The organism is Photobacterium phosphoreum (genome assembly GCF_002954725.1).
In the GTDB taxonomy this organism is placed as follows: Bacteria; Pseudomonadota; Gammaproteobacteria; order Enterobacterales; family Vibrionaceae; genus Photobacterium; species Photobacterium phosphoreum.
Map to the genome: position 1 here is coordinate 743,536 of NZ_MSCQ01000002.1, position 57,671 is coordinate 801,206.

31 protein-coding genes and 1 tRNA gene (1 of these 32 running past the window's edge) are annotated in these 57,671 nt (G+C 39.1%); 2 read left to right on the plus strand and 30 right to left on the minus strand.

Translation table 11 applies throughout. The features are described 5' to 3' along the window. Together BTO21_RS20100 and BTO21_RS15555 are read right to left on the minus strand one after the other, a co-directional pair. A partial coding sequence (locus BTO21_RS20100) for a hypothetical protein (protein ID WP_211298257.1) occupies nt 1–482 on the minus strand: 482 nt, incomplete at its 3' end. Nucleotides 483–802: 320 nt separating this feature from the next. Continuing rightward, nucleotides 803–1,291 carry a hypothetical protein gene (locus BTO21_RS15555; protein WP_065191803.1) on the minus strand — a complete coding sequence of 163 codons (489 nt, stop codon included), beginning with the start codon at nt 1,289–1,291 and terminating at the stop codon, nt 803–805. A gap of 473 nt (nt 1,292–1,764) precedes the next feature. Here BTO21_RS15555 and BTO21_RS15560 point away from each other — a divergent pair, with 473 nt between their 5' ends. Then, on the plus strand, nt 1,765–2,415 hold the full coding sequence (locus tag BTO21_RS15560; protein ID WP_045028370.1) for an acyl-homoserine-lactone synthase: 651 nt from the start codon (nt 1,765–1,767) through the stop codon (nt 2,413–2,415). A 64-nt stretch (nt 2,416–2,479) separates the two neighbouring features. Here BTO21_RS15560 and BTO21_RS15565 read toward each other — a convergent pair whose 3' ends face one another. The 21 genes from BTO21_RS15565 to BTO21_RS15660 all read right to left on the minus strand — a co-directional run bounded on the left by BTO21_RS15565 (nt 2,480) and on the right by BTO21_RS15660 (nt 26,338). Next, complete coding sequence (locus BTO21_RS15565; RefSeq protein WP_045028372.1) at nt 2,480–2,782, minus strand: hypothetical protein; 303 nt, start codon at nt 2,780–2,782, stop codon at nt 2,480–2,482. A 265-nt stretch (nt 2,783–3,047) separates the two neighbouring features. Then, entirely contained in the window at nt 3,048–4,118 is a 1,071-nt protein-coding gene (hypB, locus tag BTO21_RS15570) for a hydrogenase nickel incorporation protein HypB (protein WP_045028373.1), read from the minus strand. Nucleotide 4,119: 1 nt separating this feature from the next. Next, the gene (hypA, locus tag BTO21_RS15575; RefSeq protein WP_045028375.1) at nt 4,120–4,461 is read right to left on the minus strand and encodes a hydrogenase maturation nickel metallochaperone HypA; all 342 of its coding nucleotides are present in this window, start codon (nt 4,459–4,461) and stop codon (nt 4,120–4,122) included. A gap of 2 nt (nt 4,462–4,463) precedes the next feature. Next, nucleotides 4,464–6,890, minus strand: coding sequence for a carbamoyltransferase HypF (gene hypF / locus BTO21_RS15580; RefSeq protein ID WP_105026901.1), 2,427 nt, complete (start codon nt 6,888–6,890; stop codon nt 4,464–4,466). Between the two features lie 18 nt (nt 6,891–6,908). Continuing rightward, nucleotides 6,909–7,496, minus strand: coding sequence for a HupE/UreJ family protein (locus tag BTO21_RS15585; protein ID WP_045028376.1), 588 nt, complete (start codon nt 7,494–7,496; stop codon nt 6,909–6,911). Between the two features lie 112 nt (nt 7,497–7,608). After that, nucleotides 7,609–8,442, minus strand: a complete 834-nt coding sequence (gene fdhD / locus BTO21_RS15590) for a formate dehydrogenase accessory sulfurtransferase FdhD (RefSeq protein ID WP_045028378.1) — start codon at nt 8,440–8,442, stop codon at nt 7,609–7,611. An 85-nt stretch (nt 8,443–8,527) separates the two neighbouring features. Then, entirely contained in the window at nt 8,528–10,564 is a 2,037-nt protein-coding gene (locus tag BTO21_RS15595) for a sigma 54-interacting transcriptional regulator (protein WP_239997953.1), read from the minus strand. 344 nt (nt 10,565–10,908) lie between these two features. Beyond that, nucleotides 10,909–13,053, minus strand: coding sequence for a formate dehydrogenase subunit alpha (gene fdhF, locus BTO21_RS15600; protein ID WP_082056816.1), 2,145 nt, complete (start codon nt 13,051–13,053; stop codon nt 10,909–10,911). Nucleotides 13,054–13,111: 58 nt separating this feature from the next. Then, complete coding sequence (locus BTO21_RS15605; RefSeq protein ID WP_045028384.1) at nt 13,112–13,660, minus strand: 4Fe-4S dicluster domain-containing protein; 549 nt, start codon at nt 13,658–13,660, stop codon at nt 13,112–13,114. Nucleotides 13,661–13,930: 270 nt separating this feature from the next. Further along, nucleotides 13,931–14,425, minus strand: a complete 495-nt coding sequence (hycI, locus tag BTO21_RS15610; protein ID WP_045028437.1) for a hydrogenase maturation peptidase HycI — start codon at nt 14,423–14,425, stop codon at nt 13,931–13,933. 70 nt (nt 14,426–14,495) lie between these two features. Next, a complete protein-coding gene (locus BTO21_RS15615; protein ID WP_045028386.1) occupies nt 14,496–14,945 on the minus strand; it encodes a formate hydrogenlyase maturation HycH family protein in 450 nt (149 codons plus the stop codon). Further along, entirely contained in the window at nt 14,942–15,781 is an 840-nt protein-coding gene (locus BTO21_RS15620; RefSeq protein WP_045028387.1) for an NADH-quinone oxidoreductase subunit B family protein, read from the minus strand. Before BTO21_RS15620 ends, BTO21_RS15615 begins: the two co-directional genes overlap by 4 nt. Beyond that, a complete protein-coding gene (locus BTO21_RS15625) occupies nt 15,778–16,326 on the minus strand; it encodes a formate hydrogenlyase complex iron-sulfur subunit (protein WP_045028389.1) in 549 nt (182 codons plus the stop codon). The genes BTO21_RS15620 and BTO21_RS15625 overlap by 4 nt, the downstream gene beginning before the upstream one ends. An 8-nt stretch (nt 16,327–16,334) precedes the next feature. Continuing rightward, on the minus strand, nt 16,335–18,089 hold the full coding sequence (locus BTO21_RS15630; protein WP_045028390.1) for a hydrogenase large subunit: 1,755 nt from the start codon (nt 18,087–18,089) through the stop codon (nt 16,335–16,337). A 9-nt stretch (nt 18,090–18,098) separates the two neighbouring features. Further along, nucleotides 18,099–19,052: a respiratory chain complex I subunit 1 family protein gene (locus BTO21_RS15635; RefSeq protein ID WP_045028391.1), complete on the minus strand. Its 954-nt coding sequence runs from the start codon at nt 19,050–19,052 to the stop codon at nt 18,099–18,101. Continuing rightward, nucleotides 19,052–20,983, minus strand: coding sequence for a proton-conducting transporter transmembrane domain-containing protein (locus tag BTO21_RS15640; protein ID WP_045028393.1), 1,932 nt, complete (start codon nt 20,981–20,983; stop codon nt 19,052–19,054). The genes BTO21_RS15635 and BTO21_RS15640 overlap by 1 nt, the downstream gene beginning before the upstream one ends. Next, nucleotides 20,980–21,594, minus strand: coding sequence for a 4Fe-4S dicluster domain-containing protein (locus tag BTO21_RS15645; RefSeq protein ID WP_045028394.1), 615 nt, complete (start codon nt 21,592–21,594; stop codon nt 20,980–20,982). The genes BTO21_RS15640 and BTO21_RS15645 overlap by 4 nt, the downstream gene beginning before the upstream one ends. A 336-nt stretch (nt 21,595–21,930) precedes the next feature. Further along, nucleotides 21,931–23,781 carry a selenocysteine-specific translation elongation factor gene (gene selB, locus BTO21_RS15650; RefSeq protein ID WP_045028396.1) on the minus strand — a complete coding sequence of 617 codons (1,851 nt, stop codon included), beginning with the start codon at nt 23,779–23,781 and terminating at the stop codon, nt 21,931–21,933. Then, on the minus strand, nt 23,781–25,202 hold the full coding sequence (gene selA / locus BTO21_RS15655) for an L-seryl-tRNA(Sec) selenium transferase (protein WP_232573772.1): 1,422 nt from the start codon (nt 25,200–25,202) through the stop codon (nt 23,781–23,783). Before selA ends, selB begins: the two co-directional genes overlap by 1 nt. A gap of 98 nt (nt 25,203–25,300) precedes the next feature. After that, nucleotides 25,301–25,392 (minus strand) — tRNA-Sec (locus BTO21_RS20105). A 349-nt stretch (nt 25,393–25,741) separates the two neighbouring features. Next, entirely contained in the window at nt 25,742–26,338 is a 597-nt protein-coding gene (locus BTO21_RS15660; RefSeq protein ID WP_045028397.1) for a hypothetical protein, read from the minus strand. A 62-nt stretch (nt 26,339–26,400) separates the two neighbouring features. Here BTO21_RS15660 and BTO21_RS15665 point away from each other — a divergent pair, with 62 nt between their 5' ends. Next, on the plus strand, nt 26,401–27,534 hold the full coding sequence (locus BTO21_RS15665; protein WP_105026902.1) for an SEL1-like repeat protein: 1,134 nt from the start codon (nt 26,401–26,403) through the stop codon (nt 27,532–27,534). 127 nt (nt 27,535–27,661) lie between these two features. Here BTO21_RS15665 and BTO21_RS15670 read toward each other — a convergent pair whose 3' ends face one another. The 7 genes from BTO21_RS15670 to BTO21_RS15700 form a co-directional block, all read right to left on the minus strand. Then, the gene (locus BTO21_RS15670; protein ID WP_045028399.1) at nt 27,662–30,427 is read right to left on the minus strand and encodes a DUF11 domain-containing protein; all 2,766 of its coding nucleotides are present in this window, start codon (nt 30,425–30,427) and stop codon (nt 27,662–27,664) included. Between the two features lie 16 nt (nt 30,428–30,443). Next, on the minus strand, nt 30,444–30,992 hold the full coding sequence (locus BTO21_RS15675; protein ID WP_082056819.1) for an OmpA family protein: 549 nt from the start codon (nt 30,990–30,992) through the stop codon (nt 30,444–30,446). 13 nt (nt 30,993–31,005) lie between these two features. Beyond that, nucleotides 31,006–37,605: a DUF11 domain-containing protein gene (locus BTO21_RS15680; RefSeq protein WP_045028402.1), complete on the minus strand. Its 6,600-nt coding sequence runs from the start codon at nt 37,603–37,605 to the stop codon at nt 31,006–31,008. A 119-nt stretch (nt 37,606–37,724) separates the two neighbouring features. Continuing rightward, nucleotides 37,725–40,985: a hypothetical protein gene (locus BTO21_RS15685; protein ID WP_045028403.1), complete on the minus strand. Its 3,261-nt coding sequence runs from the start codon at nt 40,983–40,985 to the stop codon at nt 37,725–37,727. A gap of 91 nt (nt 40,986–41,076) precedes the next feature. Next, nucleotides 41,077–41,559, minus strand: a complete 483-nt coding sequence (locus tag BTO21_RS15690; RefSeq protein ID WP_045028405.1) for a DUF11 domain-containing protein — start codon at nt 41,557–41,559, stop codon at nt 41,077–41,079. Nucleotides 41,560–41,941: 382 nt separating this feature from the next. Next, the gene (locus BTO21_RS15695) at nt 41,942–51,541 is read right to left on the minus strand and encodes a GEVED domain-containing protein (protein ID WP_128973067.1); all 9,600 of its coding nucleotides are present in this window, start codon (nt 51,539–51,541) and stop codon (nt 41,942–41,944) included. A 296-nt stretch (nt 51,542–51,837) separates the two neighbouring features. Beyond that, a protein-coding gene (locus BTO21_RS15700) for a GEVED domain-containing protein (RefSeq protein ID WP_170064524.1) crosses the window boundary here: on the minus strand, nt 51,838–57,671 show its 3' portion. 1,558 nt of this gene lie beyond the right edge of the window; only the last 5,834 of its 7,392 coding nucleotides appear in the window; its start codon lies off the right edge, out of view; it ends in the stop codon at nt 51,838–51,840.

Consider the following 57,671-nt stretch of genomic DNA (forward strand, 5'->3'; position numbering starts at 1 on the left):
GTTTCATATACCGTTAAATTAGATTGTTCTAAATTACGTTTGATTTTTTCTTTTTTTAATAAATAATCGAAATATTGTTTGCAGTTTACTATCTTGTCACCTGACCTATTTTTACACTTATCACTATATGGTTTGATATACATATAATTAGGGTAAATATTTGCTACTTTCCATACATTACCTTGAATTATTTTATTTTCATTAATTAAACGAAAAAAATTGTCTATGTTTACAGATATATTTTTTGTTTTTTCATCAATGGTAGGTGTATTAAAGTATAATAAGCCTTTAGGTTTATTATACTCATCTTTTACTATTTTTGAATTAAATACATTAATTTGATATCTATAAATAGTATCCGTTAAGTATCTAAAATATTGTTCAACTTCATTTTCAAGTTTGTCTTTTTTTGTTTCCGTAAAATTAAAAGCAATAAAAAAAGAGATTACTATCATTACAAACAATCTAGAAAATTTAATCATAACCACACACAAATAAAAACAAACGGACTATCAATTTAACTCACTGATTTTAAACATAAATATTTAATTACAAACAAATAAACTCATAATGTTCAACCTATAATTTACCATTGAAAATTTATCCGTTAAAAACATATAATCCTTGATACCAATAGTATCTTATTTAGCAATTAATACCTATATTATTCTTAATTAACACCAAATACATATATAAAGTTTTATTGTAATGTGTATTTTAATCATAAAATAAAAATGATATCAAAAACATTAATATCATTTTTAACTTTATTTATATATAACTTCACACGTATACATTCATACTAAAGTATCTGTTCTGATTTCTTCCACGCCTCAACAAACCCTTGAGCAGAAATCTTAAATTCTAATTCTGTTTCTTGGTTATATATATTAACGAAGACTTTATGGACATTAACCGTTTCGGTATATTTAAATTGAGTAATTAAAAATGCTAAACCTTCATTTGTTGTTGGTGTATAAACCCAATAATTTTTGCTGTCTTCAGTTCTACGACAAATCTTATCCATTTGCACTTCTTGGCCATTAATGGTCATTAAAACTGTTTTATCAAAACCATTTTTATTGCACTGACTCAAAAAACGCTCAAAGCCATTGTTATTATATTTTGCCTTATAAAGCGAAAAAAAAACTTTTTGCTGTCCCTTTTGCTCATCAATCAAGGACGATAAAACATAATGCCCATCAATCCCTGAAGAATTCCATTCAGATGCATTTGCATGAACAGGTAACATTGCAACACAAGTCCAAGCAAGCCAAAAAAATTTACTCATATTATTCCTTTAACATCAATAAAATAAACAATACCTGCACGGTATTGTTTTATCCAAATCTAAATCTTATGGCATCAGTATTTAAAAAAGTACTTCCCTATAATAGCGACTAATTAAATAATGAGAATAGTAAATAAAAACGAATCAGGTGTGATCACAAATAAATATTTAACACTATTTAAAGCCGCATTATTTTTGCGATGAATGTCATCATTGAAAGCCATAGATATGGATATGAAACGACAGGTTAAGATTCCCGTATTCATTGATTCAATAAAAAACCCCTATCGAAAATACTTTTATAACATACAAGTATTGCTTATCAATACTAAAATGGCACATAATACACAAATGGAAAAATATACATCGATTTTATTTGACAACAATCACACTATATACATATAAATGCATTATTTGATTAATGTATTACTTATCATCCATTAACCCCTTTTTTTGATCGAGCATATTATTGAATGTACACTAATGTCATTATAAATTCAGCCATCCCTTTATGTACTAATCATCAATCAACAATACAGCAAAACTTTTTCCAATTTATTGATGAACATATCCATTTACATGATGATGCTGACTTCTTTGCTACATTAGTCACTGCACGAATAGAAACGATTAATCACTTAATGCCTTACCAAACAGATAATCTATATCAATGCATTACCAGTGATTATGCACAAACTATTAATGGCATTGTCCCTCTAGATAACCTTGCTTTGTATTATATTGAAATTGAAAAACAAGCTATCACGTTATTTGGTAATATCTTATCTTGTTGGGCGGAATATGAACGTTATCGTGTTTTTCAACAAGTCATAAAGCACCCACTAACAAAAACTAATACGCCACAAGTGGTGGATAATAATAAAAAGATAACCGAAGTCGTGCCACAAATTGAAGATGATAAACGCTTATTTATAACGCCATATTACGATCTTCCTATGACACTGAGTAATGCGATTGCATTAAAAACCATTGAAAACTTTGTGAAGAAAAAACACTGCTATGAGTTACTCTATTTCTTAGCTCTTTCAAGCAATGGGGAGTATGTGATTCATTATCAGTGCACGACTCTGTTTCCTACACTGATTACGACCGCACATCTTTAATGTACAATCTAACCCCATAAAAAAATGCTCGTACCAATCATGATACGAGCACCTTAAAAATCAATTATAAGCTAGTCCACATCGCAGCACCTGAGGCCCAGACTTCAACATAATTTTCATTACATCGAAATTTCAAATAGCCACGATTATTATTTTTTTGATAATTAACATATACCCAATTACGGTTATCTTGCGATTTATTATCCAAGCTATTGTCTGACATCGCAGTGATAGCATAATTCGTTTTAACAGCAATACGCTGTTGGCACATTTCAATATCATTTGCTGTAGGTGGTTGGCGTGTTTCAGTAGTGATATCACAGCCTGATAATAATACTGCTGCTGCAACAAAGGTGTGTGTTTTCATTGGCTACTTACGTTGTTTATCATCAAAATTATCGCTAATGAGAGACATAACGCAAGTACGCGCTTCAGCTCTGCTAGCTAATGTGCGCGGGATTCTATAGAAAAATCAAAAAAATGATAGTAATAATTTGTCTCTTTAAACGATTTTTTGAGCGTTATCACTAATTAGATATATATATAGGTTATACATTAAAAATACAAAAAAATGCTGCATATATAAAAATGATATACACAGCAAACTTATAAGTATAAATAGCAGAAATTAATTACAATTGCTGTCGATTTTCGTTTAACCAGTTAAGCCATGCGTCCATCCCTTCACCTGTTTTGGCTGAAAGCTTAATCACTTGAATATTAGGATTCACTTTACGGGCGTTAGCGACACAATCTTCTATATTGACATCAACATAAGGCAACAGATCGATTTTATTGATGATCATTAAATCAGCAGCTGCAAACATATTTGGATATTTAAGAGGTTTATCCTCGCCTTCCGTCACCGATAAAATCGCAACTTTAGACGCTTCACCAAGATCAAAACTGGCAGGACAGACTAAATTACCGACATTTTCAATAAACAAAAATCCAGGTTCATTGATCGCTAATTGATGATAAGCATCATGGATCATTTGAGCATCGAGATGACACCCTTTACCTGTATTAACTTGAATAGCGGGCACAGCTGTCGCACGAATACGATCAGCATCATTGCTTGTCTGTTGATCACCTTCAATCACTGCGCAAGCACACTGATGTTTTAATTTCATCAAGGTTTCGGTTAATAACGTCGTTTTACCTGACCCTGGACTTGAAACAAGATTAAGTACTAATTGACGGTTCTCAATAAAATGCTCGCGGTTATGCGCTGCAAGCTGATTATTATTACCTAAAATATCCATCTCTAATGTTAATAACTGTCGCTGTGATACACCGGCAACATGCACTTCCGCTTCACCTTTACCATAGTGTAAATCACCCGTTTCTAAACGCTCAGGTTGATGCTGTACTTGATGATGGTGATGATCGGCATGATGATCATGGTTATGGTCGTGATCATGTGAATGTGCGTGATCATTTTCATGCTCATGATGATGTCCATGTGCGGCTTGCTGAGGCATGGTGCCAGCAGGCAACGTATAATGAACATGATGATGAACATCACCTTGATGGTGATAATGGTGATGGATCACAACTGATTGTGGCACATCTGCTACTGGATGATGATCATTATGCTGGTGTGAATGTTCATTGTGATGATGATCATCATGGCTGTGATCATGATGTTCGTGAGAGTGACCTTCAATTCGGCTATCGCCGCAACCGCATACATTACACATATTATTCAACCTCGATATGTTTAATCATTAATTCTTCTCCAGTTTCAACTTTAAGTTGATAACCATGACAACGCGGACAACTCACGCCACGCTCTGGAATTTCTACATGTTGTTGACAATCTAAGCACCAAACTCGCGCTGCAACGGATTCAATCTTTAATTGGGCATCTTCTGCAATAGTGCCACGACTCGCAAATTCAAACCCTGTCGCTAATGCCTGATGTTCAATACATGACAGTGTGCCAATCGCTAATGTCACACTTATCACACGTTTAAAACCTTGTTTTTGTGCTTGTTCAACCACGGTATCAACCGTATTTATACTCAGTGATAATTCATGCATTGTTACAGTGCCTCTGACTCGATGGTTGAATGAAGATGGGAATAGTGAAGTGCATACCACAATTGTCCTGCGGCAATTGCACCATCATTTGACGGCAGTTTTTCACCACAATACACCGGCTGTGATTGACCTGAGAATTGGTGATAAATCTGATCAACTAAAACTCGGTTTTGAAACACGCCACCGCCGAGAACAACCGCATGGCTAGGATGCTGTTTAGCAATAGTGGCAATCATTTTTGCAATAGCCGTCAATACACCATGCGCTAAACTATTGATCCATGTTTGACGTCGATCATCACGGATCTCACCAACAAGCGGTAATACGTGGGCAAACAAAGGCTGCCAATCAATAATACCAGCGGCTGTAATCTGAAACGATAATGGAATATAATAGGTATTCTGCTTAGCAGCTTGTTCTAATAACAACCCACATTGACCTTCATAATTAACCTTATCGACCAAGCCTAATAGACACGCCCACGCATCAATAAATCGACCGATTGAAGAGGTATAAGGTGAACGGCTGCCACTTTGCCATAACTGATACAGATTATTAAAGTGCGTTTCAGTCCATGTTGAAAAAGCACTTAACTGCATTGACTTAATATCATCAACCTCATAGCACTCAAGTAACATTGCCAGTAATAACCGCGCAGGCTCTTTAATCGCTTGCTCACCACCAATAAGCCGGAAGGGACGTAAATGACCAATACGTTGATAATCTTGGCATGATGTTAATAAGACCTCCCCGCCCCATACGGTGTCATCATCACCCCAACCTGTACCATCAAAGGTAAAGCCAAGTACCGGTTTAGTGAGATTAAACTCCGCCATTACTGCTAAAATATGCGCATGATGATGCTGAACTTGCAGTAGTTCTACTGGCGTTTCAGAAGCGGTGATCAGTTGTTTTGCATAAGCAGTCGAGTAATAACTAGGGTGTTTATCACAGACAACTTGTGGTGCAGTCACCTGATATAAGGCTTGTAAATCAGCCACGGTTTGTAAATAGCGCTGCTCAGTATCGAGATTATTAAGATCACCAATATAAGGCGATAATACCCATTGCTGCGGTAATGCTAATCCGATAGTGGATTTTTGTTGTGCACCTAATGCTAGCGTTATTGTCTCGGCTTTATTGCCAAATTGACTATAAGGCGCATAACCACGCGCCATACGCAGAGTACGTATTTTGCCCCCAGTATAGTGAACCACACTGTCGTCACAGGCATGAACAATCGGACGATTATGATCAAGGACACTATCAATCGTGCCTGAAAATTGCTGTTCGATTTGCTGGATCTCAGTCGCAATTGGCATCCCTGAAACATTAGCACTGGTCATCACTAACACTGCGGTTGCATTAATTTCAGCTAATGCGGTGAACAATAAATAGTGTAAAGGTGTATAAGGCAGCATAACCCCTAAATAAGGTACATTCGGCGCTACATTCATCGCAACATTAACCGCGAGATTGGTAGAATTAACACTCATCGAGGCTGGGATTTGAGATTTGTTCATTAGCACAATCGGACGTGCTTGAGAATCTAATGCTTGCCATTCAATCGGCTCACCTACCACCAATTGCTGTGCAGTCTCAATATCAGCAACCATTACCGCTAATGGTTTCTGTTGGCGATGTTTAATCTGGCGTAATTTCGCAACAGCTTGAGCATGAGTACCATCACAAACAAGATGAAAACCACCTAATCCTTTAATCGCAACCACAGCGCCCGTTTGAAGACGTTTGGCTAATTGATTAATCGCGGCTTGCTGAATTAACTCGGCACTATGGCTTAGCGCAGCTGATGAAAAATTATGATTATGGCTGTAATCAATAAAGCGTGTCCACGGCCCACACACTGCACAACTTATTGGTTGGGCATGGTAACGGCGATCAAGTGGGTTTTCATACGCTTGCTGGCAATCGCAACATAAAGCAAAACCTTCCATACTGGTGGTCACTCGATCGTACGGCAACGCACGTGTAATGCTATAGCGAGGGCCACAATGGGTACAATTGGTAAAAGGATATTGGTAATAACGCGAGGTAGGATCGGCAATGTCTTGTTTGCAGGCATCGCAAAGCCCTTGATCAGGAGAAACAGATACACTGGTGCTATCACAGTGCTGACTTTTCTCGATACTAAACAAAGTGGGTTTTTCAGGAGCTAACCACAACGGGAGTGATGTCACCGTTACGTGATCAATACGGCTTAAAGGCGGTGCTTGTTGCTCAAGTGCAATAATAAAGTGTTCAAGGTTTTTAGTATCACCTTGAGCTTCTATTTTCACCCCTTCCGAATCATTGATTACCCATCCAACTAACGCATATTGTAGCGCCAGTTGATAGACAAAGGGGCGGAAACCGACCCCTTGTACAATGCCGGTAATATGAATATATTGTCGTGCAAAGTTGTCTTTCACTGTGATTATCCAGCTAAATTACGACAGCATTAAAATGCCACCAAACGCTGCCATAACAATCCCAACCACACGCATCACACGTTGGTTTACTGCTGATGTCATGACTAACTTACCTAATGCAATGCCTGATACATGTAAGATTGCAGTTGCTACAACAAAACCACTAAAGTATTCCATCGCTTGTGCATCAAGCGGCATTTCCATACCGTGTGCCATGCCGTGGAATAATGCAAAAGCCATTACTAATCCCGTTGCCAATTTCTCAGACATACGACCGCCAGCCAATAACATTGCGCCCATACCAATTACAGATAAAGCAATGCCCATTTCAATGCCCGGTAATACCATACCAGCAACACCTAATGCACCGCCAACGACCATAATCCCAATAAACGCCATTGGTAGACGTGAAACAACTTTACCGCCCATCAATGCTGCCAGTAAACCGACACCAATCATTACAGATAAGTGATCAAGGCCAGTAAATGGGTGCACAAAACCGGTCATAAAACCCGTTGTAGTATGAGGACCAATGTGACCAGGGTGTGCTAAAACAATGGGTGAAAAAAGAGTAAGCGCACTGGCAACAATATGTTTAAATTTCATTTATTTTTATCCTTAGTGTCATAGAATCAAAACCCGCTTTAACGGGGGATTTATTGCTAATAAGTACTAGGGAGACGTACTTATTAACCGTAAATTCAATACCTAAGCGTTATTAAATCATCCCTGTAATACGTTCAGGATGCGCATAAGCATCTGCGCGACCATTACGACAATGGCCCAATAACGTCAGATTAAGTTTTTCCGCCAGATCAACCGCCATTTTAGTTGCTGATGAAATCGCTAACAGCACTTCAACCCCTGCAGATGCGGCTTTCTGAACCATTTCAAAACTGGCACGACTTGTGACTAATACCGCACCACCCCTTAACTGTCGCTGATGAATACAACCCACCAATTTATCCAGTGCAATATGACGACCTACATCTTCAAAAATAGCTTCTACTTGACCTTGTTGGTTGATATATACCGCCGCATGAGCAGAGCCAGTTAACTGATTTAATTGCTGTTTACGTAATAATTGTTGTAAGACAGGATCAAGGAAACCTAAATCAAACTGTACTGATGACGGCACAGGATCTAATGCACGGCATACTGTTTCTAATTTTTCTTCACCACAAATGCCGCAACCTGTTAGTCCAGCAAGAGAACGACGTTTTTGTTGTAAACGCGCCACACAGCGATTGGCAATCGTGACATTAATGTTGATGCCATCACAGGTAGGCATCATTTCAATATCATGAATATCACGATGATGATCGATGATCCCTTCTGATAACGAAAAGCCAATCGCAAACTGTTCTAAGTCATTTGGCGTACACATCATTACGGTGTAAGCGACACCATTAAAAGCAATCGCAACCGGCGTTTCTTCAATGATGTAGTCAAGTTCACAGCAATCACTTTTGCCTTTACGGTAACGTACAATAGAACGTTCGCTTGCATTACAAAACATCGATTCCGGTAACGCTTCTAAGGTGGTCAACATCTTTTTCCTTTACTTATTTATTACGTCATATTTATTACGACAATCACTGTTTGTTTATAAAATTTTGTTTATCACATTCAGCTAATTAACGATAATCTTGGCTATTCAAACCCATTTTTTGCATACGAGACAATAACGTGGTTCGTTTTAGCCCCAATTGATTTGCGACCCCATTAGGTCCAGCGATGACACCATGACAACTGATTAAAGTATCCACTATCATCTGTCGATCAATCACCGCTGGTGTCGATTTAACCTGATTAACTCGCACAACTTGCGGCTCAATCGACTCGACAGGTGTATCGATCCCTTTTGGCGGTAACGGCACCAACTCTTGAATAGGGACATTAAGCACCTGACCACGGGTTAAAATAACCGAACGTTCAATCACATTACGCAATTCACGTACATTACCCGGCCATGAGAATTGCTGCATAATCGCCATGTCTTCCACCGCAATCGAAGTAATGGTTTTACCCATTTTCTTGGCAAGTTCACGGGTAAAATGTTTAACTAATAAGGGAATATCTTCTGCTCGTTCACGTAACGGCGGTATCTCAATCGGAAAAACATTTAAGCGATAATACAAATCGTTACGAAATTGTTTCTGTTGTACCATTTGCAATAAATTAACATTGGTCGCGACCACTATCCGTACATCGACACTGATTAGCTGATTTTTACCAACACGCTCAATTTCATTTTCTTGCAAGGCACGTAATAACTTAGGTTGTAACTCCAATGGCATATCACCAATTTCATCAAGAAATAGCGTACCTTTATGGGCTTGTTCAAATCGCCCCACACGTTGAGTAACCGCACCTGTAAATGCTCCGCGCTCATGACCAAACAATTCACTTTCAAATAAACCACTCGGGATCGCTGCACAGTTCATTTTTACCATGTCAGTTTTACTGCGATGACTCATTTTATGGATCGCACGTGCAATCAATTCCTTGCCAGTACCTGATTCCCCTAAAATCAATACGGTACTATCACAACTTGCGACTAATGCCACTTGCTCTAGCACTTTATTCATCACTTCACTTTGACTGATAATGTCATCAAAAATGGCATGCTCATCATAGCTATCCTCAATACTGATAAACTTAGTTTGAGGTCGATGCGGAATGGCCGACTGATGCACTTTAATACTGTGCATCGCTAATGCGACCCGCGCTGATATTTGTTTAAATAACTCAATCTCACTCGATTGAAATTGTGTTTCTACTGCCTTGACATAACAGATATAACCGATGGTTAAACCTCTAAATATCATTGGCATAACACACGCACTTTTCGCCAGTGATGAGAAATAAGGACTATTATCATCCCGTTTTAATTTATAAATATCAGCAGCGGTTAAAATTACGGCTTTATTATTTTCAACCGCATTTTTGATCATGCTGTCATCGGTAAAAAAATGACATTGATAATCAATGCCGCCGTCAATAGCACCACCAGAATATTGGTTATAATGGCCATCTTGAGATTGTATTATTGATAATTCATTCATCCCAAAACGTTGAAATAAAAAGCCTAATAGCGTTCTAATTAGTTCTTTTTTTGAACTTTGATTAATAACAGCATTGGTAATATCAACTAAAAATTGATAGTTCTTATGTTCGTTACTTAATTGTTGCGTTAACGATGAAGCAACTTGATGCTCAAGAATATGTTCGACCATTGCAGCAACCATATTATTGAACAGTTTAAATTGTTTTTCTACATCATCATAACTAGGTAAACGGAGATTAATATATTCAATCGCGCCTAACTGCTGATTGGCTATTAGCAGCGGTATTTTACAATAAGTTTGAATATTAGTGTATGCCGGATGAAGAGATAATTGAGGAAATGTTCGATAAAGTTCTTCGCCATTAATATAATGACTATACTCACACGACACAACATGATGAAGACTTAGATTATCTTCTGAATAATCATAGCATTGGAAGTTTTTATCCGCATCTTGGTAGTATAGTATTGATTGCGCATTTATATCATCTTTTAAAATAATATTAACACGATCGGCATCGATGAATAACAAACTTTCATTATTTAGAAAATTTATCACACCCGATATATCATTAATAGACAATAATGCCTTAGAAAAAATCATTAAATCGCTTTCAAAGTTTTCCATTCTGACATTAACTCTTGCTGATAATATGACTCAAATAGTGATTAATAACTCAATCATTTGTTATACAATTCTCAAGTATTTTAACAACCAAGTATTGATCTATATCAATCAATAATTATTAACAATAACATCACTAAAATAAAAGTAACAATATTACCAATCTTTTGAGCTAAAAAATAAATCAGGATAGTTATTTAGATAATAAATGACATAAGGCACCAAGATAAAAATAATCAATCTTTTATCTTGGAAACCTTAATTTCATTTATGCTGCTATATATTAAATATAAACCTTAACAGGTCTTATTCAAACAATATACTTACGCATTCTTAACATGGTTTTTCAAGCGTGCTTTCAAATTACTGTACTCAGTTTGTACATAATTTTCAGCCCACGGTTGATCATCAATATTTTCTACTTTAACAGCACAATATTTAAATTCAGGCGTACCTGAAATAGGATCAACATGTTCAATGGTTAATTCATTACATGCACCAATCCACCATTGGTATGTCATGTAAACAACACCTTTATTAACACGCTCATTGTAGTTAGCTCGAGAGATAACTTTACCACGGCGAGAAGACACCCAAACTAATTGTTGATCATCGATCCCCAATGCTTTGGCGTTATCTGGATGCATTTGCACATAACCAGGTTCATCAGCCAATGTTTGTAGCGCAGCACAGTTACCTGTCATTGAACGACAAGAGTAGTGGCCTACTTCACGCACAGTTGACAACACTAACGGGTAATCAGCATCTGGTTGCTCTAGCGGCGGACGCCAATCAGCACCAATAAACATCCCTTTACCTGATGGTGTAGTGAACTTGTTATCTTTAAATAAGTAAGATGTACCTGGATGATCTTCTGTTGGACAAGGCCATTGCACAGATTTCAGATCAGCCATTTTCTCATACGTTACACCTGCATAATCAGGACATAATGCACGAAGTTCATCCCAGATTTCTTCAGTATTGTTATACGACATAGGATAACCCATGTACGTTGCTAACAAACTAAAGATTTCCCAGTCCGGCTTCACATTACCCGTTGGGATCACTGCTTTATAAAAGCGTTGGAAACCACGGTCAGCACTGCTGTAAACACCTTCATGTTCGCCCCAACTTGTCGCAGGGAAAATCACATCAGCAAATTCAGCTGTTTGAGTCATGAAGATATCTTGTACGATAACAAGATCCATCTTGCGCATAGTATCGCGCATTACGGCTAGATCTGCTTCAGTTTGTGCTGGATCTTCACCAAAGATATAGAAAGCTTTACAAACGCCTTCGTTTACCTTGTGACCTAATTCAGTTAAGCGGTAACCCGGCTTACCTGAAAGCTCAACACCCCACGCTTTTTCAAACTTTTCGCGATTGGCATCAATGTTTACGTCTTGATAGCCAGGGAATTGGTGCGGCAACATACCCATGTCACAGGTACCTTGAACGTTGTTTTGACCACGAACCGGACCACAACCCACACCAGGACGACCAAAGTTGCCCGTTAGCAATGCAAGGCCTGCTAAACCACGAACAACATCAACCGCTTGACCATACTGAGTAACACCCATACCCCAAAGAATCATCGCTTCAGGCGCAGCAGCATAAGTACGTGCCGCCAAGCGAATATCTGCCGCTTTAAGACCGGTTACTTCTTCTACTGATTCAGGTGTGTAACGTGAAGCAATTTCACGGAACTCAGCAAAACCTTCAGTATTATTTTCAACGAAAGATTTGTCGTATAAGTTTTCTTCGATAATCACATTCGCTAACGCATTAACGAGTGCCATGTTCGAACCGTTCTTTAACGCTAACCATTGATCAGCAACACGCGCAGATTCGATCTTACGTGGGTCACATACAATAATTTTAGCGCCATTTGCACGGGCTTTAAGAATATGTCTTGCTACAACTGGATGAGAATCAGCCGCGTTGTAACCGAAAATGAGTAAGCATTTAGTAAGTTGAATTTCGGGAATAGCGTTACTCATTGCGCCATTACCTACTGTTGTCTCCAGACCGGAGACTGATGGTGCGTGTCACACCCTAGCACAGTGGTCAACATTGTTGGTTCCGATCACCGCCCTTGCGAGTTTTTGCATCACATAGTTGGCTTCGTTACCCGGACCGCGGGCTGAACCTGTTGTCATTATCGCATCTGGACCATATTGCTTTTTAATTGCCATTAGCTTATCGCCGGCAAATTGAATAGCTTCATCCCAAGACACGGCTTCTAATGCTGATTCACGTGTACGGCGAATCATTGGTTGCTTTAGGCGTGGTGTTAATAAGTTGGTATCGTTGAGAAAATCCCAACCATAGTAGCCTTTCAAACAAAGTTGGCCTTCATTGGTACGACCCATTGCTGGCTCTGCTGCCACGACTTTGTTATTTTCGACAACCAACTTTAGTTTGCACCCAGTACCACAGTAGGGACAAACAACAATTGATTTTTTCATACTAACCTTTTGGCTGTAATTGTTATTAATATGTATTGTAAACCGAGGGTTTATAACACTAGCGAGTGATCGCTACAGCAGCATTGAGCGCAGCTGCTTCACGTTTTTGTTTGCTTGTTTCAATCAATGTTTCAGCTTCAATAATCTGAATTGCGCTAGTAGGACAAACTTCCACACACGCAGGACCTGCTTCACGATGAGAACACAAGTCACATTTCAATGCTTGAGACTTAGGTACCATGCGCTTAAATAGCGATGCACCTTTTGATTCTTCAACCATCTTAGTCACGACATTCATTGCACCGTAGGGACAAGCAATGACACAGGTTTTACACCCGATACAGCGTGATTGAATCACTTTTACATAGCCATCTTCTAAAACGATAGCGTTATTAGGACAAACCTGAGCACAAGGTGCATCATCACATTGACGGCACATTACGGGCGTTGTCACATGCGCATTTTTCACCAAGGTCAACCGTGGTGAAAAATCTGCGGGAGCAACCCCTGTTAGCTTGCCATCTGCTTGATGAGAAACAACACAAGCAATTTCACAGGTTCGACACCCAATACACAGATTTGGATCTGCAAAAACAAACCGGTTCATGGTCTATACCTTGTTGATATCGATACATCGCAACATAGTCTTATGTTGCTATTCCTTTTAAGCATTAGTTGTGCCATAAATTACGAAATCATTAATTTATTTTTAACCAACTGAAATTAAATTAAAAAAAAAGGAAGTACATGCAATGCAGTACTTCCTTTTTTATTAATGTCGATAAAGTCATTAACTTCGTCAATTGTATCGACACTGTTCGTCAGTGGTTATCGACACCCTTCGACAATCAATGTCGACAGTCACCACCAATAAACATCAACAATGCTCAAAACCACCCGACCCTTGCCACTCAGGTAAGCGCTGGTAAATCGTTTCAACCGCGGTTTGCACCATCTCGGTTAGCGGAAATGAAAACGCCACAATAGCTGGTTGAATACCAACAAAAATAACCTCTGGCACAAAAGTTTTTAAATCGTCAATCAAAAAATTAAGCGGCAAGCTATGGGTCGAAACCACATACATATCGACAATAGTTTCTGGATCAATAATTCGCACTTCGCCTGCTTGTTCACCAATATCCGCCGCATCCACCACAATCACACGTTGGGGCTGCGCTTTACGAATAAGATGTAAACAATCTTCAGGCATCGAGCCACCTTCCAGCACGCTCCATCCTGAAATCGGATTATCTTTGATCATTTTTGCTAATAATGGACCAGCACCATCATCACCCATCATGCTATTACCGACAGTAAGCACGATATTACTAACCGATAAATCAACATCATCGTTAGAAACACTTTCGCCCATCACTGTCGACAAATTCACTTCCTGAAGCATATTTTCACCTCATGTAGCATATTTTCATCATGTAACATGGTTAGCGTATGCCTCGAATCATCATATACATCGTCGGCTCGCGGTGAATGTCACCTAACGCAGCAATAAAATCACGGGTTAACTGCTGTGATAGTGCATTTTGAGTCGAGGTATCAATTCGATCAAACGCTAACGCCAACATATTAAGGTGTTCAGGGTAAATGGTGATTTCACCAAACACAAAATAGCCTTTCATTTTATTGAACGCTTCGCCGTCTTGTGGCAAGCCGCTGATCCATGTTAGATATTCATCGCCTTCACATTCAATCACGGCTTTTAGACAATCAACTACGCCTAAATGGTGACCAATCGCCAAGCTGTAGTACATGATCTGTTTAGCTTCTTCAGGCACATCATAGCTTTCATCAACAAATTTACGGCCTAATGTATAAAAGTAGACGTGACCTTGAAAATGGCGAGATTGTGTTAATTCCGCTAAAACATCACTCATTGGTGACAACCTCCGCATGATGTTTGATCTTGCTGTGCACTAGGACACGCTTCAGAACCAGTGAGTGCTGCCATGGTCTTTGACAGTAAAATATTTACGATTTCAGTAAGTCGTGGATCATTTTTAGTCGCAAGGTAAGCACTGATTTTTTGATCAACATCATCGGCACTACAAGTGGCGAGTACATTCATAACGTCATCGGCAATACGTTGTCCTTGTACATAACCTGCAAGTACACGTGCTTGACGTTCAATCATCACTTTAATATCCAATGGAATTTCAGTGTGTTTTAAACTCGCCTTTTGTTCTTCAGGTTGATGTACTTTGGCTTTCAATTTTTGATCAAGCAAACCCAACGCAACCGCAAAACCAAAAATAGTTGCGGCAGGTGTCGGTGGACAACCCGGAATGTAAACATCTACTGGGACAATTTTATCCGTACCACCCCATACACAATAAAGATCGTGGAAAATACCACCATCACAACCACATGCACCGTATGAAATCACAATCTTTGGATCCGGCGCGGCTTCATAAGCACGCAGCGCAGGCGCACGCATTGCACGAGTTACCGAACCGGTATAAAGCAAAATATCGGCATGGCGCGGTGAAGCGACAATTTTGATACCAAAACGCTCGGTATCAAAAATAGGCGTAGTTGCTGCAAAAATCTCAATCTCACAGGCGTTACAACCACCGCAGTCAACGCGGTAGACATACGCTGAACGACGAATTTCCTTGATCAGCGCATCTTTTAGCTTTTGGCTATTGGGTGGCAGTTCAACAGGTACGGTTTGAGTATGGGCTGTGCCTACTAGTTGTTTAATACCTTTCACTTTTGCTCCTCAAGGTAACGTAGGTGACTGACATTTTCGCTATCTAACATATTGTTGCTGCGACGACATTCAGGACAGGTTTCGATTTGCTTACGACGTTCTATAAGTTGTTCACCCGTTACGCCACTGTGCTCAAGGGTATCGATGACATATTCAAGTAACTTACGCGCCACGAATGGACGATCACATTGACGACAATTCGCTAACGTAAATACTGCTTCATCATAAAGATCGGCTTTACTGGTCACGGCTAACTCAAAATTCTGAGTCAGTTTAATCGCATGAGTTGGGCACACTTCTTCACAACGACCACAGAAAATACAGCGCGCTGTTGAAAGCTCCCAACGACGTGTACCCGCTTTAGTATCGGTTTCCATGATCAAGGCATTAGCAGGACAAGCACGTGTACACGCACCACAAGATAAGCATTGATCAGCATCGAGTTCTGGTTTACCACGAAAATCTTCATTCACTTCCATCGGAGCAAAAGGATATTTAATGGTAACTGAACCTGTTTTTATTACCGTTTTTAATAACTTAAACACATGACCTCCTAAAGCTTGAATGGCGAGTTCTTGCGGTCAATGCTGTATTGCTCAATCGCTTTATAAGGAACGGTTTTACTGCGCTGTTTCTTAGTATCAACAATCGTTACACGGTCAGTACATGAGTAACAAGGATCTAAGCTACCAATAATTAACGGTGCATCAGCAACAGTGTTACCTCGTAACATATAACGCAATGTTGGCCAGTTTGCGTATGTAGCCGCACGACAACGCCAGCGGAATAACTTCTGGTTATCGCCTGTCATGCTCCAGTGAACGTTTTCACCACGAGGGGCTTCAGTAAAGCCAAGTGCAAACTTATTAGGCTTGTAATCAAAACCTTCGGTTAGAATCGCACCCGGTGGCAAGTGATCAAGACCGTATTCAATCACATTTAAAGATTCGAATACTTCACGTACACGTACCATCACACGTGAGAATACATCGCCATTTTCCATCACTTGAATATCAATCGGCACACTGCCGTATGACTCTAATGATTGACCATGCACAGTACGTACATCGCGGTTAAAACCACTAGCACGAATCAATGGACCTACTGGGCTAAAATCACGGGCTACTTGCTTGGTTAAAATACCTACGCCTTCAGTACGGCTACCAATATTAGGCGTTGAAAGTAAAACATCCACCAGCTCAGAGAACTTCTGACGCACTTCTTTCACCATCGCAATACCTTGTACGCGCTGCTGTTTTAGAAAATCACGACGTACACCACCGATAAGGTTCATGCCGTATGTTTTACGCGCACCCGTTAGTAGTTCAGCCAATTCCATGGTCTTTTCACGAACACGGAAAAATTGCATAAAGCCAGAGTCAAACCCAACAAAGTGGCTTGATAGACCAATGTTTAATAAGTGACTGTGTAGACGTTCAACTTCAAGCAATACAGTACGGATCATCTTGGCGCGGAATGGCACATCAACCGATAATGCGTTTTCAATAGTATTGCTGTAACCGACACTGTGAGTAAAACCACAGATACCACATACGCGGTCAGTTAGCTGTGCAACTTCATGGTAACCCATGCGTGTTTCAGCCAGTTTTTCCATGCCACGGTGAACATAGAACATACGGTAATCGGCATCAACAATGTCTTCACCATCAACGAACAAACGGAAGTGACCCGGTTCATCAGAGGTAATATGCAGCGGACCTACAGGTACAATACGGTTGCTGTCGTTACCTAGCTGGTTATCAAACTGGTAAGTTTCTGTTTCAGTGGTTGGTTGTGGACGCTGACGGTAATCCATCGCATCTTTACGCAATGGGTGCAGGTTTTCAGGCCAATCATCAGGCAGTACTAAACGACGCTCATCAGGTAAACCTACCGGACGTAAACCGTACATATCACGGATTTCACGCTCGCCCCATACCGCAGCAGGAATAGTTGGCGTAATAGAGATAAACTCTTGGCTATTAGCATCAACCAATACTTTTACCGTTACCCAGCTTTTCACTTCACCTTCCATAGAAAGTGCGTGATAAACCGCAAAATGACCGTTTAAAGTACGTTCATCGTTACCAAACGTAACCGTTAACCAGCCACCTTGATCGTAATAAAGCCATTTCATCACTTCAACTAACGACGTCATTTTAACCGTGATAGTGACTTGGTTTTCTGTTTGCCACTCTTCATCAATAATCGCGGATGGAAAGAAATGATTCACACCATCGACATAGTTTTTACCAATACGACCCGCTTGTGGCTGCGAGTGAAATTGTTGAGATGTATTGTTTGTCATATCTATTACTTACCAACCAAAAATTAAAAATATCAGTGCCAATACAGCCACCAAAAACGCAGGGAAAATCGTGCGATGAATTTGAGTAAAACGTACACGTGCCATGGTGTTTTCAACCAGACCTGCAATCAAGAACACCACAAACAGTTTAATCAACAGAATAATGGTGGCAGAAAATAAGCCGCCAAAACTCAAGCTGCTTGCTTTACCCCAAGGAATAAATATCGCAAGAAATAGCTGTGCAACGACCAGCTGTTTTAAACCTAAACCAAGTTTAACCATTGCCAATGCAGAACCTGAATACTCTGTTACTGGACCTTCTTGTAGCTCTTGCTCTGCTTCTGCACTATCAAACGGCACTTTGCCCATTTCGATAAACAATGCAAACGCACACACAATACCTGCCAGAATAATGGTTAATGGGTGATGCCAAGTGTTATTGGCTAATGCGTGACTGATATAACCTAAGTCAGTTGTACCGACACTTAACGCAACCACCACAATCGCCAGAATTAAAATCGGCTCAACTAAGATACCCAGCGTTAATTCACGGCTACTGCCCATACCCGCAAACATGCTGTTTGAATCAATACCTGATAATGCGAAGAAGAAACGGAAAATCGCTAACAAGTAAATATCGGTAATAATGTCACCCGAAATTGGAAACGGTGACACTTGCGTAACCGTCGGTAGCGCCATTCCAATTAATAGCATCGTTACTACAAGTACCCACGGCATGATCCAGAAAATAAAACCAGAATTTGCTGGAGCTACTGATTGACGACGTAATAATTTGGCAATATCACGGTAGTCTTGCAATACACCCGGCCCTTGGCGCGAATGAATTTTAGCGCGAATAACGCGAGAGAAACCTGTCGCAAGTGGCGCTAACATCAACATTAAGATAGCTTGGACAATCGCTAATACAATCCAACCCGCAGTTGGCATTTCAAGTGGGGACATTAGAGACTAACTCCTGAAATGAGAGGAACGAACAACACCACAACCACCACGACAATAATGCAGAATCGGCACACTTTACGGCTATCCAGCGTTGGATTTTCACCACCATTACTTAAGTAAGGCAGTACAAAACGCTCAGTAAATGACGTTTGGCGGTTGTTATAAATAAAACCAAACATATTACGCATCGGGCGAGTGATACTTGCCGCTGAAACTGTCATACGCTGTTCGTATTGGTAACCACAAGCCCAAGGATCACCTTGGTGACGACGCGGAAGACGACGTTGACGGAATGTATAAAGTAACGCGGCAGGGACTAACGTTAATAGCGCAAGTGCAATCGCAATCACAGGAGTAGAAAGGATAGCTTGATCAGCAACCGCAGGGTAAACCGTCAAACCATGGGCAACCGTTACCGGGGCCATGTTCAACATTGAAGATGCGATTAATGAGAAGTAAGGTGCAATCCACGGTGCACAAACACCTAATACCACACACAATACCGCTAACGATGTTGTCGCGGTGATCATTGCAGGACCCACTTCACGCGTATTAGCTGCTTGCTCTGTTTTTGGCGCACCAGTAAAACAAATACCATACACTTTCACAAAACACATACACGCTAACGCACCCGTAAAGGCCAGCATTACCATGCCAAACGGACCAAATAACAAGTTAGCAACCGTACCGACTTTACCCATGCTAAATAGCGATTGATAAATAAACCACTCAGAAACAAAACCATTTAATGGCGGTAAAGCACAAATTGCCAATGTACCAATTAAGAATGCTGCCGCAGTTTTAGGCATTGTTTTCGCCAAACCGCCCATATCATCCATTTCTTTGGTATGCATACGGAATACGATTGAACCAGAGCCTAAACATAATAGGCCTTTGAACACCGCGTGGTTTAATAAGTGATATAAACCACCTAATAGACCAAGTAGCGCTAAAACTGGATGATGAGACGCAATACCAATCATGCTCACGCCAACACCGATTAAGATGATGCCGATATTTTCAATGGTATGGTATGCCAATAATCGTTTGATATCGTGTTCTGCCAACGCATACATTACGCCAAGAACAGAAGACACCGCACCAAAGATTAGCACTAAGAAACCCCACCATAATTGGGTTGCACCAAGGAATAAAATCGCAAACTTCAAAATACCGTAAATGCCAATTTTTACCATGACACACGAAATTAAGGTTGAGCAATATGACGGTGCTAACGGATATGCTTTCGGTAACCAGCCATGTAAACCAATACCTGCCGCTTTAATACCAAAACCAACCAATGCCAATAAGAACACCAACGATGCCGTTGCTCCAGTAACAGGGTTATGCATAATGGCACTGAATTGATAGCTATCAGCATGAGAGGCAACAATCATAAATGCCACCACAACCAATAGGCTGGCGGCATGATCTGCAATAAAATATTGCAAACCCGCTTTTTTACTTTGAACGCTACCATCGCTGATAACAATCAGCCAAGAAGCCAGTGAAATGATCTCCATAAAGATAATAAAGACCATTACATTGGCTGACACCACAAGGGCTGTCATCGCTGCAGCAAAAATATTGAAAAGTACATTAACCTTCCAACCGCCTTTGCCATAGTACTCTTCAAGGTAGTTAATCGAATAAACAGACGCTGCCATGGTGACCACAGAAATCACCACTACCATTAGCGCAGACAACATATCCATGCTAAACCAATGGCTCATTGCTGCGGTAGCATCGGCAGTATCAAAACCCGAGACGATAGTGCTAATACCGGCGATGATACCAAACAGGCCACCAAACGCACTGATCACACCAGCAAGACGCAAACTCTCTTGCTCATTTTTACGCCCTTGATACGATAAAATCGCAGCGACGGCATAACTGATTAAAGCAAAACAAACTAAAACTAATGGGCTCATCGTGTTACTGCTCCACCTTTGGCTGACGCTGCACTGTCGGCTGCACACTCACGTTTAATATCACGTGCTTTAACGATATTTGCTGCATCGATTAGCACGATCGCTTGTGTTGGGCACACTTCAGCACAGGCTGGTCCTTGTTCACGGAAACCACACAAATCACATTTAACCGCAATGCTCTTTACTCCCGGTTCCCAAGCAAGAATATCTTGACCAAATGTGCTTGGAATGGAAGTTGAAGGGTTACTTGAACGAATGGTTGAAGGGATATAGGTATCGTAACTATTTGCCATCGCAACAGGTCGACTACCATCAAAAGCGATTGCACCAAAAGGACAAGCAACAGCACATAATGTACAACCGACACATAATGTTTCATTGAGCATGACACGATCTTGTTGCTTGGTGATCGCTTGCACTGGACATACAGTGGCACAAGGTGCATCTTCACAATGACGACACATCACAGGCGCAGTGGCATCATCTAATTTAACCACGGTTAGGCGGGGATGGCTTTGCAGTCCTTGTTGTTTATGTACTGTCGAACATGCTGCCATGCAGGTGCCACAACCAATACACTTCTCAGGATCTGCAATTACAAAGCTTTTCATTGTCTACCTAGTCAATCGCAAAAAAAACTATTAAAGCAAGAAATATGCCATATAGGTATTATTATGCGTATATTATTAGATATCAATTACTTAAAAATAAATAATAGTAAAAAAATACTTTCCACAATAAAAATACCAACATCAAAGTGTCGTCATCTTCAATCTCGACAGTTGGCATCGACACATTTCGACATCAACTGTCGAACAACCATATTGCCATGCTCATTTTTTGAACACCTATCGTGGTTATATAAAAAAACGCCCCGTACTTATTATTGTTTTAAGTAAGGGGCGTTATTCATTTTCAATAGACATCAAATGTTATACTACATGCCTTTATTGCCATGCTTTTAGGATAATACGCTCATCATCATCACGTTTAACCCAACCGTCTTTTTCCATACGATTCGCTAATGGAATCGAGTATTTACGGCTTAATTCGGTGCGATCTTTAATATCGGTCATGGTAATACGATCATGCGGTTGATGATCAGCAATCACCGCTTTAACAAGATCTAAATACACCCCCATATCAAAATAAATATTTTCATCAAGCGCAGTAATGTATTTTTGATGGCTTAATTGACGTAACCACTTTTTACCGCCAACAATTTTGATTTTATTTAGCTCAAGCCCTGCTTTGCCAAACTGACGAATTTGATGCAATATATCAAGCGCATCTTGAGGTAAGTCATCTTCATTATCACCCTGACCGACACACCACTTACCGTAACTTAAATGCACTTTCTGTTGCTGCTTTAAACGCTGCATGATCAGTTCAATCACGTCATCATTGATCCGTAACCGACTGCATAATTCAGCTGATGCCATCGAAATACCCGCACCAAGTAATGTATCAAGCTGTTGCGATATATCCGTTAACCACTGGTTATCAAAACAAAAAGGCGCAATAAAGGTTTGCTGTTCTGTGGCTTTAAAATCAGCCTCATGACATTCAAAATAACCTTGTAGCACTAACAACATCTGTCGTTGTGACTCTGGCTGTAATTGTTGTGGTAAGTTATTAAGTACATCGTATAAACGGCGCTTTTGATAGCCAAAAATATAATCACTCCACACCACTTCTGCGCCATGTTGTAAACCACTGCCGCCTTTTTGGATCATCGCTAATCGTTGTCCAAATAATAACGGCATTGGTTTTTCAAACACTAATCGCGCCAACTCAGTATTGGGAATGTAGCTCAAACGTGCTGTACCGTGCCACGTTCCCATCGCCACTTCCACTTGGCGTTGTTTTTTAACTTTTAACTTTATCGCCGTTTTGGTTAATCGCACAATGCACTGATCACGCAGAGTAATCTGTTGATTAATACCAGTGATCAACTGCCCTCTGGCGATATCTTTACGACCCACACCTTTAACATTTACCGCCACACGGCATGTTGCTGAAACTGAAGTTAATTGTTGATGATAAGCCTGAATCGATCGCACCGTACCAATAAGATTTGATGGATGACAACGTACTTTATCGCCAATCGCTAATTGACCTTGTGCGAGTGTGCCTGTTAGCACCGTACCAATTCCGTTTACCACAAACACCCGATCAATATACATTAACGGTGCCGTCGCTTGTTCAACCACTGAATTATCATCACTGTTTGTTGGAGCAACGATTTTATGGCGTGCAATGTTAACTTGAACAGTTTCAATTAAAAGCTGGCGTAATGCTTCAATGTTATCTTTTTTCAATGCAGAAACAGTGACGATTTCAGGTAATAAACCGCTACGTTCCATTACTTGTTCTAAGACTTGATCTTCTATTTCCGCTAATTGCTCCGCGCTGACTTTATCGCGCTTATTAATACAAACGACAATATCTTCAATCCCCATTGCATGTGCAACGTCAAGATGTGAAGTGGTCATTGGCATCCAACCTTCATCAGCAGCAACCACTAATAACAACACATTTAAATGCCATACACCTGCAACCATATTACGCAAATAACGCTCATGTCCGGGAACATCAACCACCCCGATAGTATTACCATCATCATCTTGAAAATGCGCAAAGCCTAAATCTTGGGTCATGCCTAATTGCTGCTCATGAGGACGCGCGGTTATCATGCCCGTTAACGCTTCAATTAATGCGGTTTTACCGTGATCGACATGACCAGCAAGACCAACAACAGCTTGATATTGTTTTTTATGTGTTGATATCGCCACCATTATTTAGCCTCCGTATTTATATAAGATTGAATATAATCGTCAAGCTGAGCAATAAAGACAGCATGATCACTGTCTAATAAGGTCGCGACATTTAATAGCAGTTGGTTACTATTAACATAACCAATAATCGGGGTCGGTAAATCACGTAGCGCATCTAAATGCAGTTGTGCTTTACCTGGTAAAGTAAGTTTTAGACCATAACAAGGATAGGTTTCACTAGGAATTGCGCCACCACCGACTTGCATCACAAGAGGAACAGCTTGAACATAAGGTTTCCAACGTTGCGCCCATTGTTGGGCTAACGTTTGACTGATCTTGGCACGATCTAACGCTTGTTGCGCCACACCAAAACCAGCAGGATCACGGTTTAGTTTCTGAACTAATAATTGCTCAAGCATTGATAAGACAATTCGCCCCGGACGGAAAGTACGCATCATCGGATTTTTGGCTAATTGTTGACACAGTTTTGGGCAACCCGCAATGATACCAGCTTGTGGGCCACCGATAATTTTATCACCAGAGAAACACACTAAATCAACGCCCATTTGCAAATAGCGCGGCAACGACACTTCACTTTGAGCGTATTGCTCTGACGATAAGCCTGAGCCTTGATCGATCACTAATGAAACATGCTCAGGTAAACGTTCAGCCACATCCTGAATATCAGGTGACTCAGTAAACCCCTGCATGGAGAAATTAGACTGATGCACCATTAATACCATCGCGGTATTTTCAGTGATCGCATTAATATAGTCATCACTGGTAGTGATATTGGTGGTGCCCACTTCAACAAGTTTGCACCCAGAAAGCGCTAAAATATCAGGAATACGAAAGCCACCGCCGATTTGAACTTGCTCACCGCGTGACACAATCACTTCTTTACCCGCCGCTAAAGCATGTAACACTAAATACACTGACGCGGCATTATTATTCACGACCACACAATCTGCAGCGCCAATCCAGCTCTGAATCAAGGTTGGTAATAAACCGTTACGATCACCACGCTTACCATCACTTAATTTCAATTCAAGATTGTTATAGCCAACGTTCACGGCTTTAATACTATCCCAAATTTGCTCATCAATTGGCGAACGACCAAGGTTGGTATGCACTGCAATCCCAGTTGCATTAATCACCCGTTGCTGGCGACGGCGGTACAATTGACGACAGCTATCAAGCACTAATGCCATCACATCAAGATGATTAACACCTTGGATTTTAAAGTCAGGATGCTGGCGAATAGACGCAAAAAGTTGACGCAGAGTATTTGTTACGACAGGTCGACTTAATAAGCGCACATAATCGGCTAAATCTGAATGTTGAAGGAGTTGTTCAATTTGAGGTAAACGATAATTGATTATTGTTTTTTTTGATGACAAAAGTGATGAAGATGGTAGTTCTGAAGAGGTTATCGTGGTCACGGTAGTTCCTTGGCTGAATTGCAGACAATAGTACTCATACTATTTCTCAAAGTAGAGATAGTATGAGTGACAGTGGAACCATTTAAACGCGCGAAAAATGGCGGAAGAGGCAGGAATTGAACCTACCAAAGCTTATACAGCTCACATCGGTTTTGAAGACCGAGAAGGCCACCAGACCTCATCTCATTCCGAAATTCTCGTGTATAATAATGTAACTACCGTCATTATTATTTGATTTACATCAATTCTCAGCACAAATAACAGCATACTTTAAAGGAATTTAACTGAATGCGTAATATTTCATCATACAAAAGTTAAATTCCGTTATTACACCAATCCCATTAATTAAGTGGTCATATTTTAAAAGCATTAAATTCCCTATCGCCCTCGCGGGCATTCACTGTAGGGAATGCCCGCGAGGAGGCATTAAATTAGGCCAAAAAATTATTGTGATTGGTATTATTAGCGTAAAACTGAAAACAAAAAAACCTTACTTTATAGTAAGGCTTAATCTATAATATGCGTTTATAATAATTAGGTTATCGCACTACCCCATTATCTTGTAGATTTTCAATTAAAATATGAGTTAACTCTGCAATAATGTCATTCATATTGGTAGGATCGACAGATTCTGATGATGTTGACCAAATAGGCTTATGACTTTTAGTGTCAAACAAAGTAAATTCTACATTTACAAACTCATACGATACGGTGTAGCTATCATCATAAATATAACTGTAAGAATCGTTATAATAACTATGGAATGAAACGCTGTTGCCATAACCATAATTATTTCCAGGATAGCGAATATTCTTATCTTCAATATTGACTAACTGAGCAACAAAGACTGTTTGGGTATTATTATCTTTTATATACCCTGCGATATCATTTTTAGACGGTAATTTATTAGGAAATAACTGTGAGCTTGAAATAGCATTAACACCGTTCTTTCTAAAGTCGTGTACCATATCATCTTCGAATATACGTCGAACCCGTAAGTTATCTGACATCGCTACCACTAACGTGCTTTTAATCGGCATTTGAGTATAAGTTTTATCCACCCATGATGATGTTAAATTACTTGACGCACATGATGTGATTAATAAACAAAATAATGAAATAAATAGTAAACGCATAATACATCCCTTTAAGTTATGTTCTAAAATTAACAATAGTACAGGGATAGGAGAAATCAATAATGAAGAGGCTCATATTATCGAGTTTAATAATATTAACTAGTTGCTCAACAGAAAAGAATGAACTACCTGAATCTATCGACCATCAAAAAGAAAATTATAATTCATCATCTATATCTTCTAATGAAAATAAAAATGAAACTGAAAATTTATCACCATTATCTAAATCTATTTTAATTATTGAAAATGAAGCGACAACAGCGCAAGATCGTCAGCAACAAATTGATAAAATAAGTGCTATTTCAAATAATCCAGATGCCATATTTTATTTGGCAGCATTGTATGAAGAAGGAGTACTCGTTCCTATTTCTGAAACAAAAGCTCGTCAGCTTTATAAGCAAGCAGCCAATATGGATCATTCTTTATCGCGTTACTATTACGCGTTAATGTTAATTGATGGTCGAGGCGGAAATGTCAATTATACTGACGCTGAATCTCATTTACTCGTTAACCATAGTAAAAATCATGTTCCGTCATCTTATTCACTTGGATATTTGTATTTTATTCAAAAAAAACATGATGCTGTAATAAAAACACTTGAAAAAGACAATAATCAACACAACGAGTACTCATCGTATTTATTAGCGGTTTCTTATCTAGAATTAAATGAAAAAACCACAACGGCCATTGATTTACTACAACGTTCAGCAAAAAAAGGACATCAATATTCTCATTTAGTTTTAGGTGATATATACCGTAATGGTCTTTATCAAACCCAAGTCAACACGCAAAAAAGTTTTACTCACCTTCATGCTGCTGCTGCTGATAATCATCCTAAAGCATTATATGATCTTGCTACATTAAGTATTGAACATTTAGAACTTATTGATAACGACATTAATATAGCCATAAACCAACTTAAAACGTCAGACAAAAATGGTTACCCTGAGGCAAGTTTTGAATTAGCTAAAATTTATGACCAAGGTGATCTAATTACACAAGATTATAAGAAAGCCATTTATTGGTATGAGAAATCAGCTTCTCATGGGAATAATCGTGCAATGTATAACCTTGCAAGTATTTATATTAATGGTGATGGTGTTGAGTCTTCGATTGAAAAAGCAAAGTATTGGTTAACAGAATCAGCAAAAAATGGTAATAATCGCGCTAAATCGATTCTTGATAAAACAGATTAATATTCTTATTCTCTCTTATTAATAAAACCCACTTTCTTTAAAGTGGGTTTTTTATTACTTTTTTAAAACAAAAAAAACTTGCTTAGTATGACACTAAGCAAGTGTTGTCGTTACAAGTAAACGATAACTAGTTATCTATTCTGATGCCGAACTCAAGTGTTTCACTTTCACCAGGAGCAATATCATTAATACTTCCAATAATAGATCCTGTTGAACCATCTACAATTGCATTTACGCTACCTTTTGATATATCAGGTAGCACATTAGGAACAACATTAAATGTCGTATAAGATGGTGACGCATCATTCAACTTAACATTTTTGGCCGTTTCAATACCAATATTTTCAGCTGTTAAGCGGTAGATAATACATTGTCCTGGTGAAACCGAAAATGTCGTTGTTACATATAAAGAATCATTGGGTATACCTGTACAACTTAAATCTGGCATTTGTTCTTTTATAATTTTCATATTGGTATTAGCAATAGTGGTAACATCGATCAACTGTACCGTCCCACAACTTACATTCGCAGATATTGTCGTAATATTTTTAGCACCTTGCGTTGTCGTCCCGAGAGTGAAAATCTTAACGAAGAAGACTTTTACTTCATTTCCTGCTAACGATGCTATCTCAGTAATTGCATTATCATCGGAAGTTAATTGTTCATCAGCAAGAGTATCTTCGTAAATAACAACAGTAAAATTAGGATGTGAATTTGAAATATTGAGTGCAATATTTGTAAACGCATCATTACTGTTATTACGCACAATATGTTTATAAACAATAACCCCTCCTGCATGTGTTACACCTTCTGAATTAGCTTCAAAAGCTATACACATATTACTATTATCAACATTTATTGCATCATGCTTGATATCACTCGCACCAGTCGCAGCAGAGATAACTTTAAAGTAAATGGATTGCTGTGCAGATGGTGCATTTGCATCAATCGTGACATCTGCATATACCATGACTGCACCATCAGGGCCCAACACGGGAATATTAGAAATCACATTATCAGTCGCATCTTTAAATGAAACAGTCCAACCCGTTGGTAATGTATTAACTGCAAAATCACTGTTGCTGTATTGCAATTCATAGCTATCAGCGGTACCTGATGTATTAGTTACATAAAGCGTAAAACGGGTTGTTTCCCCTGGTGCTACTGTATTAATTGAAACAGGCGTTGTTTCTGTTCCAGCACCAAAACCACAATTATCATCAGCGGCATCACAGCTATCTTGTTGAGTTAGTCCTGTTTCTGCGCGGAAATTATTGGTTAAATCAACAGTACTCGCAATAATACTGCCCAACTTATCAGTTACGGTGTTTGATTTTGCCGTGTTATTTGAAGAGGTTGCCGTTTTCACTACTTGAAAAGGGCCCCCTGTTGTGGATGATGGCAATGTAGCCACTAATATCACTTTATAACCACACGTGCCTGCACTATCTGTAACATGATATGGCAAACATGCTTCACCTAATGCCGGAACAATACCAGTATCAGGCTTGCCATCGTTATCAGTATCAAGTAACGGTGTCACACCATCACTTTTGTAGAAGAAAAAACTCGTGCCCGCAGGGAATGTCGAATTATCTAATGTGATATTAAAAATATCTTCTGCATTACCACGGTTCCAAATATAGTTAGTAAAATGTACTCGCTCACCTTGGGTTGCTGTGGCGACTTCTACTATTTCATGATTAGTGTCATCACTACCATCACAGTTGGTATCATTACTACCAATATCACAGCCACCATTATTAGCAATAACGGCATAGTTCGCTGTAATTAAAAAAGGAACGCGGTTGGTATTGTATTTACCTTGTTCACTTGAATCAACAGACCCAAGGTTATCTTCATCAAAACCAAATACACCCGTGTTATATAATGTATCAGTTGCTAAGCCAGAATCAATATTAACCTCAAAACTGATGGTCGCCGATTCATCACTCGCTAAACCGTCCATAGTGAATATAACTTCATCATTGTCACTACACGAAGCACTAGGTGCAATACAAGTGGTAAAGGCTAAATCATGATCACCTGACGTTTCTGATGCACCTGTTGTCACCCCTGATGCGCTGACGGTTGTACCAGAAACACTCCATGCAACACCACCATTAAAGCGCATGCCTTCTGGTAACATATCACTTAAAATCACACCGTTAGTTTGCAGTGGATCCATATTAGTTAAGCCAACATTAGTATAAGTAAATGTCACGGTATAAGGGCCACTTGGTGATGCACCTTCACTTGCACTTAATGCTTTAGTTACCTCAATAATGGGTAAATTTGTCACGGTTAAGGTATCTGTATTTGTTTGTGTACCCACAGCACCATTTGCCACGCTAATGCCATCAACCGTTACTGCCTGACTGGTCGCTGTTACTGTAATACTGTTCGAGGCATTAATTGCAGCGCCGGCATCAATATCACCCACGATAACAAAATCAAAACTCTCGCCGGGCGCAAGTGGCCCAACCGTATCACCGGAGGCTATCGGTGACGACCCCGCATCAGCAACACCATCATTATTAGCATCAGGATAAACCAATGCGCCAGTGATCACATTTGCAGGAATAACATAATCCAGTGTAAAACTATCGGTATTATTACCGGTATTGGTTAATACATGATTAAAAGTAACTGTACGCCCGGGCGCACCTAATTTAGACTGATCATTGATCAACGTCAGTGCAGCTACAGGTTGGACTAACGTTTCAACTAAATTCGATGTCGTGCTACGTAAAATATCAGCACTATCACGATACGTTGCCCCTGCTTGGTTTTTAATTACAGTTCCTGATTCAGTTAAAGCAAAAGCACAAAAACTCACACTTGCCATCACTAAAAAACTTAATTTAATAACTAACCTATAGAAGACGTTCATATGAAGCTCCCTTGCACTATTGCGCACTTAAATGATCAGTAGCCGTTTTATATTGCAGACTAACAGGGTTAAAATCATCACCTAATAAAATCAGCTGTACTCGACGATTTACTCTATTGCGCTGCTTATTATTAGTCATAATAAATTGCTCTCTTGCTCCAGTACTCATAGTGACAATACGAGAAGCAGAAATTCCTTGTTGCTCAAGAGCATGAGTAATATATTTAGCTCTTTTTTTTGCTAACACATCATTATAAGCATTCTGTCCTGATGAATCAGCAGAGCCTATCACCGCCACATTTAAGCTTGGATTTTGTTTTAAAATCATTGCAGCAGACATCAGTTTTTGATGTTGAGCACCGACGGTATGCGACTCATCAAAACCAAAGTTAATCACTGTTGGCCAAGGTTCTGTAGCATCAACCACGATTTCAATCGGAGCCGGCGGTGGCGTATTATTACCACATTCTAACTTGCCGTATTCTGCGTAAATAGCTCGGTCACTGACGCAACCACTGAGTAATAAGCTATTAAGAAATAAAACTGTCATTGCAAATTTCATCATTTATTTCCTGCCTTTAATCGCTCAACCAGTCAAACATATCTTCATCAAGTTTGAACATAAGGTCGAAGTAAAAACCTTGGAGGTTATAACCTTGAGGATCTAAATCATCATCATCAAATCCAATGACGTTATAGCCAATGCCTGCTCGTAAATTTTTCATTATTAAGTAATTAACACCAGCACCTGCAGAATAACGACGGCTATTAAACCAATCAGTTCCTAACATTCCAGCATGTAAATCAACATCCCAGCGGCGATTAATGTAATAGATTACACGTCCATCAATAATGGTAGATACCGAGTCATAATTTTGTTGATATTCAGTGAAGTCTTCCCACTTCAAACCAACACGACTTGATACTGCCCATTGTGGTGATATTTGATAGTTTTGGTGTGTCGATAGAATATGTGCATCACGACTGATCTCACTATGTTCCGTTTTCCACTCATAAGCCGCTAACATGTGGTAACGATTATTAAGACGTGGACGGTAAGCAAGGCCCATGCTCATATGGTTACTCCATGTATTCTCACCTTGGTCTTTACTGATATAGCGATATTCATCACGAACTAAACCACTCCAATCTTGGCTTAGACGTGTCACCCAAGCACCTAATAGACCGTAATAATCTTCATTGTCGCCATGACGATATTCTAAACGTCCTGTGGTTTTGTAATTAGGATTACGAATATCTGCAGCACCAAGAGATACAGCTACACCCGATGCTCCGTCACCTTTTAGTACTTCAACGTATTCAACAGAAGGGTCAATACTAATGCCAGGTGTTATTTCAAAGCGACCACGATAACCATTTGCAAGTTCTAAACTGCGACCGTCAGAAGCACCACGTTGGCGGAACTCACTATATGTACTACCTCCATTTAGCCAATCAACATCAATACCTGCGGTAAATGTGTTGGTTGAACCACTGCCTAAATTACTAATACCAGAGAGTGAATCAATATATTCATATTGCGTGTAAATACTGGCTTGCTTATGAAAATTCCAATCCGCTTTAATATTGAAACGGCGCTTGCTGTCGTGGCCAAAACTCTGCTCATATTCAGTGTCAAATCTTGCTGGACGGTTAAATAAGCTGAAGTTACGCCCAATACCGACAATGGCAGTAGTATATTCTTCTGATTGGGTATCAGTTTCATTATGGATATAACGTGAGCCAATACGTGTCATCCATTGGCTACCGAGTATTTTAGTATCTACCGTTGCACTGATTGATTGTTGCTTTTCATTATGAACCAGTGATTCAGAATGATTTGCTTCAATGTTAAGGTTTGCAATACCGGTGAGCTTATGACGATGACGTAAGCGGATTTCTTGACGAGCAGGCGTTACACCACCGGTCGTATTCGTAAAGCCTTCTTCAGCATAAACATATTCAAGTTCTGTCGCGACACCTGGTGTCCAATCACGCTTAAGAAGTAGTTTAACTGCAGAGCCCTTCTTGATAGGTTCCGCGGTAGGCGTTGCTGTATCCGTTGTGATAGTTGAAGCGCTTTGGCTACCTTCATGGTTCATTGTCGCCACAGAAGCTATCAGTTTTGTTTTACTATCAACATCATAATTTACCCATAAACTACCGATGTTATAACCTTCAATATCATGGCTATTATGCTCATAGCTTGCGCCTGCTGCTAAATTTGGCGAGAAGAGATATGACAGCCTTGCACCCGCAATGGTATAGCTATCACCGTTACCATCGACATCATAAGCAATGCGTACTTTGATAGGATTAAGCTCAGAGTCATACATAGGGATAACACGATTAAAACGCATATCACCATTGAAATAATCAATGTTATAATCGACATAACGAGTTAATGATTGCTGCTCAAGAATTAAACCTTGGTTATCACGGTCGTAAGTTAATAGTGTTACTACATCACTATGACGAACGATACGCGTATCACCAATGTTATAAAACATGGCGGTACCATTACCGTTAATTTCAACTTCTTTATGTAAATCCTCAGGGCGAGCGCCATAAATCTGAGCGGCTAATTTACCATTATTGAAGACACCATTAGCACCATTTAATATTTGACTTGTACGGCCAATATCGGCAGCATCAGCACCTTCACCGCTGCTGTAGTCACCCCACATAATAAAGTGGCGCTCTCTTTCTAATTTAACAAATAACTTACTGGTACTTCTTGCATCATAACCTTTAATACTGGCATCACCTGGCAATGGGTAATAACTATCTGGTGAGATTTCACGTAAGAACTCTTCATCTGATTTATCACTGTCATAGCTCAGTGTTAAGTGCATACCACCTTTAATATTACCTTTCATAAAGATTGCAGCACGCTCGTCATCAGTGTAACGATTATCTCGGTAATTATCGGCTTGTTGTGATGGCTCTTCTCCGCTCACTTTGCCATAACGGCCGGTATAATTTAAAATACCTGTTACAAACAATGGACGATCAGCAGCTACTTGATAGAGCTTAATTTCATCAGAGAAATCTTCAACACTGGCTTTTACATTAATCTCACCAGTGGTATCGGTACTACGTAAGTACACCGTCTTCTCGCCATTAATAACACGTACCTGATGACCTGTTTCTTGCTCTTGAATATCAGGATCTAACCAGTTATCACCTTTGTCTGTATTTAAGGTAACGAAATATGTACCACGTGATGGATTATCATTTTCATCATAAAGACGAATCACAATAGGAATAACTGAACGTCCACCATCAGCTCGAAGTACATCACCATCAGCCATTAAATTAATATGCTTAGCCGATTGTGGCTGTGAGAAGTTCTTGCTTAATACCACTCGCTCATTACCAAAAGGATCAATCGTTTTAATTTCAATTAAGTTATTGCCATTTGCTAGACCAACGCCATACCAACCAACAATTTGTGCATTTTCTCTTTTATTAACAATACGCTCACCTAATTGTGCACTGCTAACACGTTCACCATTAACAAATAACGAAGGCTCTATATCACCACGAACAACCACAATAAAACGTCCGTCATAGCTATAATCATTGGTTGGCCAATACCACGTTCCTTTATCTGCTTCTGCACGTGTAATATTTTTTGCTTCTTTCTCTGGTAACGGAATATCGTCATTAATATGATTATCAATGTTATATTTCGCTTGTTGTGGAATGCTATTATATGAAGTCTCAACAATCGTGGTTTCAATATTATTATTTCTTAATGACTGCTGAAGGGCTTCTAATTTAGATTCTCTATCACTAAATCCAAATCTAATCGCATAATCATCAACCGCTACTTGATAAAGATAAGCCTCAGTTTGAAGATTATTAGGATAGAGTTTAATCATGCTTTCAAGATCTTGCTTTCGACCTTGGCGCGACTCAAGTGCATATCCCTTAAATGCTGTTAATGATGATACCGAACCTGTCTGTGTATTTGACAGGGTTGATGTTGATGGGCCACTTACAATGCCCGACTCTAAATCCGCTTCCTTAATCGCACTAGGGTTAGCATCATATTGTAATCCTTTAAAACTATCGGCCGTTTTCGTTAACCATTCACCATTCACATTAGTGTTTCGATCTTGAAGCTCTTGGTAGATAGCCGCTTGACCTTCTGTTGGACATGGCGCTTTAAAGTCTGCACGATGCATTTCACCACGCTTCATATCAACAAAACGAGAGTTACCATCACCAGCATTACGTGTATTGATGGGCTGTAGTTCTATACCTAAAGGTAATGTTTGCTTGTCAACACGTACAACATGATTACCCGGCTTGACACCAAACATCGAATACTGACCATTTTCATCAGTAATAACGTAATCACCTGTTTCAAGATAAATCTTCACACCACCGATTGGCCACTCTTGATTTTTACGTAATTGATTACATTGTGCATCAACAAAGACTTTACCAAACAGAATACCACGCTCTGACATGACTCCTGTTTGAGTGATCCGTACTTGATATTTATCGGTATTTGAAACAAGCACTGACCCACTGTCCCCACCAAATGTTTTGGCTTGTGCATAAACTGAATTTATACCGTCAGAATCAATAGACCCCGCGGTCAACTGTAATACGTAGGTTAATGTATATGTACCGTTTTGAGGGGCTTGTGTAGACCCTGACAATGTACCGATATCAAACCGATAACTGTATGCATCAATTCGCATCGGGTCTGCAAAAGGTTGATCATTAAGACGCGTACTACCTGACATATATTTAAAGCCATAAGGCATGCTATCAAAGACTTGCGCATTAAAGACTTCTGAATCTGGCAGATTATTTTTTATAATAACGGTATATTTAACATAGCTACCCACTTCAGCAGATGATTTATCCGCTGTCTTTTGTACTGACAGGCGGCGATCTAAATTAGCAGGATCTAATGGAATATCGAATAAGTTAATGGATTTTACTGGTGATAATGTAAATACCCCCGAATTAGCAATATCTTCATGACCAAATGGACCATAAGATTCAGTCACTACATTAAATATATTAAACGCCGCTAAATCTTTATATGATGATGGCCATTGATGAGTACTTGGTGGCGTAACCGTAATATAGTATTTTGAAAGATCATTTATATCTAATTTAGGATAAAAAACTTTACCTTCACTATCAGAAATAGCTTGAGCGATAGGCGTTAAACCATCCACATTAGGAATGCTCGTTTTCGCCGTTGGCGCAGTTCCATCTTCTGATTTAAAGAAGTTAACCGTTGCTTCTGCAACCCCATTAAAGTTAGTTGAATCAAAAACAGTGAATTGAGGGCTAATGTAAGCAATATCACGTAATATTAAACGATTACTGTTGCCAGTATAAACTTCTAAATAGAGTTCACTATTTTCTAATGTTTGAATTTCACATTCTTTAGCGGTCGTCCCGTTTAAGCCATAACCTTCTAAGTTAATAACGTCATCAATGGCTGATAATAATGAAGGATTATCAGACTCTCCCGTGACCCATAATAATGGCGTCACATTTTCTAAACAGTGATCTAATATTGAACGAGTATGATTCTCTTTTAGTGATACTGCTTGTACTGGAATAACACTTCTAAAGTGGCCGGTATTAGACCCCGTTTCTGCGAATACCCAATTAAAGCTATCACCTTCACTTGAGCGTAATATGATAGGAAAATCAGATGATGCCGACCCAATAATATCAATAACTGAACTATATTGGTTCGCCTGAGGAAGGAAAATTTCAGCATGAACACCATCGAACTTAATATCGAAATTTGCACTGTCAGTATGGTAATAAAAATCAGTACTTTCAAAATGCGTGGGCTCGTGATGAGTAATTGTTGAATCAACGTCGATGACTTCATCATCTAATATTTGAAAATTAATAAGCTTATTAGTATTTGATGTATCACCTTCGCCAGATAACGTATTACAAATTTCACTACTATATGAGGTGTGCATATCCGCTGCTGAAAGATTAACTTCTGCTTGTGAATAAACTTTAAATGGCGGAGAACCTGCAATATTATTCACTTTTGCATAATAACTAAAATAGCCTGAGTAATTAGGACGTAAATAAGCAGGTTTAACTAAGAAGCCTACTTTTTCTACATTTCCAGAACCATCCCACGTTGCATAGTCAAACCATTCAAGATCATGATCGCTACTATTAGCTGTAAATATTTTATTAATGCCAACTAACACAATACCACCATCAAAATTAACTTCAGGCGAAGATAGTGTTACTGGCGCATAATCACGAGCAGGTTTACCATTGGTGATTTTATCTTGTTGAAGTACCATATTCCCAGGAACATAAGTGGTTATCAATACACCTGTATAGCTGACTTTAACAAAGTTAGGCGCATTAGCTGACGCAGTATTAATAGTGAATTCATAAGGACGATCTGATGCTTCTGGTTGAACTAATCCAATGCTAGTGTAATTAACACGATATTCAACATCGTCAGATGATTCTAATACATTATTACATAGAGCCGATGAACTCATAACAAGATTTACTACAGGCCCTGTTGTAACAATAATAGTGACTTCACTTGTTTTTATTTTATCAGGATCAGAAACTGAACTTACTGTTGTTTCAATCTTATAATTACTCTCATTTAAATCTGTTGGCGGAATAGAAACAACATAAACTAAATTAATTTCATCACCAGGATTTAATTTTGGTGTAATATAATTTCCATTACTGTCTTTTGGTAATTCTCTTTCGCCTGCATCATAAATACCATTTCCATTAGCATCGATATACACATAAATATCATCTGCATTTGGCGAAGTAACATCACCACTATCACCGATTAAATTATTAACATCAATAATATAAGAATCCGGTATATTACCTGTGTTAGTGATTATATTTGGAATATTAATAACAGAACCAGCTGCAACATATTTATCAGTTTTTTCACCATTATTATCAGGAGTAAGATCAAAACTATAAATATTTTCTACTCGTATGTATGAAATATTAGATAGTATCTTTATGGTCTCACCACTTTCTGAATCAAAATAGGTCATAATGGCTTGATTCATTATTTTGGTGCCAGCGTCAGTTAATGCTAATGTCGCTGAACTTAAACTAATTAAAATGAAAACAACCAGATACTTCATTTTAGTTATGTAATTTAAGAGGCCCATAAGCTCTCTCCATAGGCTAAAAAATTCAAAGAAATGGATATAAAGGCTTATTGAGACAACTTTGTTAAATAAGCTCAATAAGCCCCCCTAAATAAATAGGGAGGCATGATTAGATTGTATTAATCTACTTTAACAACGAAGTGGCCAACAACACGATCACCTGGCTCTAAATCACCAACAGTGTAGGTTATTGTATCACCTGTAATTGCGCTGCTTAAATCAATAAGACCCGTAGATGTATCTGGGTTACAGATTGGACCTAAGTCATCACTTAGTAGTGCGTAATCAGCATCTGTTGCAAACTTCACTGCACCAGTATCTGTTGAATTACGACATTGAACTAACTCACCACCATTTGAGAACTGCGTATATTCAGTACGCTTATCCGTTATAACAGTGTTTAGCGCTGTTGATGTACCTTCGTTAATTGCAACCAGTTTCCAAATTATACAATCACCCGGAGCAACAGGGGTTGTATGTTGTTTCTGGAAGTTCTTATCTGTATTAGGAGCACCCGTACAGCCCGTATCTACATCTGTAAATTTATACAAACGAATCTGACCTTTAACGACTTCTGTATTATCAAGACCCGTTGCTGTTACGCTAGGATTTGTCGTTGAAACACCAGTAATAGTCGTCACATTATTCGTTCCGGCACCTGCACCATCAGGAGCAAAGACAGTAACAAATAATGGAACAGTTTCACCAGGCTCAAGAGTCAATGTCGGCACGGTATCTGAACCATCAGTTGCATCACATGTTAAATCAATGCTATCGACAGTACCGTCACCTTGCTTAACAAGAATCGGGGAAGTCGCTGGTGCATCACATAAATTACCAATTTCAGTATCAGGGTTACCGTCACCAGTCGTATCAATCGTTATGGTATTTTTAAAACCTGTTCCACTATTTACAGATGAAAGGTCAACAGGCTCAATCGTATTACCATTATTACCTAGTACGTGTTCATAATTAACACTACCAGATGGTTCAACTTGATTACTTAATGACGATGGTGAAATATTGATACTAGCTGCATCTTCTACATCAAATGCTTCAACCTTACGGTTTGTTGCACCAGATGCTGTAGATTCAACAACCATCGAAATGATATAATCTAAATCGCTATCACCATTCGCATCAATAGCACTCGCTTGAAGACTATCAGAAAGCGCTAGCGTTGGATCAGAAGGAATAGTAATTTCAGCAGTCACCCATAGTACAGCACCAGCAGGTATAGACGGTGTTGCTGTCATTACTGCCCCTGTTGCCGGAATATCTACCGCACCTGAATGATCGGTATCAATACCATTATGCTTGAACACAACTGTCCAACCTTCAGGTAATGCTGGTAACCATGCAGAGCCATCATAACTACCTTCAGCACGTAATAAGAATGAATCTGAACTACCACCTTCGTTAGCAATATATAATGGTACCATCACTGTTGAACCTAATGGCTCATCAAACGTTGTTGCTACATCTGTACCATCAAAACCATCGCTAATATCAGCAGGGTCAAGATCAACTGCAGGATCAACACTTGTAATTGGGCTATTTGCAATATCAACTGTTGGACCTGTAATAGCCGCTAAACGCTCAATTTTACTACCAGACTTGGTTTTATCATTGAATGACGTTGCAGTTGTTGTTGCATCAAATGGTGCAGGGAAATCTGCAGCATTTGCTGGAAGCTTAGCAACAATACGAATCAAGACTTCATTACAATTTACGGTAATTCCATCAATAACCGTTGGTGTTGAATTATCACACGTTGCTGGCTGCACAGGACCAGAATCGGCGCCATTAAAACCATTGGTGTCAACAAGTTGCCCTGTTCCATCAGCATTCCAGTATTGGAAACCTGTAAGTGGAGGGAAGCTTGTATTAGCAGTTGTTAAATCAAAACTATCAACTTTATTACCGCTGTTAATAATTTTGTTATAGAAAAACACATCACTACCAGAAGAACCAGTATCTACCGTTTGAATACCATTGCCAGAACCATCAGTATCACCACCACCTGAACCGCCTGTTTCAGGACCAGTATCAATAATACTCCCGCCTGTTGTACTTGTTGTTGGTGTTACGGTTGGATTTGTCGTATCAGGACCTGAAGTTAATGGATTTGGATCATTACACTCACCATCATCAACAAAGTCACCATCACCGTTTAGATCTCCACAACTATAAGCAACGTTACCAATTGCAGTATCACCTTCAATTACATCTGGTGAGTAGGCAACATGGAACGTCATCGACATCGTATTAGTTGCACCTAATAACTTATCAATTGCGTATACACCAGGTACTATCGCATCAGTAGTATTACCATTACCATTGAGATCTAAACCTGAACCAATATCGCCCTCATTGGCATCGTCTATACCATCTTGATCTAAATCAACATTAGAGGCTTCATCAACAAGATTAGTTGCGTAAGTAATTAATGTGTCATTACTCGATGTTTGTAAGGTACTTGTTGGCGCATAACCCGCCATAGTATTAGTTTCGACTAATGTCGTACCATTCGGAATACCATCAAAAACTACAACATCTTTTGCATCAGTATTACCAGTATTCGTTAATTGAACGGTATAACGAATTAAACTAACAGGTAAGTTTGTACTAGGGTCATTATCGACATCAACCCCAAAATCAGACTCAGTACCTGCATTTTCTAAATGGGTTGCTGTTTTCGTCATATTAATAACAGCATTATTAGTAACAGTGATTAAGTCAGCGTTGGTATCATCATCACTATCATAATCATCGCCTTGATCTGTCACAGAACCATCGACAGTTGAACCTGTGCCATTATGAGCTTCAGCTTCTAAAGTCACACCAACGGTATCACCAACATTTGCAAGAGGATCTATACCAACAGAAACGATTAAATTCATTAAATCGCCACCATTAATGGTAACTACATCACCTGAATTAAACTCAGGCTCACCTGGCTCTGCAAAACCACTATTATCCACATCATGATATAACTTTATTGATGTTGCATCTGATGTATCAGGACCACGGCTATCAGTTCCAGGTAAATTCTGGTTAAAGGTCAATGTAAAAGAATCTGGACCATTACCTGTATTGGTTAATACATGAGGAAGATTAACTGTTTGACCAGCAGCTCCAGGCTCATTGAGATCTTTTTCAATTGTTGCGCTATAAATTTGCTTAACAGTTATTATGGCTTCATTTGATGTCGCTAAATAACTATTTCCTGATTCATCTTCATAGGTTACTGTTGCTAAGTTTTTAATATCTGTTCCGGCGGCAGTAGCTGCAAGGGCTTGGCTAGATAAAGTACCTGCACCTACCGTTATGAGTCCGGCCGCAACCCATAAGCTTATAGGCTTTAAATGCGTCTTCATAAAGTGGTTACCTTTTAAGGTCATTAATGTAATTACTTAGATGTGTTGCAAAACCCTTGCAAAAGCACGGGGTGGAACATTCACTCAACGTTTATTTAACTTCGATACGATAAGCAAAAATTTGTTTTTCCTTAGCATTAATAGGAATTAATGGTATCCAACGAACTGCGGTATATTTTTCAGGTGGAATAATAATTTCCACTTTCTTTCCATCTTTCATAATTTCGCGTTTCACTGGCTCTGATTCAAATGTTTTACCTCCATCAATACTAACGACAAATTTAGATTTAATTTTTGTATTACTTGTATCGGCAACATAAAAAGTATTTTCAGGAATAGGTCCTGTTATCACCAAACCTTTTAAAGGCTTTTCAGTATTATTGGTATACGTTAATTTGTACTCAATTTTATCTTTTGGATAAACCTTTTCAGCTTTTACTAATTCTTCTTCACCTTTCTTGTTTGTCTCAACAACATAAGCATCCATTTTACTTGTCAGTAAATCTTTATCTTCCGCATAAACAGAAAAAGACATTATTAAACCGGTTACAACCATCAATAATAATTTTTTCATATTACACCTCATCCATTATGATCCATGAAATATATATAATGCTAGAAGCATGCCAATCGAAAAAATAAATACTCTTGTATAAAATCATCAGGTTAAAAATACTTTCATCGATGTGAATTTACGTCACTAATAATCAATCGCACAATGCAAAACAAATATCAATTACTCTTGTAATTTTGCAAACCAAAAATTAAAAACACAAAAATAATCGTCTTAAATTAAAAATGCAACATTCAAACAAAAGACATTTTCTTGAAATTAATAAAAGGCTTAATGATTAAAAATAAAAATCTAACAATTTAAAAATAGCGTAATTTATTTTTCTCATGTCACAATGCTGAGAAAATATCAATTTTAAAATTTTTAATTAATTAAATAGTTATTATTTAACTTGTACTTGGTAGTAAATAACACCTTTTTCTGACGGTTGCAGTTCACCAATAAACTTCACATTAATTAGCCCTTCATAGCCATTAATATTACTGCCATTATCAGTATGGACACTACAGGTAAGCGTTATCGGATAAGTAAAGTCATTACAGTCTAGGGCTTGTTTTAAATAAGTATAAGCGGGAGTATCATCAAATATGATTACATCTGTTATTGTACCAGTGCCAACATTTGCAAATACAATTTCATATTGCAAAATATCATTCGGTTTTGCAATATTCTGCGTCAGTTTACCTGTTGCTTGAGTGATATTATTCACAGTCTTCTCTAGTACTAATTCACCCGCACCAGCAAAAGTCACTCGAATAGTATCTAAATCGGTCACTACACGCGTTATGCCATGTCCCAATAATAAAAGATCCTCAAATATCATTGTTGCATTAACGGCATAATATGCTTGTGAGTTAAGTACTGCATTATTCGGTACAAAAACCTTACTTAATAAACAAACAGTATCATATCCCGTTACAGAAATAGGAGCAGAAAGGCTATTATCACCACTGTCTAACTGACGGTTACAATTATGATCGCGATATAAAGCGATTGACCAACTGCTATTAGCTGGCGTGATCACCGCGTTAGTAATAGCAAAAGACACACTACCTGCGGTATACGTTTCTAAACGATGAGGTAAGAAAACAAACTTTCCAAGTTCGACATGGGTGAAATTATCGGCCTCTAAACGGAGTGATTTAACTTTACCAAAATTCAAATACTCAACATTATCTCCAGCATTGGCAACCACTGTAATTTGGCTATCGATTACGCTCGTACTGGTAGCTTGAGTAATACTTTGTAAATCACTTTCACTAATATCGATCCAAGCAGATTGCTTGATAACATCAATAACCACCGCCTGAGTGGCAACTTCAACAGGTAATAATAATTCATAACTGCCATTACCACGTGTTCTTACTGTTGCAAGAATATCACCCGTATTGTAACCAGCAATAGAACTACCTTGGTAAATAGCTTGCACAGTAAAACGCCCAAGCCCTACTTCACTGTGTGACATAATGCCATCATGAGCGGTTGCCCCACCTGCTGCGTTATCTTCAAACACAAATCCTTTGATAATAATTTGATTAATTAATTCAAAAGGATAATCCTCAACCTCACCATTTAGTGCAACCATACCGAGTTGATTATCATCCGGTGCATTACATTGATTTGCTTGAGCACATAACCTAAACCGTATGGTGCTATTACCGCTATAGCCTTGTGTATAAGCCGCGGGTAATAATAGTTGGACGGTATTAATACCATCAGTAACATCGAGCTCATTAACAATTTGTTCGCCACTATCACGATAACTGCCATTACCATTCATATCAGCCCATACATTTAGTTTGAGCGTTCCTGTATTTTGATTGGTCACTGTAACATCAACATTTACAATACTATTAACCACAATACTGGTTGGCATATTTACGCCATCTTCATCATCAATATCGTGATTATCGTCGCCTAATCCATTACTACTATTAAACTGAGTTAATTCAGGATCAAGCAATGTCCCTAAGCGGTAATCAGCAACACCATCGGCATCATTATCATAAAACTGATGACTAACGTTACCATCATTAATCGCCGCTGAATCACCATAATCAGCCGAGACAAAACACCCTGCACCATCCAGATTATCAGTATAAATCTCACCCATCGCCGCTATCGCAACAATATCGCCAGTAAGGGTATTTATACGGTACATGGCCGACCCACTGTGCTCTAGAGAACCATCGCGATCAATATCGTGAGAACCATTTTTCGTCACCACATAAAGGAATATACCACTATCCATAAAGGCTGCACCTACCACACCACCTGCTGATGGCATGCTAGCTCCTAGCCAATTAAGAGCTAAAGTATCAGCAGTACCCCCAATAGGATCCAAACGATATAACAGCCCATTGAGTATGTCGGCATTATAGAGATAGCCGGTGTGACTAAAGGCCATATCTCCCCCCATAGGGGTTAAGGTATTTTGTAATGACACCACAGTGAATGTTTGATCTTCAATATCGACTTTAATCAGGCTTTGCCATTGTTCATGATGTAGATAAAGGTATTCTCCTGCTGGATCAATGGCACCGCGGGTTGCTGTATGCATTATTATTCCGTTAACACTGTTTGCAAGCGGCTGATTTTTATTAAAGATAATTGAAGTAGATGAGATCAGCTCTAATGTTTGATTAACAGAGGACACAACCCCTCCTAAATCAACCACTTCGACACCACTTTGATCGGTCACAACCAAATGTACATCATCATTTGCTGTATTAGTATCTGTTGCAATACCATAAATTAAATAATTTTCAGGATGAATACCCAATGCATTTAAGCGGTCAAAATTACTTAATCCTGCAATAACAACTGGTTGTTGTAATTTTGTGGTCGTAAATGGCGTTGCCTGAGGCTGTAATGTTTCAAGACTAAAACTACCACTAGTGCCATGAGACAACGTTAAGTTATTACAACTATTAGTGACTAATAGTACTGCTGACGTCCAAACTTGATAATCTTCAACCTCGCCATTAACAGCACTCATACCCTGTTCTATATCGTTAAATTCATCACACTGTCCAGCAGCAGCACAATATCGAACTCGCATTACGGTTGTACCGTTGTACGTACCCATTGCTACGCTATCAAGCGTCAGTGAAATAGCATTATTACCCTCAATAACAGCATAATTGGTAAGTAGTTGTTCACTACTATCAAAATTTCCGCCTCGCTGATAATCTAACCATATATTCACCATCCCAGCTTCACTTGCTACGAGTGAAATAGTATTCACACCTGCTTGTAGCTGTGGTGGAATAATAACGCCATCTTCATCGGCTAATGTATATAAATTATCATCACGTGCATTGGTACTGGTGTGAGCATTGAATTCACTATCCCACCGTATTCCTAGTGAATAATCATTAACACCATTGGTATTATTATCAGAAAATTGATGGCTCACACTGCCATAAGAACTTAATGCATCACCAAAATCTTTCGCACTTTCAATACACCCAGCGGCATCTGAATACGTTGTAACCGCATTGGGTATACTGCCTAAATAGAGTGCTTTTTTAGACAATACATTAAGTTGATATAGCGCTGTGCCTGTGCTTTCAAGGCTGCCATTTAAATCACTGTCATACTCGCCATTCGTCATAATATAGGCGAAATTATTTCTACCCATCACGATACCATAGCTACTTGCATTTGGAATGGTAGTACCAAAATCAATCGCCGTTGCCGAAATGGCACCACTGCTTGGGTTAATAATATAGAGGGTTCTGGTTGCTAGTTCGGTGGTATAAATCAGCCCTGATTCGGCATTAAAGACCCAATCAGAATCAAACGGTAACGACAATCCATTTCCAGAAGATAAACCTATATCAGGCAGGAGTAAGTTCACCGTATCAACAGTAAAGCTATTTAAATTCACCCGTAATATTTGCGCACTATTTATATGACCTAAATATAAATACTCGCCATTGTTATCGATAGTGCCTAACTGCCCAACTAATGTCGTAGGAGCGATTATCGGGTTACCCGTGGTTATTGAGGTAATTACGCCCGTTGTAACATTTACGATATCAAAATCAGTATTGGCTGTTGGCATACCAACATCAACCATGTTTCCTAACTTATCAAACATCGCTATATGTAAATTATTACCACTATCAACAAAGCTACCGTAAAATACGCCGCCAATACGATCAAAAGCAATGGCATTAAGGTTATCAAACCCAGTCTGATGACTAATAATATTTGATACATTATAAGGAGAAAGAGTTGTGGTTAATGCACCGAAATCAAAACTAGTCGCACTACTACCACTTGATTGATAAATACCATCACATGTTGTATCAGGGAAAACGCCTTCAATGACTTTAGCGAGATGATCTTCCACTTCACCATTACTGGCAGGACCTGAAACCACATCACATCCAACCGTTGCATCATCAGTACATAAACGCAAACGTAAATAAGTATCGCCCGTTACTACACCACTCAATCCGCTCCAACTGACACTGATATTCGCTTGGGTTACTGTTGCACTAACAGGGGCACTAGCCCGTTCTGATAATTCAAAACCATCACTTTGATTAAAATCAACCCATGCGTAAAGTGTGGCAGATTTACCTGAATTATTGGTAATTGGTACCGTAATACTGCCATTAGTATTATTAATAAACACCCGAACTTGATTATCAAACCCGTCTTCATCATCCGGTGTTGTGCCGATAGTATCATCGCCATTAGCCAACATTTGGGGTAAACCATCAACATCGTTATCAGGTTTATTATCACCTATCCATAATGTGTTATTACGGGTTACATGATAAGGGCCACTTGAGCTATTCAACGTTAAGTAACCGTCTGGCGCATCACCAAAATCAAGCCCTAATGGTGCATAACGACAACGAGCCCCATCGTTACTCGACATGGTAAAACCTAAATTAGACACTATGGTTGCAGTGTAGTTAGTCGCCGAACCATCACCGATTGGTATTTGTAATACTGGAGCGGCTATATTTCCTTTTGAGTAAGTACCATTATTAACGGCATACATATTCCCTGCTTGATCAAAATAAATAGCACCATAACTAGAACTAAAATGAGCCGCATTATAGCCACGCGTTATTCCAGCTGAAATAACCGTATTAATCGATCTACTATTGCTACGGCTATTGGTTGCAGGATCAAAACTCGCAATTGTCCCATTAGCCCGTAACCCATATAGCTTGCCATCAACCGGGTTGATCGCAAAATCAGCAGTATCAAATTTAGAAATACTTGGTCGGCCGACTTCTTGTAGATAGGTTTCACTGGCTGGGTTTACATCCACTTTTAAAAGATAGGCCGTGTTACCACCTGTCATATAGAGAATGCCATCATCAGAGATAGTGGCATTATTAAACGCAATATTAATATTACTTCCCGTAAGGGTAATCGGTAATAAATGGACGTTATAATTACCATCAATTAAACCAATTAACTTCGCATTGGTTTGACTGATATCACCAATAATATGGTTATATTGCATCATATAACCCACTTGCAAACCGCCACTGTTATAAGTACTGGTAATATTGGCAGCAAGCTCTTCAGTGTCACCGGTAAATAAATCAACAGCAAATAAATCCGTTGGTGTTCGCAGTGAGAGATAACCATCTGCGTCACACGATGCAAACCCAGGTGCACTAATATCAGCAAAGTTATTCCCCGAATCATCACTGGTTATCGTACCTAAATCAATGATATTACTTGAACTTGATGTATATCCAGCAGGATCAGTAATAGTATTATTTATCAATAAACCATCACTATTTACCGCGCCCACCTCTGGAGGACAAATTGAAGGTGCTGGTATCATTTCATTGGCAGTTTCATAAAGTTTATATTGATGATTGGTTAACGCAGCCAGTGCATAGTCACCGTTTATATCGGTGGTAGTAGATTGACAGGTATTGGTGGTGACATCGTATAAAGTAACCACGACATTGCCAATTCCTAACTCGCCAGCATCAAGGTTACCATTGTAATAATTCATGCCATCTGTAACAGCACTATTACTATCTGCAAACACCTTACCACTAACTTTGAAGCCAATAATAACTGCATAGTCTTCTACTTCACCATCAACAGCAAACCCTGCTGAATCATTACAGCCAAGAGCTTGAGTAGTTATTCGTAAGCGAGAAAATGTGGTTGCGGGCACTGTTGCAGCAGTAAAGCCGGTAAATGACAACGTTGCTGAACCATCAGAAATAGCATCAGTATCATCACATGTTGCTTGGACAAATTCATTATTACTGACATCAAAACTACCATTATTATCAAAATCGACCCAACCATAAACATTTGCGCCTAGATCTGCATTACCATCATGATCATTACACACCACATCAATTTGATAATCAGTACTATCAATGAAGAACCCCGGCATACCCGTCACTGCATCTTCATCATTACCCGCACTAATCCCCGATGTGTCGGTATTATTATCATCTGTTGCAGTATTAACGTTATTTTCAGTGCCGTTTGAGAAACCGTCACTATCGGCATCGGCGGCTATTGAGCCTAAATAGAGACTATAGCGATAGCTTCCAAGACCATGCTCTACTCCATTATTACTGCTTAATGTTTTATAGATATCTGGTGCATCACCAAAGTCTGATGCTTGGCTAAAGGTAATTTTATGATCTTCAACCTCTCCCCCTACCACATCGCCCGTTGATGCCTCATCCCATGTTGTTGTTCCTAGATCTTGTGGTAATAATTGATTCGTAATACGTAACCGTAAATAGCTCGTCCCTTCTTGAACTTGAGCAATATCTATCCATCGTAAGATCGCCATACCTGTCGAGACTTCGTCAACATCAATACACTCACGGTAAGCATACTCACTACGCTCAAATTGTTGATTGCCGTTAAAATCAATCCAACTATGGACAATTGCTTCTAAATCATCACCCGCTACAAAATCATTACAAGGTACATTTAGCGTAAAGGTTGATTTAGATGAATCTAAAATGACATTATTAACGGCATCTTCATCACTTAGCGAACGCAGTGCTGAGTTATCATTAGCATCATCTTGATTAGCGTCAATATCTTGATAAGTTCCGGGATCCATATCCGGTTCAATATCACCTAAGTAAATTCCAGCAATGGCACCAATTTCATGCACAGGACCATTACTGTCTAATAATGTATGGAAGGTTGCATTAGTACCATCATCGGGTGCATCACCATAATCACCTGTTCGTGTTATTTTAATTCGATGATCTTCAATTTCACCACCAACCGCTGTAATGATACTGCGTTCATCTTCAGGGGTTACACTGCTATCTTGACCTGAAAACTGACTGTCTGGCACAATACGCAGCCGTAAAATAGTCTCGCCTATCACTACATCACTGCTATTCCAACCATTCCAATTGAGTGTGACAGAGCCATCAACATTTGGCGTAACATCGAAACAATTCGCACTAGCTTGTTCATTCAATGCTGCCTCAAAAATGCCATTTTGGTTAATATCTATCCAACCAAAAACAGGGGAATTATGACCATTACAAGGGATAGTTAATGTATGAGCGGTCGCTTGATCACTGATCGATAATAGTGTCGAGATGGCATCTTCATCATCAATTCCAATGCTCATTTCAGTAGTATCATCACTATCTGCTTGAGTATTGGCTAATGTGCCATCATCACTATCAGGGGCATTACTGCCAAGATAAGCGACTGAACCAGAGAGTGGAATCTGATGATAAGGGCCATTGGTGGCAAGTAGCGTAGTGTAATCATCCATTGCGTTATTCGATGCATCACCATTGTCAGGTGCGTCACCATAGTCATAACTAGGTACACAACCAACATTAATACCATCGATGAGGTTACCTTCACCGTCTGATGCCCACTGAACGGGCAGCCAAGCAACACGAGTAATATATTGGTTTGCGGGTACGGTATAAATACCTGTGTATTGAATAAACCCAACATCAGTACTGCTCTTTTGGTCAGTTAATTGTACCTGCTGTAAATTATCTGGTGTTCCCATTCGCATTTCTGCTTGTTGATCACCACCCGATGTTTTACGTCGCGGCGACCAATAAAAATCCCATGCCAGTATTTGTCCAGGCTCAGTAACAATATCTTGATAATACATTTGTGGTATAAATGTATTCAGTTCTGCAATATTGCCACCAGTAGGTGTCGTTGCATTACCCGGACCATAACGTTCACGTGATTGAACTAAATTACCACTCGAATCCCAATCATAGGTGATAAACGAACCTACGCTGTGTGGGCCAATTGACCATCCAGGTACATTTTCTTCACGAAAATATTCATCGGTTAATCCTTGGCTTGGTGTGCCTGCTGGAATGTCAAATCCACCATTTTGAATCATGCCAACGTTACACCCAGTAATGGCTAACGAAGGTGCTGCAATATTAACTAAGTAATCTTCGACCTCACCATCAGTAGCGAGTCCAGTTACTGTCGCAATGTCTGCTGCGTTTGAGGCATAACGAACACGCAAATAACTCGGGCCATGCACACTAGAACTCGGAATAGTAAAAGTAATACTATTATCACCTTGAATAACAGCGGAGGTTGCAACTAATTCACTTTGCCCATTAACGGTATCATTCCAATCACCATCTTGGTTGATATCAAGCCATATATTAATAAAACCAACAGCAGAGGCGGTGATCACGACTTCATTATCAACGTTAACATCAGTACCATTAATAAAGCGGTTAGTGTAAATAATGGCCTGATTACTCAATCCAATGACACTGTCATTAGGGTTAATTTGCACACCATCATCTAATCCATCTGTGGTCGCATTTATATGAGGGGCCGGTGCAACTTCAGTATCAATATGATTTGAACAATTAGCGGGTACGGCAGTGCCTAAGCACACACCAGCAATAACAGTATGTCGAGCACCATCATTGGCGGTTGTAACGGGATAAGTTGCAGCATCATAACCATTACTGAGATCAAGACCTTGTGGCGCATCTCCATAATCTTCTGTTATCGATAAAGCAGTAGCACAACCAGCGACATCATCAAATGTCCAATCGTTATATTGACTATCAACAGCTTTCACTGCACTCACAATACCAGTCGAAATGGTCACTTCATATAATACAGGTCCAGTGTATTCTCTAGTAACACCATCGTTATCAAGATCATGCGTACCATAACGATGAATAAATTGAGCGGTATTGTCGTCACGTAATAATAAATGGGCAGGATAAGTTATATTAATCGGCGCTAACCCTTGCCATGTTAATGCGATACTAGATGCTGTTCCAGCTTCAGGGCTAAGCTTCACTAAGTCGCTACTATCTTGCTTAATGGCATAGAGAAAACCAGCCGAATCAAATGAAAAATCACCCGACGCAATAGAACTAACAACTGTATCTTGCTGAAGAACTGTGAATTTTTGGGTCGCTAAATCCACTTTTAAAATATGATAATCATCAAAATGAAATAAATAGAGATGCGTACCCGCAGGGTTTATCGCACCAGAAAAATAAGTTGCCGTATACCCTTCGTCATCTTCATCACCTGGCGTGTAATTCGTCACTTGCTGAGTAAAAGATTGGCCATCAGTAAAAGTAATTGCAGGGTATGATCCAAAATCACGGGTGAGGTTTTGGGTACCATTAGCATGAATCACACCATGATTGGTAATATTACTGCCCGTTACCGTCATTGAATATAAATACATCGGATAAAGAGGATCATTGCGATCATTGCGATCATAAACAATACCATAGAGACGACTATCGACGGGATTATACGATAATGTGTTAAACCAACGGGCATTAATGCCACTGATGCCTGTCGTCTCTAAATTAGTATTTATTGGAGTAAAACTTAATACGCTATTCTGATCATTAAATTTATGAATCTGATATATTGAATCAGTATCATCTTCATATAAATTAAGAAGAAAATAATCATCACAGATGGCTGCATTAATCGGTGATATTATTGTATTTATCAACAACGACACCATGAGTAATAATAAATATATGGCACTTTTTTTTATCTTATTTTTAAGTTTACTCGAATAAGACATTGCTATTAGCCCCTGTATATTTTGTGTCTCCATACACTGACTCATATCATTAATTATGGGTCGCTATTACAATGTCAGTTAGTGTAATGATCGCCATTTCAATATTTGCAAAAAACATACCGTAAAAAATAAAAACATAATAATCTGTTTTATCTCACGTTTTCACTTTATCAAATAATACATTTAAATTTGTAGCAAAATAAGAATAATTATAAAAATGTTTATTCTATTCTGACTTGATAATAAATTAGGCCGCTTTCTGTCGGCTGTAACACGCCATCAAATTCAATTCTAATTTGCCCTTGATAACCAATAACATTACTACCATGCTCTGTAACCACATTACAATTAAGTGTTGAAGGATAAGTATAATTAGCACAATCTAATATCTGATCTAGTGAAGTATAAGCAGGCGTATCATCAAAGATTGATACATCAGAAATATCCCCTGTTCCTACATTTTCAAAATACACTTCATAGCGTAATACATCATTGGGTTTAGCATTATTTTGGGTTGTTTTCCCAGTTGCTTGAGTGAGATTATTCACTGTCTTAGTTAGTTTTAATTCACCCGCTCCGGCAAACGTTACTTTAACGGTATCAGTATCGGTTACAATTCGTGTTACACCATGCCCAACCCCTGCATTATCTTCAAAGATCATTGTGGCTTTTACATCATAATTCACTACAGCATTTAAGCTGGCGTTATTAGGAACAAATACTTTACTCAACACACAAAACGTCGTAACTGCTGTTGTTGCTATTGGCGCAACAATCGCATTATCCCCACTATCAATGCTGCCGTTACAATTATTATCACGGTATAACTGTATCGACCAGCCTGTATTCGGTGGTGAAATAGTGGTGTTATTGACCTCTAACGTAATGTTCCCTGAAGTAAATGTCTTTAATTGGTGGCGCAAGAATACAAATTTATTCGGTTCAACCTCAGTAAAATTATCTGCCTCTAAAATAGGCGGTTTTACTTTACCAAAATTGAGATATTCAACGTTATCTCCAGCATTTGCGGTAACAGCGATCTGATTATCTGTCACACTGCTACTACTTGCTTGTGAAATAGTAGTAAGATCACTTTCACTGATATCAATCCATGCTGCTTGACCTATCACCTGTATTATTACAGGCTGAGTCGCAACTTCAACGGGTAACAAAATCTCGTAGCTACCATCGCCACGGCTACGGGTTCGAGCCACAAGATCACCGGAGTTATAACCTGTAATCGCCGCACCTTGATAAATTGCTTCAATAGTAAAACTGGCTAAACCTGCTTCTGTTAGCGCCATTACACCATCATGAGCTGTGGCACCTCCAGCGGCATTATCATTAAAAACAAAACCTTTAATCACTATTTGATTAATTAATTCAAATGGATAATCTTCTACTTCACCATTTGGTGCTAACATCCCTAATTGAGTATCATCTGGTGCATTACATTGGTTAGCTTGAGCACATAATCGAAACCTGATTGTTGTATTACCATTGTAACCTTGTGTAAATGCCGCAGGTAAGATCAGCTGAATAGCGTTCACTCCGTCAACAACATCCACTTCATTAACGACCTGTTCACCCGTTTCGTGATAACTACCATTACCATTCATATCGACCCATGCATTAAGTTTTAATGAACCTGAAGCTTGATTACTAACAGTGACATCAACATTAACGATACTATTAACCACAATGCTAGCGGGCATATCAACACCGTCTTCATCATCAATATCAAGCAAATCATCACCTAACGCGGTCTGGGTTTGAGGCTGAGTTAAATCAACATCAAACAATGTTCCTAGACGGTAATCAGCCACTCCGTCAGCGTCATTATCGTAAAATCGATGACCTGCTAAACCATCATTTACATAAGTACTATCACCATAATCAGCCGAATCAAAACACCCAGTGCCATCAAGGCTTGATGGATAATCATTGGCCATTGCAGCAACAGGAACAATGTCAGCCGTTAATGTATTTAAACGGTACATCGTTGAACCGTCATACTCAGGTGTGCCATCACGATCGAGATCATGTGTGCCATTATTACTGATCGCATACATGAAAATACCCGTATCCATAAACACTGCGTCCGTTCCACCATTATTAGTTGGTGGGCTAATACCGTTCCAATTAAGACTTGTAGCCACCACCGAGCCAGTTGTAACGTTCATCTTATACAATGTACTAGTGGTGATATCAGGGTTATATAGGTAGCCATCAGCCGCAAAAGCAAAATCCCCCCCCATTCCATTAACCGCTATATCCATTTCAACAATAGTGAAAATACGATCACGTAAATGCACTTTTATTAATTGATGCCATTCTGCATGATGGAGGTACAGATATTCACCACTAGGATCAATAGCACCTCGTGATGCTGATTGAATATTCAGCGCACCAACATTACGAGTTAATAACTGATTTTTAATAAAACTAACAGTACCGACAATTGCATGTGTGAGGATTTGATTTTGAGAAGAGACAATCGTACCTAAATCAATAATATCCGTACCACTTTGATCAGTGACAAATAAATGAATATTACGATCTGGTGATGACGTATCCATGACCACACCATATATTTGATAATTGGTAGGATGAATACCTAATGCGTTAACACTATTAATTGAGGGTAGCCCAGAAATAACTACTGGCTGCTGTAATATCGTCGTCGCAAATGGTTGAACGGCGGGCTGAATAGCTGCAAGACTAAAGCTGCTTTCTGATCCATGGCTAAGCGTTGCACTATCACAGGACTCTGTAATTAACGGTATTGCCGTTGTCCATACTTGATAATCTTCTACCTCACCATTTGCAGCAATGTGACCTTGAACAGTGTCATTAAATTGATCACATTGACCAATAGCCGCACAAAATCGTACTCTTAGAGTCGTTAAACCATTATATGATCCCATTGCTGTGGCATCTAAATTAATACTGACTGTATTGCTGCCTGCGCTTATAGCCACATTTGTCGCAAGTTGCTCGCTAACATCAAAAGTGCCTCCATTCTGATAATCTAACCATATATTAATGACACCAGCTTGACTCGCAGTCACCATCAAATCGTTACTTCCTGCTTCAAGAACATCAGCCGTTACAACGCCGTCTTCATCAATTAAAGTGTATAAATTATCATCACGAGCATCATTACTGGTAAAAGCAAAAAATTCACTATCCCATTGACTACCTAACTGATAATCAACAACGCCATTATCATTACCATCAAAATAGTAATGAGATACTTCACCATAAGTTATTGCTGCATCACCAAAATCACGAGCATGTAATAAACACCCTGCGGCATCAGAAAAACTGCTTTCTCCTCCGGTTATTGATCCCATCAATAATGCTTTTTTCGATTTAAGGTTAAGTTGATAAAGCGCTTTACCTGATGCATCTAAACTGCCATTTAAATCACTGTCATAATCACCATCAATAACAAAGTAGATTAAATAGCCTTCTCCTTGCGCCATACCATACGTTTTAGCATCAGGAGGCGTCGTACCAAAATCAATTGCCGTTGCAGAAATAGCACCAGATTGTGGATTTATACTATAAAGCGTGCGAGCAGAAACTTCTGTTGTCACAATATTGCCGGAATCCGCATCCATGAGCCAATCATTATCAAACGGTAAATTTAAGCCTCCTCCCGATGTCATTCCAATATCAGGCAATAACAGATTTACAGCATCAACTTTAAAAGTATTGGTATTAACGGCTAATATTTGTCCACTTGACGGATGACCTATATACAAATATTGACCATCATTACTGATCGTACCAAGCTCACCCATTAGCGTTGGAGAAACTGTAATCGGTAACCCCTCTATAACCGTGGTTACTGCCCCGGTTTGTACATTAATTATATTAAAATCAGCATTCGCTGTAGGTGCGCCAATATCAACAATATTGCCTTGTTTATCAAACATTACCACATGTAATAAATTAACATTATCAATATAGACACCATAAAAAACACCTCCTACACGATCAAAAGCAATCGCGTTTAGATGATCAAACCCTGTTGTATTAGTAATAATATCGGTGGCTATAAAAGGAAGACTCGTTGTTGTAATATTTCGAAAATTGATACTCGTTGAAGCCTGACTGTCAGTTTGATACAAACCATCACAGGTCGTATTTGGAAAAACGCCTTCAATGACTTTTGCAAGGTGATCTTCTACCTCACCGTTACTGGCAATACCTACAGGTGTATTACAACTTGCAACTGCACTATTAGTACAAATACGCAGTCTCATGTACGTATCCCCTGTCATTACCGTCGTAAGCCCAGCCCAATTAACCGTCGCTGTACCTGTTGTTTGAGATGCAGGGATAACGATACTGGTACGTTCATTAGCATCAAACTCGGTACTCTGATTAAAATCCACCCACACATACAGCGTGGCATCTTCACTCGAATTATTGGTTATCGGCACGGTAAGTGAACCCATACCGTTATTAATAAACACGCGTACTTGATTAGCGAAAGCATCTTCATCATTAGGCGTTGTACCACCAAGATCATCACTATCTGCATTAATAGAAGGTACACCGTCAACATCATTATCCGGTTTTTTATCCCCTAACCACACACTATTCTGACGAGTAACATGAAACGGTCCTGCTACCGAATTAGAGGTAAAATAACTATCAGGAGCATCACCAAAATCAAGCCCTAGAGGTGCATAACGACAACGTGCACCATCGTTTGTTGTCATCGTAAAGCCAAGATCAGAAACAATCGTACCCGTATAAGTAGTTGCACTACCATCACCAATCGGAATCTGTAACACTGGCCCAAATATGCTGGGACTCGGCGGGGTGTATTTACCATTATTGACCGCATACATATTACCTGCCTGATCAAAATAAATAGCACCATAGCCTGACGTAAAATGGTTGGTGTTATAATTACGCGTTACACCATTCGCAATCACTTTATTTACCGTTCGACTATTACTTCTCGCACCATTAATTGGATTAAACCTTGCAATTTGGCCATTTGTTCGTAATCCATAGATATTTCCATCAACAGGATTAATCGCAAAATCTGCCGTTGAAAATGCTGAAATACTCGGTCTTCCTACTTCAGTTAAATAAGTTTCGCTCGCGGGATTAACATCTATTTTTAAAATATACCCTGTACTACCCCCAGTTAAATATAAAATCCCCTCATTTGAAATGGTCGCATTATTAAAGTTAATATTAATATTACTTCCGGTTAATGTAATTGGTAATAAATGCATTTGACGGTTGCCATCAATCAATGCCAATAACTTCTCATCTGTCACACCTATATCACCAATGATATGGTTATTCTGAATAAAATAACCGACTTGTAACCCTCCATCATTAAATGGTGATCCAGTTACGTCAGATTGTAATTCTTCCGTATCACCCGTAAATAAATCTACCGCAAATAAATCAGCGGGTGTACGCATTGTTAGGTAACCATCGGCATCACATGCGGAAAAACCAGGTGCAACAATATCGGCAAAATTATTATTATTACTATTATTATTTACCACACCTAAATCAATTACATTACTGCTGCTGGATGTATAGGTTGCCGGATCGGCAATCGTATTATTTTCTAATAAGCCATCTGCATTCACTGTCCCTATTTGTGGAGGACAAACCATTGGTGCAGGTGTAACTTCATTCGCCGTTTCATAAATGGTATAGCTATGTCCATTTAACGCCGCAAGAGAATAATCACCATTATTATCAGTGATAGTTGACTGACAGGTATTTGTTGTTTCATCATATAACGTCACCGCAACATTACTGATACCCGCTTCTGCGCCGTTTAGTATTCCGTTATAAAACGCCAATGAATTACCTAAACTAGTGTCTGTTCCGCCATCAGTAAACACTTTACCGCTAATACGAAAACCAACAATAACAGAATAATCTTCTACCTCTCCGTCAGCGGAGAAACCATTAAAATCAGCTGCCGTTAATTGCTGTGTGGTTATTCTTAAACGTGCAAATGTCGTGTTTGTATTATTGGTAACTGTAAATCCGCTAAATGATA

Coding starts and splice junctions, on each gene's coding strand:
- BTO21_RS15565 (WP_045028372.1), bottom strand. CDS start 2,782: ATGAAAACACACACCTTTGTTGCAGCAGCAGTATTATTATCAGGCTGT.
- hycI (WP_045028437.1), bottom strand. CDS start 14,425: ATGGGCGAAAGTGTTTCTAACGATGATGTTGATTTATCGGTTAGTAAT.
- hypA (WP_045028375.1), bottom strand. CDS start 4,461: ATGCATGAATTATCACTGAGTATAAATACGGTTGATACCGTGGTTGAA.
- BTO21_RS15615 (WP_045028386.1), bottom strand. CDS start 14,945: ATGAGTGATGTTTTAGCGGAATTAACACAATCTCGCCATTTTCAAGGT.
- selB (WP_045028396.1), bottom strand. CDS start 23,781: ATGGTGGCGATATCAACACATAAAAAACAATATCAAGCTGTTGTTGGT.
- BTO21_RS15640 (WP_045028393.1), bottom strand. CDS start 20,983: ATGAGCCCATTAGTTTTAGTTTGTTTTGCTTTAATCAGTTATGCCGTC.
- hypB (WP_045028373.1), bottom strand. CDS start 4,118: ATGTGTAATGTATGCGGTTGCGGCGATAGCCGAATTGAAGGTCACTCT.
- fdhD (WP_045028378.1), bottom strand. CDS start 8,442: ATGTTGACCACCTTAGAAGCGTTACCGGAATCGATGTTTTGTAATGCA.
- BTO21_RS15685 (WP_045028403.1), bottom strand. CDS start 40,985: ATGAAGACGCATTTAAAGCCTATAAGCTTATGGGTTGCGGCCGGACTC.
- BTO21_RS15560 (WP_045028370.1), top strand. CDS start 1,765: ATGTACACTAATGTCATTATAAATTCAGCCATCCCTTTATGTACTAAT.
- BTO21_RS15585 (WP_045028376.1), bottom strand. CDS start 7,496: ATGAAATTTAAACATATTGTTGCCAGTGCGCTTACTCTTTTTTCACCC.
- BTO21_RS15605 (WP_045028384.1), bottom strand. CDS start 13,660: ATGAACCGGTTTGTTTTTGCAGATCCAAATCTGTGTATTGGGTGTCGA.
- BTO21_RS15670 (WP_045028399.1), bottom strand. CDS start 30,427: ATGAACGTCTTCTATAGGTTAGTTATTAAATTAAGTTTTTTAGTGATG.
- BTO21_RS15690 (WP_045028405.1), bottom strand. CDS start 41,559: ATGAAAAAATTATTATTGATGGTTGTAACCGGTTTAATAATGTCTTTT.
- BTO21_RS15555 (WP_065191803.1), bottom strand. CDS start 1,291: ATGAGTAAATTTTTTTGGCTTGCTTGGACTTGTGTTGCAATGTTACCT.
- BTO21_RS15630 (WP_045028390.1), bottom strand. CDS start 18,089: ATGACAAACAATACATCTCAACAATTTCACTCGCAGCCACAAGCGGGT.
- BTO21_RS15635 (WP_045028391.1), bottom strand. CDS start 19,052: ATGTCCCCACTTGAAATGCCAACTGCGGGTTGGATTGTATTAGCGATT.
- BTO21_RS15675 (WP_082056819.1), bottom strand. CDS start 30,992: ATGATGAAATTTGCAATGACAGTTTTATTTCTTAATAGCTTATTACTC.
- BTO21_RS15645 (WP_045028394.1), bottom strand. CDS start 21,594: ATGAAAAGCTTTGTAATTGCAGATCCTGAGAAGTGTATTGGTTGTGGC.
- BTO21_RS15665 (WP_105026902.1), top strand. CDS start 26,401: ATGAAGAGGCTCATATTATCGAGTTTAATAATATTAACTAGTTGCTCA.
- BTO21_RS15595 (WP_239997953.1), bottom strand. CDS start 10,564: ATGATTTTTTCTAAGGCATTATTGTCTATTAATGATATATCGGGTGTG.
- BTO21_RS15680 (WP_045028402.1), bottom strand. CDS start 37,605: ATGGGCCTCTTAAATTACATAACTAAAATGAAGTATCTGGTTGTTTTC.
- BTO21_RS15660 (WP_045028397.1), bottom strand. CDS start 26,338: ATGCGTTTACTATTTATTTCATTATTTTGTTTATTAATCACATCATGT.